This is a genomic window from Pseudomonas lijiangensis (genome assembly GCF_018968705.1).
GTDB lineage: Bacteria > Pseudomonadota > Gammaproteobacteria > Pseudomonadales > Pseudomonadaceae > Aquipseudomonas > Aquipseudomonas lijiangensis.
The window spans coordinates 2,857,487-2,915,157 of sequence record NZ_CP076668.1; the positions used below are offsets into that span (position 1 = coordinate 2,857,487).

The 57,671-nt window shown below is 58.7% G+C and carries 28 protein-coding genes (2 of these 28 running past the window's edge); 19 read left to right on the forward strand and 9 right to left on the reverse strand.

Going from position 1 to position 57,671, the window contains the following annotated elements; genetic code table 11:
• The 3 genes from KQP88_RS12150 to KQP88_RS12160 form a co-directional block, all read left to right on the forward strand.
• On the forward strand, positions 1–28,552 hold the 3' portion of the coding sequence (locus KQP88_RS12150; RefSeq protein WP_216705829.1) for a non-ribosomal peptide synthase/polyketide synthase. It extends 2,303 nt beyond the left edge of the window; 28,552 of the gene's 30,855 nt are visible here — the last part of the coding sequence; its start codon lies beyond the left edge, outside the window; its stop codon occupies positions 28,550–28,552.
• An 81-nt stretch (positions 28,553–28,633) separates the two neighbouring features.
• Positions 28,634–29,809, forward strand: coding sequence for a macrolide transporter subunit MacA (gene macA / locus KQP88_RS12155; RefSeq protein ID WP_200992272.1), 1,176 nt, complete (start codon positions 28,634–28,636; stop codon positions 29,807–29,809).
• Positions 29,806–31,770 (forward strand): MacB family efflux pump subunit, encoded by a 1,965-nt coding sequence (locus KQP88_RS12160; protein WP_025260147.1) that lies wholly within the window; start codon positions 29,806–29,808, stop codon positions 31,768–31,770. The genes macA and KQP88_RS12160 overlap by 4 nt, the downstream gene beginning before the upstream one ends.
• A gap of 146 nt (positions 31,771–31,916) precedes the next feature.
• Here KQP88_RS12160 and KQP88_RS12165 read toward each other — a convergent pair whose 3' ends face one another.
• The 4 genes from KQP88_RS12165 to KQP88_RS12180 all read right to left on the reverse strand — a co-directional run bounded on the left by KQP88_RS12165 (position 31,917) and on the right by KQP88_RS12180 (position 36,996).
• Entirely contained in the window at positions 31,917–32,759 is an 843-nt protein-coding gene (locus KQP88_RS12165) for a helix-turn-helix transcriptional regulator (RefSeq protein WP_200992271.1), read from the reverse strand.
• 636 nt (positions 32,760–33,395) lie between these two features.
• Entirely contained in the window at positions 33,396–34,127 is a 732-nt protein-coding gene (locus KQP88_RS12170) for a helix-turn-helix transcriptional regulator (RefSeq protein ID WP_200992270.1), read from the reverse strand.
• A gap of 556 nt (positions 34,128–34,683) precedes the next feature.
• Positions 34,684–36,141, reverse strand: a complete 1,458-nt coding sequence (gene adeC, locus KQP88_RS12175) for an AdeC/AdeK/OprM family multidrug efflux complex outer membrane factor (protein ID WP_200992269.1) — start codon at positions 36,139–36,141, stop codon at positions 34,684–34,686.
• Positions 36,142–36,186: 45 nt separating this feature from the next.
• Complete coding sequence (locus tag KQP88_RS12180) at positions 36,187–36,996, reverse strand: helix-turn-helix transcriptional regulator (RefSeq protein WP_236249843.1); 810 nt, start codon at positions 36,994–36,996, stop codon at positions 36,187–36,189.
• Positions 36,997–37,373: 377 nt separating this feature from the next.
• On the opposite strand from KQP88_RS12180, the gene KQP88_RS12185 reads away from it, so the two are divergent.
• From KQP88_RS12185 to KQP88_RS12230, 10 genes are all read left to right on the forward strand, one after another.
• On the forward strand, positions 37,374–38,522 hold the full coding sequence (locus KQP88_RS12185; RefSeq protein ID WP_456107240.1) for an efflux RND transporter periplasmic adaptor subunit: 1,149 nt from the start codon (positions 37,374–37,376) through the stop codon (positions 38,520–38,522).
• Between the two features lie 168 nt (positions 38,523–38,690).
• Positions 38,691–39,119 carry a DUF2231 domain-containing protein gene (locus tag KQP88_RS12190; RefSeq protein ID WP_216705831.1) on the forward strand — a complete coding sequence of 143 codons (429 nt, stop codon included), beginning with the start codon at positions 38,691–38,693 and terminating at the stop codon, positions 39,117–39,119.
• Positions 39,116–40,408, forward strand: a complete 1,293-nt coding sequence (locus tag KQP88_RS12195; protein WP_216705832.1) for a PQQ-dependent sugar dehydrogenase — start codon at positions 39,116–39,118, stop codon at positions 40,406–40,408. The genes KQP88_RS12190 and KQP88_RS12195 overlap by 4 nt, the downstream gene beginning before the upstream one ends.
• Positions 40,409–40,557: 149 nt before the next feature.
• Positions 40,558–42,135 (forward strand): ABC transporter substrate-binding protein, encoded by a 1,578-nt coding sequence (locus KQP88_RS12200; RefSeq protein WP_216705833.1) that lies wholly within the window; start codon positions 40,558–40,560, stop codon positions 42,133–42,135.
• A gap of 20 nt (positions 42,136–42,155) precedes the next feature.
• Entirely contained in the window at positions 42,156–43,166 is a 1,011-nt protein-coding gene (locus tag KQP88_RS12205) for an ABC transporter permease (RefSeq protein ID WP_200992401.1), read from the forward strand.
• On the forward strand, positions 43,163–44,017 hold the full coding sequence (locus tag KQP88_RS12210; RefSeq protein ID WP_216705834.1) for an ABC transporter permease: 855 nt from the start codon (positions 43,163–43,165) through the stop codon (positions 44,015–44,017). Before KQP88_RS12205 ends, KQP88_RS12210 begins: the two co-directional genes overlap by 4 nt.
• Positions 44,007–44,855, forward strand: a complete 849-nt coding sequence (locus KQP88_RS12215; RefSeq protein WP_216705835.1) for an ABC transporter ATP-binding protein — start codon at positions 44,007–44,009, stop codon at positions 44,853–44,855. Before KQP88_RS12210 ends, KQP88_RS12215 begins: the two co-directional genes overlap by 11 nt.
• Positions 44,852–45,613 (forward strand): ABC transporter ATP-binding protein, encoded by a 762-nt coding sequence (locus KQP88_RS12220; RefSeq protein ID WP_216705836.1) that lies wholly within the window; start codon positions 44,852–44,854, stop codon positions 45,611–45,613. Before KQP88_RS12215 ends, KQP88_RS12220 begins: the two co-directional genes overlap by 4 nt.
• Positions 45,614–45,645: 32 nt before the next feature.
• Positions 45,646–46,833 (forward strand): MFS transporter, encoded by a 1,188-nt coding sequence (locus KQP88_RS12225; protein ID WP_216705837.1) that lies wholly within the window; start codon positions 45,646–45,648, stop codon positions 46,831–46,833.
• A gap of 77 nt (positions 46,834–46,910) precedes the next feature.
• On the forward strand, positions 46,911–47,315 hold the full coding sequence (locus KQP88_RS12230) for a DUF2251 domain-containing protein (protein WP_216705838.1): 405 nt from the start codon (positions 46,911–46,913) through the stop codon (positions 47,313–47,315).
• Positions 47,316–47,659: 344 nt separating this feature from the next.
• Here the strand turns inward: KQP88_RS12230 and KQP88_RS25265 are convergent, their stop codons facing one another.
• A complete protein-coding gene (locus KQP88_RS25265; RefSeq protein WP_253950584.1) occupies positions 47,660–48,055 on the reverse strand; it encodes a GIY-YIG nuclease family protein in 396 nt (131 codons plus the stop codon).
• A complete protein-coding gene (locus tag KQP88_RS12235; RefSeq protein WP_253950585.1) occupies positions 48,056–49,183 on the reverse strand; it encodes a DUF4041 domain-containing protein in 1,128 nt (375 codons plus the stop codon).
• A 410-nt stretch (positions 49,184–49,593) separates the two neighbouring features.
• Here KQP88_RS12235 and KQP88_RS12240 point away from each other — a divergent pair, with 410 nt between their 5' ends.
• Together KQP88_RS12240 and KQP88_RS12245 are read left to right on the forward strand one after the other, a co-directional pair.
• A complete protein-coding gene (locus KQP88_RS12240) occupies positions 49,594–51,027 on the forward strand; it encodes a DUF1963 domain-containing protein (RefSeq protein ID WP_216705839.1) in 1,434 nt (477 codons plus the stop codon).
• 202 nt (positions 51,028–51,229) lie between these two features.
• On the forward strand, positions 51,230–51,631 hold the full coding sequence (locus KQP88_RS12245) for a lysozyme inhibitor LprI family protein (protein WP_216705840.1): 402 nt from the start codon (positions 51,230–51,232) through the stop codon (positions 51,629–51,631).
• Positions 51,632–51,659: 28 nt separating this feature from the next.
• Here KQP88_RS12245 and KQP88_RS12250 read toward each other — a convergent pair whose 3' ends face one another.
• A complete protein-coding gene (locus KQP88_RS12250; RefSeq protein WP_216705841.1) occupies positions 51,660–51,974 on the reverse strand; it encodes a hypothetical protein in 315 nt (104 codons plus the stop codon).
• Between the two features lie 163 nt (positions 51,975–52,137).
• Positions 52,138–53,082 (reverse strand): GlxA family transcriptional regulator, encoded by a 945-nt coding sequence (locus tag KQP88_RS12255; RefSeq protein ID WP_216705842.1) that lies wholly within the window; start codon positions 53,080–53,082, stop codon positions 52,138–52,140.
• 193 nt (positions 53,083–53,275) lie between these two features.
• Between KQP88_RS12255 and choX the strand changes: the two genes are divergently transcribed.
• From choX to KQP88_RS12275, 4 genes are all read left to right on the forward strand, one after another.
• Positions 53,276–54,220 carry a choline ABC transporter substrate-binding protein gene (gene choX / locus KQP88_RS12260; protein WP_216705843.1) on the forward strand — a complete coding sequence of 315 codons (945 nt, stop codon included), beginning with the start codon at positions 53,276–53,278 and terminating at the stop codon, positions 54,218–54,220.
• Between the two features lie 79 nt (positions 54,221–54,299).
• On the forward strand, positions 54,300–55,187 hold the full coding sequence (locus KQP88_RS12265) for a BKACE family enzyme (RefSeq protein WP_216705844.1): 888 nt from the start codon (positions 54,300–54,302) through the stop codon (positions 55,185–55,187).
• A 77-nt stretch (positions 55,188–55,264) separates the two neighbouring features.
• Complete coding sequence (locus KQP88_RS12270; protein WP_216705845.1) at positions 55,265–56,230, forward strand: L-carnitine dehydrogenase; 966 nt, start codon at positions 55,265–55,267, stop codon at positions 56,228–56,230.
• An 81-nt stretch (positions 56,231–56,311) separates the two neighbouring features.
• On the forward strand, positions 56,312–56,788 hold the full coding sequence (locus KQP88_RS12275) for a thioesterase family protein (RefSeq protein WP_216705846.1): 477 nt from the start codon (positions 56,312–56,314) through the stop codon (positions 56,786–56,788).
• Positions 56,789–56,832: 44 nt separating this feature from the next.
• On the opposite strand, the gene KQP88_RS12280 is transcribed toward KQP88_RS12275, so the two are convergent.
• Positions 56,833–57,671 carry the 3' portion of a cytochrome P450 gene (locus tag KQP88_RS12280; protein WP_216705847.1) on the reverse strand. Its footprint extends 442 nt past the window's final position, so only the last 839 of its 1,281 coding nucleotides appear in the window; the start codon falls outside the window, past its right edge; its stop codon occupies positions 56,833–56,835.

Consider the following 57,671-nt stretch of genomic DNA (forward strand, 5'->3'; position numbering starts at 1 on the left):
ACATTTTGCCGGTCTGCTGCTTGAGCAATCAGTCAGCGTGGTGTGGATGACGGCGGGGCTGTTTCATCAATATGCGTCGGGCCTGTACGAAGCATTTGCCCGCCTGCGCTACCTGATCGTCGGGGGTGATGTTCTGGACCCTGCCGTCATTGCACGGGTCCTGGAAAACGGTGCTCCTCAGCACTTGCTAAATGGTTACGGCCCCACCGAAGCAACGACCTTTTCCACCACCTGGGAGATCGAGCAGGTCGAAGGCCCGGGCATTCCCATCGGACGGCCTGTGGGCAACAGCCGCGTCTATATCCTGGATGAATACCTGCGTCCTGCGCCGCTGGGCGTGACGGGCGAGCTTTATATCGGCGGCGATGGCGTTGCCAAGGGCTATCTGAATCGTCCTGATCTGACCCTTGAGAAATTCATTTCAGATCCGTTTGTTGCAGGCGACGATGCCATGCTGTACCGCACCGGCGACCTTGGTTGCTGGCGACCTGACGGTGGCATCGAGTATCGCGGACGTAACGACGATCAGGTAAAAATCCGCGGTTTCCGGATCGAGCTGGGAGAAATCTCGGCCCGCCTGAGCACTTGCGCTGGCGTTGCCGACGCCACGGTGCTGGTCCGTGCGGATCAGGAAACCTCCGGCCAGAAACGTCTGGTCGCGTATGTGATTGCTCAGGAGGGCATTGAACTCAATGCCCAGGCCTTGCGCGAGGAGTTGCTTGGCTCACTGGCCGAATACATGGTGCCTGCGGCCTTTGTCATGCTGGAAAGCTTCCCGCTGACCGCCAACGGCAAGCTGGATCGTCGTGCCTTGCCCGAGCCGGGTGCCGAAGCCTTCGCCAGTCGAGAATATGAAGCCCCTCAAGGCCCGGTCGAAGAAACCCTGGCTGCGCTCTGGGCACAGTTGCTCAAGGTCGAGCGAGTAGGTCGTTTCGATCACTTTTTCGAACTGGGCGGCCATTCGCTGCTCGCCGTCAGCCTGATCGAACGCATGCGCCAGGTGGGGCTGAGCGCAGATGTGCGGGTACTTTTCAGCCAGCCGACGCTGGCGGCGCTGGCTGCCGCGGTTGGCAATAATCACGAGATCAGTGTCCCGGCCAACGCCATCACCGCCGATTGTCAGCGCATCACGCCTGACATGTTGCCGCTGGCGGATCTGGACCAGGCCTCCATCGATTACCTCGTGGCCAGTGTGCCGGGAGGTATTGCCAATATTCAGGACATCTATGCGCTGGCGCCTTTGCAGGAGGGGATTCTCTATCACCACCTGGCTGCCGAACAGGGTGATCCGTATGTGCTGCAGACATTGTTCGGCCTTGCGGACCGTGGGCTCCTGAATGACTTCGTCCAGGCATTGCAGGCCGTTGTCGACCGCCATGACATCATGCGCACCGCAGTTTTCTGGGAAGGCCTCGACAGCCCGGTGCAAGTGGTCTGCCGTCAGGCACGTCTGAGCGTCGAGGAAGTCAGCCTTGACCCGGCTCAGGGTGATATTGCCGAACAATTGCAGGCGCGCTTCGATCCACGGCATTTCCGACTCGATCTGACGCAGCCGCCGTTGCTGCGCATCCAGTTTGCCGAGGATGTCGTCAACCAGCGTTGTGTCGCTTTGCTGTTGTTCCATCACCTGGCGCTAGACCATACCGCGCTGGAAGTGGTCCAGCATGAAATGCAGGCCTGGCTGTTGGGTCGCCAGCAGGAGCTGGGCGAGGCCATCGCTTACCGCAACTATGTAGCGCAGGCTCGTCTGGGCGTCAGTCGTGAAGCCCATGAGTCATTCTTTCGCGGCATGCTGGGGGATGTAGAAGAGCCCACGCTGCCTTTCGGCCTGCAGAATGTGCAGGGCGACGGTGAGGGTATCGAGGAAGCGACCCAGCAACTGGTCGCCGGTCTGGATCAACGCCTGCGCAATCAGGCACGGCATCTGGGTGTGAGCCTGGCCAGCCTGGTTCACCTGGCATGGGGTGTGGTGCTGGGGGCCATCGCGGGCAAGCAGGATGTGGTGTTCGGCACCGTGTTGATGGGCCGTATGCAAGGCGGCGAAGGAGCTGACCGCGCCATCGGTCTGTTCATCAATACCTTGCCGCTGCGTCTTGCTGTCGGTGAGCAGGGTGTCCGTGCCGGCGTCCGGGCAGCCCATGGGCGGCTGACCGAATTGCTGGGCCATGAACATGCCTCGCTGGCACTGGCTCAGCGCTGCAGCGGCGTGCCTGCATCCATGCCCTTGTTCAGCGCGCTGCTCAACTATCGGCATAGCGCTCCCGGTGAGATCACGCCAGAGGCCCGGGAGGCCTGGAAGGGGATCGAGGGCCTGTCCGGTGAAGAGCGCACCAACTATCCGCTGACCCTGAACGTCGACGATCTGGGAGATAACCTGCTGCTGACCACGCTGGCACAGAAGGGTGTCGATGCCCAGCGTGTCTGCGGCTATATGCAGGCGGCGTTGCAGCAACTGGTCGAAGCGCTGGAGCTGACACCTCAGGCACCATTGCGCAGCCTCTCGGTATTGCCCGAGGCTGAGCTTGAACAAGTACTGCGCGGCTTCAACGCGACCGAGGCCGAGTATCCGCTCGACCAGACCGTTCATGGTTTGTTCGAGGCTCAGGTGGAGCGCACGCCGGATGCCGTGGCGCTGGTGTTTGGCGGCGAGCAACTGAGCTATGCCGAACTGAACCAACGGGCCAACCGACTGGCCCATCATCTGCGCAGTCAGGGCGTGTTGTCCGATTCCCGTGTGGCGATCTGTGTCGAGCGCGGGATCGAGATGGTGGTCGGCCTGCTGGCCATCTTGAAGGCGGGTGGTGGTTATGTGCCGCTTGATCCGGCGTATCCGGCTGAGCGGATTGCTTACATGCTGGAAGACAGTGCGCCTGCGGCGGTGCTTGCACAATCGGCCACGCTGGACCTGGTATCAGCGGCAGGTGTCACCGTTATCAATCTGGATCAGCCCGATTGGCAGGACAAATCCGTCTCCAATCCGGTGATCGAGGGGCTGACACCGGCTCATCTGGCTTACGTCATCTACACCTCGGGTTCGACCGGCTTGCCCAAAGGCGTGATGATCGAACACCGCAACACGGTCAACTTCCTGACCTGGGCGCAGCAGGCGTTTGCTTCTGAAGTTCTGGCCAAAACGCTGTTCTCCACCTCGCTGAACTTCGACCTGGCAGTCTACGAGTGCTTTGCACCGCTGATCTCGGGCTGCAGCATTGAAGTGGTCAAGAACGTGCTGGCTCTGCAAGAGGGTGAGCATGACATTACCCTGATCAACACCGTGCCTTCGGCGTTGAAAGCGCTTTTGGAATCGGGCGGCCTTCAAGAGGGTGTGCATACCGTCAACGTGGCGGGTGAAGCACTCAAGGGCTCGCTGGTGGAAAGCCTGTTTGAACAAACCAGCGTCCAGCGTCTGTGCAACCTCTACGGCCCATCGGAAACCACCACCTACTCAAGCTGGGTGGCCATGGATCGTGCAAACGGTTTTGCGGCCCATATCGGCAAGCCCGTCGCCAATACCCAGTTCTACCTGCTGGATGAACACCGTCAGCCAGTGCCTCTGGGTGTGCCGGGCGAAATCTATATCGGCGGTGCCGGTGTAGCTCGTGGCTACCTGAACCGTGATGACCTGACTGCCGAGCGCTTTCTGGAAGACCCGTTCAATGCCGGTGCCCGCATGTATCGCACCGGCGACCTGGGTCGCTGGCTGGCAGACGGCAATATCGAATACCTGGGACGTAACGACGATCAGGTGAAAATCCGCGGCTTCCGTATCGAGCTGGGCGAAATCGAAGCCAAGCTGGCGCGTCATGAGAGCGTGAAAGAAGCGGTGGTCATGGCCCGTGAGGATGTACCGGGCGACAAACGTCTGGTGGCGTATTTCACCTCAAGCGTTGCCGAAATCAATCTGGAAACCCTGAAAGCGCACTTGCAAGGCCAACTGCCTGAATACATGGTGCCAGCCGCTTATGTACATCTGGATAAACTGCCCCTGACCCCGAACGGCAAGCTGGACCGCAAGGCCTTGCCAGCCCCGGACCTGCAAGCCCTGATCAGCCGTGGCTACGAAGCACCGATTGGCGAAACCGAAACCACCCTGGCGCAGATCTGGGCCGAAGTGTTGCAGGTGGAGCGCGTCGGCCGTCACGATCACTTCTTCGAACTGGGCGGTCATTCGCTGCTGGCCGTTACCTTGATCGAGCGCATGCGCCGCAAGGGATTGTCGGCGGATGTGCGTATTCTGTTCAGTCAACCCACTGTTGCTGCGCTGGCTGCCGCCGTGGGCCATGACCGCGAAGTGGTGGTTCCGGCCAACCTGATCGAAGCGGGCTGTACGCACATCACACCTGAGCTGCTGCCACTGGTCCGTCTCGACCAGACGGAACTGGACCGCATCGTGGCCAGTGTGCCGGGCGGTTCGGCCAATATTCAGGATATCTACCCGCTTGCACCGTTGCAGTCGGGCATTCTTTACCACCACATATCCGCCATCCAGGGCGATCCTTACGTCCTGCAGGCGACCTTTACCGTCAGGGACCAACAGCGCGTCGAGTCCTTTGCCTCGGCCCTGCAAAAGGTCATTGATCGTCACGACACCTTGCGTACTTCGGTCTTCTGGGAAGGACTGGAAAGCCCTGTGCAGGTAGTCTGGCGCCAGGCACAACTGGTGGTGGAAACCCTTGAGCTGAATCCGGCAGACGGCGACATCGCACAGCAGATTCGTGAGCGATTCTCGACGCAACATCACAGCCTCGACCTTGGACAGGCTCCTCTGATGCGTCTGGCCTGCGCCCATGACCAGAGCAACGGGCGCTGGATCATGCTGCTCATGTTCCACCACTTGGTGCTCGATCACACGGCGCTTGAAGTGGTGCGTCATGAAATGCAGGCCTTCATGGTCGGCGAAGGTGACGCGCTGCCAGCGGCGATGCCTTACCGTAATTACGTGGCTCAGGCGTGCCTGGGGCTGACGGAACAGGATCATGAAGCCTTCTTCCGCAGTCAGCTGGCCGATATCGAAGAGTCGACCCTGGCGTATGGCCAGGAAAGCGTGCGAGGCGACGGGACTGGCATAGAAGAGGCCAGCATTACCCTGGATGACGAACTGAGTCGGCGAGTACGCGCCCAGGCCCGCAAGCTGGGCAGCAGTGCGGCCAGCGTCATGCACCTGGCATGGGCACTGGCTGCCCGTGCGGCTTCCGGTCGCGACCAGGTGGTGTTCGGTACGGTACTGATGGGGCGTATGCAGGGTGGCGAAGGCTCCGACCGCGCTCTGGGCATGTTCATCAATACCTTGCCGTTGCGAGTGGATATCGATGCTCGCAGCGTGGTCGAGGGCGTGAAGTCTACCCATTCGGGGCTGACTGCTCTGCTGGGGCATGAGCATGCTTCACTGGCACTTGCCCAGCGTTGCAGTGGCGTTGCCGCACCTGCGCCGTTGTTCAACACCTTGCTCAACTATCGTCATAGCGCTGTGGACATGACCTCCAGCCAGGCCATTTCGGCCTGGGACGGTATCGAAAGCCTGAGCAACGAAGAGCGCACCAACTATCCGCTGACCCTGTCGGTGGATGACCTGGGCACCGGCTTTGTCTTCACCGCCCTGGCCATGGTCGAGATTGGCGCGCAAAGGGTATGCGACACCTTGTTATGCGCCCTGGAAAACCTGATCGATACACTGGAGAACCGCCCGGATACCGCGCTTCATGCCATTGCCGTATTGCCTGAGGCCGAGCGCGAGCAAATGCTGCACGGTTTCAACGACAGCACGACGGACTATCCACGGGACAGCTCCGTCCATTCTCTGTTTGAACTGCAAGTGGCCAAGCGACCTGAAGCCTTTGCCGCTGTTCATGGCGAGCAGACGCTGACTTACGCCGAACTCAACAGCCAGGCCAATCGACTGGCTCATCATCTGATCAGCCAGGGTGTGATTGCAGGCGATGCCGTAGCCATTCTGCTGCCACGCTCCCTGGATCTGCTGGTAGCGCAACTGGCGATCAATAAATGTGCCGCCATTTATGTGCCGCTGGACGTCAATGCGCCTCAGGAGCGTCAGGCGTTCATGGTGCAGGACAGTGGCGCTCGCCAGATTCTGACCCATGGCGATCTGGACGTGCCTCAAGGCGTTGCGCGAGTTGATCTGGACCGCCTCGACCTTTCCCCGCAGCACGGCGACAACCCGGAATTGACCTGCTCCAGCGAAAGTGCGGCCTACATCATGTACACCTCGGGTTCCACCGGGACTCCAAAAGGCGTGTTGGTGCCCCATCGCGCCATTGCCCGACTGGTGATCAATAATGGTTATGCCGAGTTCAATGCCCAGGACCGAGTGGCTTTTGCCTCCAACCCGGCGTTTGACGCCAGCACCCTGGATGTCTGGGCACCGTTGCTCAACGGCGGTTGCGTGGTTGTGGTTGATCAGGACGTGCTCCTGTCGCTGCCAGAGTTCAAGGCCTTGCTGCTGGAGCAGTCGGTCAGCGTGCTGTGGATGACGGCTGGCTTGTTCCATCAATATGCTTCGGGCCTGTACGAGGCCTTTGCCCAATTGCGTTACCTGATTGTCGGCGGCGACGTGCTGGATCCTTTGGTTATCGCTCAGGTGCTGAAAAACGGCGCGCCAGAGCACTTGTTGAACGGCTATGGTCCGACCGAGGCCACGACCTTCTCGGCGACCCATGAAATCAAAACCGTAGGCGAGGGCAGCATTCCCATTGGTAAACCTCTGGCCAATACCCGTTTGTACGTACTCGATACTCGCCAGCAGCCAGTGCCACTGGGTGTAACCGGCGAGTTGTATATCGGTGGCGATGGCGTTGCATTGGGATACCTGAACCGCGCTGAACTGACCGAACAGGTGTTCGTGGCTGATCCGTTCAGCACAGACCCGGCAGCCCGCCTGTACCGTACCGGCGACCTGGCCTGCTGGCTGGCCGATGGCTCGGTAGAGTATCGGGGCCGCAATGACCAGCAGGTCAAGATTCGTGGCTTCCGGATTGAAATCGGTGAGATCGAAGCCCGTCTGGCTCAATGCGCCGGGGTCAAGGAATCGGTGGTCCTGGCGCGCCAGGATGCGGACGGTGGACCGAAGCAACTGGTGGGTTATGTCACGGCTCTGCCCGGTGCGAGCCTGTCTGTGCAGGAGTTGCGTCGTGAATTGAGCGCTTCACTGGCCGATTACATGGTGCCCGTGGCCTTTGTGGTACTGGACAGCCTGCCGCTGACCAATAACGGCAAGCTGGACCGTCGCGCACTGCCAGCACCCGATGCGCAAGCGTATGCCAGCCGTGATTACGAAGCGCCCGTCGGGCCGGTCGAATCGGTGCTGGCGACTCTCTGGGCCGAGGTGCTCAAAGTCGAGCGTGTGGGTCGTCATGACCATTTCTTCGAGCTGGGTGGCCACTCGCTGCTGGCCGTCAAACTGATCGAGAAGATGCGTCAGGAAGGGTTGAGCGCCGATGTGCGCGTGCTGTTCAGCCAGCCGACTCTGGCAGCTCTTGCGGCTGCCGTTGGCAACAGCACGGAAATCCGTGTGCCGGCCAACCTGATCGAGCCGGGTTGCACGCACATTACCCCCGAGATGCTGCCGTTGCTGGAAATCAGCGAAGCGTCGCTTGAACGTGTTCTGGCAGTCGTCCCGGGCGGCGCGGCCAATGTGCAGGATATCTACCCGCTGGCTCCACTCCAGGAAGGGATTCTCTATCACCACCTGTCCGCCGAAGCGGGCGACCCGTATGTGCTGCAATCGCAGTACGCCTTCGACAGTCGCGAACGTCTGGAAGACTTTGTCCAGGCGCTGCAATCGGTCATCGACCGTCACGATATCCTGCGCACGGCCGTGCACTGGAGTGGTCTGGATGAGCCGGTCCAGGTGGTCTGCCGTAACGTCGCGTTGCAACCTCAATGGGTTGATCTGGACCCGACCGACGGGCCTGTTGCTGAGCAATTGTCGGAGCGTTTCGATGCTCGTCATTATCGCCTGGACCTGACCCGTGCGCCGCTGCTGCATCTGGCCTGTGCCGAGGACCAGGAGCAAAACCGCTGGGTTGCCACTCTGCTGTTCCATCACCTGGCGCTGGACCATACCGCGCTGGAAGTGATGCAACTGGAAATGCAGGCCTTCCTGCTGGGTACGGCCGATCAATTGGGTGCGGCGATGCCGTATCGCAACTATGTGGCCCAGGCCCGACTGGGTGTCGAGCCTGCGGCCCATGAAACGTTCTTCCGCGACATGCTGGGGGATATCGACGAGCCGACCCTGCCGTTCGGTGTACATGATGTGCAAGGCGACGGGCACGGGATCGAAGAGTCGCGAGCGTCTCTGGACGTGCATATCAGCAGTCGTTTACGCCAGCAGGCCCGTCAGTTGGGTGTCAGCGCGGCCAGCCTGATTCACCTGGCCTGGGCCTTGGTGTTGGGCAAGGTGTCGGCTACCGATGATGTGGTGTTCGGCACCGTATTGCTGGGGCGCATGCAGGGCGGCGAGGGTGCCGACCGTGCCTTGGGCATGTTCATCAACACTTTGCCATTACGGGTCAGCCTGGACAGCAACACGGTGCGCCAGGCGGTAAGCGAAGCCCACGACCGGCTCACCGGTTTGCTGGTACACGAACATGCATCGCTGGCACTGGCCCAGCGTTGCAGTGGCGTGGCCGCGACCACTCCGTTGTTCAGTGCCTTGCTCAACTACCGTCACAGCAATGCGGTGGCTTCCCAGGAAAGCCTGAGTGCATGGGAAGGCATACAGAGCCTGGGCGGCGATGAGCGCACCAACTATCCACTGACCCTTAACGTCGATGACCTGGGCGAAGGCTTCCACTTCACCGTTCTGGCACTGGAAACCATGGGAGCCCAGCGCGTCTGTGGCTATATGCAGATTGCTCTGGAGCAGTTGACCGAAGCACTGGAGCAGGCGCCGCAAACGCCGCTGCACAGTCTGTCGATTCTGCCGGCTGGCGAGCGTGAGCAACTGCTTCACGAGTGGAATGTCAGTGACGCGACCTTTGCCGATGACCTGCTGATTCACCATGCCGTTGAAAGCTGGGCTGCAAAACAGCCTTCAGCGACGGCGCTGCGCTTTGAAGGTAGCAAGCTGTCTTATGGTGAGCTGAACAGCCGCGCCAATCAGGTTGCTCATTGCTTGATCGAAAAAGGCATTGGACCAGACGATCGTGTGGCGATCTGCGTCGAACGCGGTCTGGAAATGATCATCGGCCTGCTGGGGATCCTCAAGTCTGGTGCGGGTTACGTGCCGATGGATCCGGCTTACCCGGCCGAGCGTCTGGCGTACCTGCTCCAGGACAGCGCGCCATTGGCGGTGCTGGTTCAGCAGGCCACAGCAGAAGTGCTGTCGGATGTGTCGGTGCCGGTCATCAATCTGGATGATCCTCGTTTGCAGGAGCAATCCATCTCCAATCCGCAGGTGGATTCGGCTTCGTCAAACCTGGCTTATGTGATCTACACCTCGGGCTCCACCGGTCTGCCGAAGGGCGTGCAGGTCGAGCATCGCAATGTGGCGCGCTTGTTCTCGGCCACTCAGTCGTGGTTTGAGTTCGGCCCGACCGATACCTGGGCGTTGTTCCACTCCTTTGCCTTCGACTTCTCGGTCTGGGAAATCTGGGGCGCGCTGATACACGGTGGCGAGTTGCTGATCGTGCCGCAACTGGTCAGCCGTTCGCCGCAGGAGTGCTACGCCTTGATTTGCGAGGCTGGCGTGACGGTGTTGAACCAGACGCCAAGTGCTTTCCGCCAGTTGATTGCTGCTCAGGGCGAAAGCCAGCAGTCGCACTCGTTGCGTCAGGTGATCTTTGGTGGTGAAGCCCTGGAAATCGGGATTCTCAAGCCGTGGTATGCCCGAGCGGTGAACGCCGGTACGCAACTGGTGAACATGTACGGCATTACCGAAACCACGGTTCACGTGACTTATCGTGCTCTGGAAGCGGCGGATGCCTTGCACGCTGGTGTCAGCCCGATTGGTGTGCGAATTCCTGATTTGCAGACTTACGTGCTGGATGCCAACCGTGAGCCTGTGCCGGTCGGTGTTGTCGGCGAGCTGTATGTCGGCGGTGCCGGCGTAGCGCGGGGTTATCTGAACCGTCCTGAGCTGAATGAAGAGCGGTTTATCGCCGATCCATTCAGCAAAGTTAAAAATGCCCGTCTGTATCGTACTGGCGACCTGGCCCGCTGGACCGCCGAGGGTAGCCTGGATTATCTGGGCCGTAACGACGATCAGGTGAAGATCCGCGGTTTCCGTATCGAACTGGGTGAAGTTGAAGCACAACTGGCAGCTTGTGAGGGTGTACGCGAAGCAGTGGTAATCGCTCGCGAAGACGTCCCTGGCGACAAGCGTCTGGTGGCTTATGTCATTGCAGAAGAGGGTGAAGCGCCATCTGCCGTTGACCTGCGCGACCAACTGTTGCAAGCCTTGGCCGAGCACATGCTGCCGAGCGCTTTCGTGATGCTGGAATCGCTGCCGCTGACCACCAACGGTAAGCTTGACCGCAAAGCCTTGCCTGCACCGGATCAGTCAGCTCTGGTCAGCCGGACCTATGAAGCGCCGCAAGGCGAAGTCGAGGAAATCATTGCCCAGCTCTGGCAGGAATTGCTGGGCGTTGAGCAAGTAGGGCGTCATGACCACTTCTTCGAACTGGGTGGCCACTCGCTGCTGGCAGTGAAACTGATCGAACGGATGCGTCAGCAGAATCTCAGCGCCGATGTGCGTGTGCTGTTTGGTCAGCCGACTCTGGCGGCATTGGCCGCAGCGGTGGGCGGTCAGGCGCAGATCGTGGTTCCGGCCAATCTCATTCCTGAAGGCTGCGAACGCATCACACCTGACATGCTGCCGTTGGCGGATCTGGATCAGGAGGCTATCGACCGCGTCGTTGCCAGTGTGCCGGGCGGTGTGGCCAATATTCAGGATATCTACGCACTGGCTCCGTTGCAGGAAGGGATTCTTTATCACCACCTGACTGCAGTCGAGGGCGATCCCTACCTGCAATATGCGCTGTTCGCTTTTGACAGCCTGGAGCGTGTCCATAAATTTGCTGCGGCCTTGCAGAGTGTGGTGTCGCGGCATGACATTCTGCGCACGGGTGTGCTTTGGGAGCGTCTGGACGATCCGGTGCAAGTGGTCTGGCGTCATGCGGAGCTGGTTGCGGAGGAAGTTCTTCTCGATCCGGCTGCCGGCGATATCGCTGAGCAACTGAGTGAAGTGCTCGACCCGCGTCATTACCGCCTGGATATCCGCCAGGCCCCGATGATGCGCATCGGTTACGCCCATGATCCGGCCAATAATCGCTGGCTGGGCATGCTGCTGTTCCACCATATGGTCGACGATGCCACTTCCCTGGGGATCGTGACGTCGGAAATCGAAGCCTTCATGGCCGGCCTTGGTGATCAATTGCCTGCCTCGGTGCCTTACCGCAACTACGTGGCTCAGGCGCGCCTGGGTGTCAGTCGTGAAGACCATGAAGCGTTCTTCCGCGACATGCTGGGTGATATCGACGAACCGACCCTGCCGTTCGGGCTGCATGACGTGCAGGGTGACGGGCAGGGGATTCAGGAAGTCCGTCAGGTGGTGGACGCTTCCCTTGGCCAGCGTTTGCGGGCTCAGGCACGCAAACTGGGCGTGAGTGCTGCCAGCCTGTATCACCTGGGCTGGGCGCGGGTGCTGGACGCCGTGTCAGGTCGCGATGAAGTGGTGTTCGGCACGGTGTTGCTGGGGCGCATGCAGGGTGGCGAAGGGGCCGACCGTGCTCTTGGCATGTTTATCAACACCTTGCCATTGCGAGTTGATCTCGGCGATCAGTCTGTCCACAGCGGCGTGAAGAAAACCCATGCCAGCCTGACGGCTCTGCTGGGTCACGAACATGCCTCGCTGGTACTTGCCCAGCGTTGCAGTGGCGTTGAAGCACCTGCACCGCTGTTCAGTTCACTGCTCAATTACCGGCATCTGGAAAACCGTGCCAGTGCTTCCAGTGGCTCGGCCTGGGAAGGTATCGAGGCGCTGTCGGGAGAGGAGCGCACCAACTACCCGCTGACCCTGTCGGTGGATGACCTGGGCGAAGGCTTCAACCTGACCGTGATGGCTGAAGCGCAAATCGGTGCCGAGCGTGTCTGTGGCTACATGCAGCGCGTTATGCATCAATTGATCGATGCGCTGGAACAGGCTCCACAGACAGCGCTGGGGAATCTGTCGATTCTGCCGGACAGCGAGCGTGAACAACTGCTGCATAAGTGGAGTGTCAGTGACGCAACCTTTGCTGACGATCTGCTGATACACCGCGCCGTTGAAAGCTGGGCTGCAAAACAGCCTTCAGCCACGGCAATTCGTTTTGAAGGTCGCCAGTTGTCCTATGGCGAGCTCAATAACCGCGCCAATCAGGTGGCTCATCGGCTGATCGAACAAGGCATCGGCCCGGACGATCGTGTAGCGATCTGCGTCGAACGTGGTCTGGAAATGATCATCGGCCTGCTGGGTATCCTCAAGGCTGGCGCGGGTTACGTGCCGATGGACCCGGCTTATCCGGCCGAGCGTCTGGCGTACCTGCTTCAGGACAGCGAGCCATTGGCCGTGCTGGTCCAAGAGTCCACCGCACAGGTGCTGGCGGATGTGTCGGTGCCGGTCATCAATCTGGACGATCCACGTTTGCAGGATCAATCCGTCTCCAATCCGCAGGTTGATTCGGCTTCGTCAAACCTGGCCTATGTGATCTACACCTCGGGCTCCACCGGTCTGCCGAAGGGCGTGCAGGTCGAGCATCGCAATGTGGCGCGCCTGTTCTCCGCGACTCAAGCCTGGTTCGACTTTGGTCCGACCGATACCTGGGCGCTGTTTCACTCCTTTGCCTTCGACTTCTCGGTCTGGGAAATCTGGGGCGCGCTGATACACGGTGGCGAGTTGCTGATCGTGCCGCAACTGGTCAGCCGTTCGCCGCAGGAATGCTATGCCTTGCTGTGTGATGCTGGGGTGACGGTGTTGAACCAGACGCCAAGCGCCTTCCGCCAGTTGATTGCGGCCCAGGGTGAAAGTCAGCAGTCGCACTCGTTGCGTCAGGTGATCTTTGGTGGTGAAGCCCTGGAAACCGGGATTCTCAAGCCGTGGTATGCACGTGCGGTGAACGCCGGAACGCAACTGGTGAACATGTATGGCATTACCGAAACCACGGTGCACGTGACTTATCGTGCCTTGGAAGCGGCGGATGCCTTGCACGCGGGTGTCAGCCCGATTGGTGTGCGGATTCCGGACTTGCAGACCTATGTGCTGGATGCCAACCGTGAGCCAGTGCCGGTCGGTGTGGTCGGTGAGTTGTATGTGGGTGGTGCCGGCGTGGCGCGGGGTTATCTGAACCGTCCTGAGTTGAACGAAGAGCGGTTTATCGCCGATCCGTTCAGCAAGGTTAAAAATGCCCGTCTGTATCGTACTGGCGACCTGGCCCGCTGGACCGCCGAAGGTAGCCTCGATTACCTGGGCCGTAACGACGATCAGGTGAAGATTCGTGGTTTCCGTATCGAACTGGGTGAGGTCGAAGCGCAACTGGCAGCCTGCAATGGCGTGCGCGAAGCGGTGGTAATCGCTCGCGAAGACGTTCCCGGCGACAAGCGTCTGGTGGCTTATGTCATTGCAGAAGAGGGTGAAGCGCCATCTGCCGTTGACCTGCGCGACCAACTGTTGCAAGCCTTGGCCGAGCACATGCTGCCGAGCGCTTTCGTGATGCTGGAATCGCTGCCACTGACCACCAACGGCAAGCTGGATCGCAAGGCGCTGCCTGCACCGGATCAGTCGGCCTTGGCCAGCCGTGTCTATGAAGCACCGCAAGGCAAGTTCGAAACGGCGATTGCCGAACTCTGGCAGGAACTGCTGGGTGTTGAGCAAGTAGGCCGTCATGACCACTTCTTCGAGCTGGGCGGCCACTCATTGCTGGCGGTCAAGCTGATCGAACGCATGCGTCAACAGGACCTCAGCGCCGACGTGCGTGTGCTGTTTGGTCAACCGACTCTGGCGGCCTTGGCCGCAGCCGTTGGTGGCGGGACTCGCGGTGTGATTGTTCCCGACAACCTGATTCCTGAAGGCTGTGAGCGCATCACGCCGGAGATGCTGCCGTTAGCGGATCTGGATCAGGAGGCTATCGACCGCGTCGTGGCCAGTGTGCCGGGCGGTGTTGCCAATGTGCAGGACATCTATGCGCTGGCACCGTTGCAGGAGGGGATTCTGTATCACCATCTGGCTGCCAGCCAGGGCGACCCCTACGTGCTGCAGGTGCAGTTCAGTTTCGAGGACCGTCAACGCCTGGATATCTTTGCCCATGCCTTGCAGAGCGTCGTGGACCGTAACGATATCTTGCGTACCGCAGTGGTCTGGGAAAGCATGAGCGAGCCGGTTCAAGTGGTCTGGCGCAAGGCAACCCTGGACGTCGAAGAGGTCGTGCCGGAGCAGGGCGAAGGGGATGTGTTGCAGCAACTGCAACAGCGCTTCGATCCACGTCACTATCGTCTCGACGTTTCCCGCGCCCCTCTGATGCGCCTGGCCTTTGCTGCTGATCCGGCCAATAACCGCTGGGTCGGGATGTTGCTGTTCCATCACATGGCCCTCGACCATACCGCCCTGGAAGTCGTGGTTCAGGAAATGCAGGCCAGCCTCATGGGGCAGACCGAGCTTCTGCCTGCTGCCGTGCCGTATCGTAACCATGTGGCCAATGCTCGGCTGGGCGTCGGCCGTGAAGAACATGAAGCCTTCTTCCGCGACATGCTGGCCGATATCGATGAGCCGACACTGCCCTTGGGGCTGCAGGATATTCAGGGGGACGGTCACGGTATCGAAGAAGCGCATCAGGTTCTGGACGATGCCTTGAGTCAGCGTCTGCACACTCAGGCCCGCCGCCTGGGTGCCAGTGCCGCGAGTCTGGTGCATCTGGCCTGGGCACAGGTGGTAGGCCGTCTGGCCGGTCGTGAAGAAGTGGTGTTCGGTACAGTGCTGATGGGTCGCATGAGCGGCACTGCCGGTGCGGACCGGGCGCTGGGCATGTTCATCAATACCTTGCCGCTGCGCATCGATGTCGGCACTCAGGGCGTCGAGGCGGGCGTTCGCGCCACTCATCAACGGCTCTCGGCCTTGCTCGGCCATGAGCATGCTTCCTTGTCGCTTGCCCAGCGCTGCAGCGGTGTACCTTCGGCATTACCGCTGTTCAGCACGCTGCTCAACTACCGCCACAGCGCGGGTGAGGCACCGGTATCCGAAGCCGTGGCAGCGTGGGCCGGTATTCAGACGCTGTCCATGGAGGAACGCACCAACTATCCGCTGACCCTCAACGTGGATGATCTGGGCGACCGGTTCATGCTCAATGCCCAGGCGGTTGCCGAGATCGGTGCGCAACGGACCTGTGATCTCATGCAGGCGGCATTGGTGAGCCTGGTGACGGCGCTGGAAGAGGCTCCGAATACCCATCTCAATCGTCTGTCGGTATTGTCCGAGGCCGAGCGCAACCAGGTACTGGTGACATTCAACAACACCCATGCGCCGTATCCGGAAACCCAGACCATTCATGGTCTGTTCGAGGCTCAGGTGGCACGCACACCGGATGCGGTGGCGTTGGTCCATGGCAGTGAACGCCTGAGCTATCGCACGCTCAACGAGCGCGCCAACCGCTTGGCTCATCATCTGCGCAATCAGGGTGTTCAGCCGGACTCTCGAGTGGGTATCTGTGTGGAGCGCGGTGCCGATATGGTGGTCGGCCTGCTGGCCATCCTCAAGGCGGGTGGTGCTTATGTGCCACTTGATCCGGCCTATCCGGTAGACCGTATTGCCTACATGCTGAAGAACAGTGCTCCGGCCGCCATTCTGGCGCATGCCGACAATCATGAGCTGCTGGCTACATCTTCGGCACCGATCATCTATCTGGATCGGGGCAACTGGCTCAATGAACCGGCCGCCAATCCGCAGGTGCCGGGCCTCAACTCCAGCCACCTGGCTTATGTGATCTACACCTCGGGCTCTACCGGTTTGCCCAAAGGTGTGATGATCGAGCACCGCAATACGGTCAACTTCCTGACCTGGGCGCAGCAGGCGTTTGCGCCTGAGGTTCTGTCTAAAACGCTGTTTTCGACCTCGCTGAACTTCGACCTGGCTGTTTATGAATGCTTTGCGCCTCTGATTTCCGGCGGCAGCATTGAAGTGGTCAAGAACGTGCTGGCCCTGCAAGAGGGCGAGCATGACATTACCTTGATCAACACCGTGCCTTCGGCCTTGAAGGCGCTGCTGGAATCGGGTGGTCTGCAAGAGGGCGTCCATACCGTCAACGTGGCCGGTGAAGCGCTTAAAGGCTCACTGGTTGAAAGCCTGTTTGAGCAAACCAGCGTCCAGCGTCTGTGCAATCTCTACGGCCCATCGGAAACCACCACCTACTCAAGCTGGGTTTCGATGGACCGTGAGGACGGTTTTGCCGCGCATATCGGCAAGCCAGTCGCCAATACCCAGTTCTACCTGCTGGACGAACACCGTCAGCCAGTGCCGTTTGGCGTGCCGGGTGAAATCTATATCGGTGGTGCGGGTGTGGCGCGGGGTTATCTGAATCGCGATGACCTGACCGCCGAACGTTTCCTGGAAGACCCGTTCAATGCCGGAGCGCGCATGTACCGCACCGGCGACCTGGGTCGCTGGTTAGTCGATGGCAATATCGAATACCTGGGTCGTAACGACGATCAGGTGAAGATTCGTGGCTTCCGTATCGAGCTGGGCGAAATCGAAGCCAAGCTGGCGCGTCACGAAAGCGTGAAAGAAGCGGTGGTCATGGCTCGTGAAGATGTGCCGGGCGACAAACGTCTGGTCGCTTACTTCACTGCCCGTGTCGAAGGTGTGGACATCGAGGCGTTGCGTGAATACCTGCAAGCCTTGCTGCCTGAATACATGGTGCCGGTGGCCTACGTTGTGCTGGACGCCTTGCCACTGACGCCCAATGGCAAGCTGGATCGCAAGGCGCTGCCCGCACCGGACCTGCAAGCGCTGGTCAGTCAGGGCTACGAAGCACCTCAAGGGGAAATCGAAGTGGCACTGGCGCACCTCTGGCAGGAATTGCTGGGTGTCGAGAAGGTCGGACGCTTCGACCGGTTCTTTGACCTGGGTGGGCATTCATTGCTCGCCATTCGCCTGATTTCCCAGGTGAGACTGCGACTGGGCGTCGAGCTGAGCCTGGCTGAACTGTTTACTCACTCAGAACTGTCGGCCCTGGCCGGATTGCTGGCCCAGGCGGGTCGCAGTGCGCTGCCGGATATTGTCAGGGTGCCTCGCGATGAGGATATTCCTCTGTCGTTTGCCCAGCAGCGCCTGTGGTTCCTGGCGCAAATGGAAGGCGGCAGCACGGCGTACAACATGCCAGCCGGCCTGCGCTTGCGCGGTGCTCTCGATGAAAACGCGCTGCAACAGGCGCTGGAGCGGATTATTGCCCGCCATGAAGCCTTGCGCACTCGCTTCGCCGTTCGTGAAGATCAGGAGCCTGTGCAACTGATTGAATCCCTTGAAAGCGGATTCACGTTGACCCTTGTCAACCTGCAGGCCAGCAATGACCGTGAGCAACAACTGCTCGCCATGGCTCAGGACGAAGCCCTGGCACCGTTCGATCTTGCCACCGGTCCCTTGATCCGTGGACGACTGGTGCGTCTGGGTGCCGAAGATCATGCCTTGCTGGTGACGGTGCACCACATCGTCTCCGACGGTTGGTCCATGGGCGTGCTGACCCGTGAGCTGACCGAGCTTTATGAAGCGTTCAGGCAGGGAATGGACGATCCGTTGCCACCGCTGAGCGTGCAGTACGCCGACTACGCCGTGTGGCAGCGCCGCTGGCTCAGTGGCGAAGTGCTGGAAGCACAAAGCCGTTACTGGCAGCAGACCCTGGCCGATGCTCCTGCATTGCTGGCGTTGCCCACCGATAAACCTCGCCCGGCGCAACAGGATTATGCCGGTGCGACCCTGGGCATCGTGCTCGATGCAGCCTTGACCCAGGACCTGAAAACCTTGAGTCAGCGCCACGGCACGACGCTGTACATGACAGTGATGGCCGCCTGGGCCGTGTTGCTGAGCCGGCTGTCCGGTCAAGGCGACGTGGTGATCGGTTCGCCCATGGCCAACCGCATGCGTGCTGAAGTCGAGCCCTTGATCGGCTTCTTCGTCAACACACTGGCCGTTCGTATCGATGTCGAGGACGACCCGGATGTCAGCACGCTGCTGGCGAGGGTCAAGGACCGGGTCCTGAGTGCCCAGGCCCATCAGGATCTGCCGTTCGAGCAAGTGGTGGAGGTTGTCAAACCGGTGCGCAGCCTGGCGCACAGCCCGGTATTCCAGGCCATGTTGAGCTGGCAGGATACTGGCGGCACGGCGCTGGAACTGGATGGCCTGGCCCTGGAAGGCATCGGTATTGCCAACACGGTGTCCAAGTTCGACCTTTCCCTGGACCTGAGCGAGTTGCAGGGCCAACTGGTCGGCAGCCTCGAATACGCCACGGCACTGTTTGGCGAAGCCACCGTACGTCGTTATATCCGCTATTTCGAAAATGTCCTGCGCGGTCTGGTGGCAGGTGACGAGACGGCAATCACCAACATTGAATTGCTGGATGCCGAAGAGCGTCAGCGCCTGCTGAATGACTTGAATCGCACCCGCACAACCTATCCGCAGACCAGCACCGCTCACCGCCTGTTCGAGGAACGTGCGGCTGCCCAGCCGGATGCCATTGCCGTGGCATGCGAAGGCGAGCGCCTGAGTTATGCGCAATTGAACCAGCGGGCCAACCGCCTGGCCCACACATTGATAGGAATCGGGATTGGCCCGGACGATAGGGTGGCGATCTGCGTAGAGCGCGGTATCGATATGCTGGTCGGCCTGCTGGGCGTACTCAAGTCCGGTGGTGCCTATGTGCCGCTTGATCCGGCCTATCCGGCGGATCGCCTGCAATTCATGTTGCAGGACAGTCAGCCCAAGGCCGTCTTGAGCCATCGCGGGCTGGACTGTTCACTGCCGACACTGAGCATCCCGGTCGTGGCTCTGGACAAACCCCTGACGGGCGCGGAGCACAACCCTGAGGTGGAAGGCCTGAACGCCCGACATCTGGCCTATGTGATCTATACCTCTGGCTCAACCGGCAACCCCAAAGGGGTGATGATCGAGCATCGCGGGCTGGTCAACTACAGCCTTGACGCTGCGCGCCTGTTCGAGCTGACGCCCGAAGACTCGGTGCTGCAGCAGAACTCCCTCAACTTCGACCTATCGGTGGAGGAGGTTTTCCCGGCGTTGCTGGCTGGCGCAACCTTGGTCCCGACACGTGACATCTTTGGCAGTGAAGGTCTGCAAGATGCTGCCCCGAGCATGCTGCACATGACGGCCGCGCATTGGCATACCCTGGTGGGCGACTGGCACCATCAGCCGCATCTTGCAGCCAGGGCGCTGGCGAACGTGCGGTTGATCAACGTTACGGGCGATGCCTTGTCAGCCCAGAAACTGCAATGGTGGCAGGCATTGCGTCCAGCCCACACCCAGTTGATCAATACCTACGGTCCGACCGAGGCGACCGTTTCCTGCACGACCGCGTACGTGGACCACTCGGCTGCCAGCCACAACGTCACCATCGGCAAACCGATGGCCAACACACGCATTTACCTGCTCGACGCACGGCAACAACCGGTTCCAGAGGGCGTGGCAGGTGAAATGTACATTGGCGGCGACGGTGTGGCCCGCGGTTACCTGAACCTTGAGCGGGTCAATGCCGAGCGATTCCTGGCCGATCCTTTCAGCGACGAGCCTGACGCCCGGATGTACAGGACGGGCGATCTGGCGCGTTACCTGGCAGACGGCAGCCTCGAATACCTGGGTCGTAATGACTTCCAGGTCAAGGTTCGGGGTTTCCGTATCGAACTGGGTGAAATCGAAACCCGTCTGGGCGACTGCGTCGGGGTCAAGGAAGCCGTGGTCATCGCCCGCGAGGATGCACCGGGCGAGAAACGTCTGGTCGCCTATGTGGTGCCGCATGCAGGACAAACGCTGACGGCGGCCGTACTGCGTGAAACCCTCGCGCCACAACTGGCCGAATACATGCTGCCAAGCGCTTTCGTGATGCTTGAAGCAATGCCGCTGACACCGAACCGCAAGCTGGATCGCAAGGCGCTTCCAGCACCGGAAGGCGAGGCTTTTGTCAGCCGGATCCACGAGCCGCCGCAAGGCGCGACCGAAACCGCACTGGCCCAGGTCTGGCAGCAATTGCTCGATGTGGAGCGAGTAGGGCGCAATGACCACTTCTTTGAATTGGGCGGGCATTCCCTGCTGGCCATGCGCTTGATCGCTCATGTCAGGCAACGACTGGGTGCCGAACTGCGCCTGATGGATATCTTTGCCCATCCGGTGCTGGAGGCCATGGCCAAGGGGCTGGCTCAGGCAGCCCGCAGTTCGCAGCCTTCGGTGATCGCGGTGTCCCGTGATCAGGCCTTGCCGCTGTCATTCGCGCAGCAGCGACTCTGGTTCCTGGCTCGTCTTGAAGGCGACAACCCGGCTTATCACATTCCGGCCGGTCTGCGCCTGCGTGGCGAGCTGGATGCAAATGCGCTGCAAAGTTCGCTGGACATGATCGTTGCGCGTCACGAGTCGTTGCGCACCACCTTTGTCCAGTTGCCGGGGCAGGATGCCGAACAGCGCATTGCGCCGTCCGATATCGGTTTCGAGCTGCGCCTGCAGACACTGGAGGGGCAACCTGCTATCGAGCAGAGCCTTGCGTTGCTGTTGGCCGAAGAGGCCCGGGCACCCTTCGATCTGAGTAACGGGCCGCTGGTGCGTGGCCAACTGGTGCGCATGGCCAGCGACGACCATGTCCTGTTGGTGACTTTCCATCACATCATTGCCGACGGCTGGTCTTCGGACATTTTCACCCGTGAGCTGGGCCTTCTTTATGAAGCGCTGCGCAACGGTGAAAGCAATCCGTTGCCGGATCTGACGCTGCAATACGCCGACTATGCAATGTGGCAGCGCTGCTGGCTGACCGCCGATGTGTTGCAACAGCAGACGGGTTACTGGCAACAGGCTCTGGCCGATGCTCCGGCGCTGCTGAGCCTGCCTGTTGACCGTGCTCGTCCTGCGCACCAGGACTATTCGGGGGATGCCGTCGGCCTGACGCTGGATCAGGCTCTGACTGAACAGCTCAAGGCGCTGAGTCAGCGTCAGGGCACCACTTTGTTCATGACCGTACTGGCGGCCTGGGCCACGGTACTGGGGCGTCTGGCCAGTCAGGATGATGTGGTGATCGGTACGCCGGTGGCCAACCGCACCCGGGTCGAGGTCGAAGGCCTGATCGGTCTGTTCGTCAACACCCTGGCACTGCGAGTGGACTTGTCTGCCGACCCGAGCGTCGAGGCATTGCTGCAGCAGGTCAAGGCTCGCACCCTTGAGGCTCAGGCTCATCAGGACTTGCCGTTCGAGCAAGTGGTGGAAGCCGTCAATCCGGTGCGCAGCCTGTCCCACAGCCCGATCTTCCAGGCCATGTTGTCCTGGCAGAACGGCGCAGGCGAGGACCTGACCCTGGGTGACATGAACCTGCAGGGCGTGAATTCCACCAGCCGCAGCGCCAAGTTCGATGTGCTGCTGGATATGGCGGAAATCGGCGGTCATCTGTATGGCTCGCTGGAATATGCAACCGCTCTGTTTGACCGGGACACCATCGAGCGCCATCTGGGTTATCTGGAAGCGGTGCTGCGTGGCATGGTCGCTGACAGCCATGCCATCGTGACCCATATTCCGCTGGTGCAGGACGATGAGCGTCGGCAGTTGCTCGAAACCTTCAACGCGACCGCCGTGGAGTATCCACAAGGCCTGACGCTGCATGGTCTGTTTGAAGAGCAAGTGGCGAGAACGCCGGATGCCACGGCCTTGACGTTCGAAGGCACGTCATGGAGCTATGCGCAGCTCAACGCCCGGGCCAACAACATCGCTCATCGTCTGATCGGCATGGGCGTCGGTGTGGAGGATCGGGTCGCGATCTGCGTGGAGCGCAGCCTGCATATGGTTGCGGGTCTGCTGGGGATTCTCAAGGCAGGTGCCGGCTACGTGCCGCTGGACCCGGATTATCCTGCGGATCGTCTGGCCTACATGCTGGAAAACAGTGCGCCGGTGGTCGTGCTCAGCCAGTTGTCCTTGCGTGACAGCCTGCCGGGCTGCAAATGCCCGATGCTGATGCTCGATAGCCAGGATCTGGATGGCCAGCCGGGCAATAACCCGACGGTTGCCAACCTGACAGACTCGAACCTGGCGTATGTGATCTATACCTCGGGCTCAACCGGTCAGCCCAAAGGGGTCATGAACGAACACATCGGTGTCGTGAACCGGCTCTTGTGGATGCAGGACGAGTACGGGCTGGATGCGACCGATGTCGTGCTGCAGAAAACCCCGTTCAGCTTCGACGTGTCGGTGTGGGAGTTCTTCTGGCCGCTGTTCAACGGTGCCCGTCTGGTGATGGCGCGTCCGGGCGGTCATCGTGAGCCGGCTTATCTGTGCGACACGATTCAGGCTCAGGGTGTCACGACACTGCATTTCGTGCCTTCGATGCTGGAAGTTTTCCTGGCTCACGGCAACCTGGAGCGTTGCCATAGTCTTACCCGTGTGATGTGCAGTGGTGAAGCGCTGCCGGGGCATCTGGTCAGCCGCTTCAAGGCACAACCGACCGGCGCCGTTCTGTACAACCTCTACGGCCCGACTGAAGCGGCCGTGGACGTTACCGCCTGGGATTGCAGCGGCTTGGAAACACCGGATAACACGCCGATTGGCAAACCGGTGGCCAATACCGGTATCTATCTGCTGGACAGCATCTTCCAGCCGGTACCACTGGGCAGTTCGGGTGAGATCTACATTGCCGGTGTCCAGGTTGCCCGCGGTTACCTGGGGCGTCCGGATCTGACCGCCGAGCGTTTCCTGCGTGACCCGTTCAGCAGTGACCCGGCAGCCCGGATGTACCGCACCGGTGACCTGGGCCGATTCCTGGCCGACGGCACGCTGATTTATCTGGGCCGCAATGACGATCAGGTGAAGATACGCGGCTTCCGTATCGAGCTGGGTGAAGTGGCTGCACGTCTGGGCACTCATCCGGACATTCTGGAAGCAGTGGTCATTGCCCGTGAAGACGAGCCGGGTGACAAACGACTGGCGGCCTATTACACCGCAAGCCGTGATCTGGAGGTCGAAAGCCTGCGTGGCTATCTGCTGGGCCTGTTACCGGAATACATGGTTCCGGCCGCGTATGTAAGGCTCGACAGCCTGCCACTGAGCGCCAACGGCAAGCTGGATCGCAAGCGCTTGCCTGCGCCGGACCGTGACAGCATTGCCAGCCGCACTTATGAGGCACCGCAAGGCGCGACCGAGATATTGCTGGCCGAGATCTGGTCTGAACTGCTGCATGTCGAGCAAGTGGGTCGCTTCGACCACTTCTTTGAACTGGGCGGGCACTCGCTGCTGGCGGTCACGCTGATCGAACGCATGCGCCAGGCCGGGTTGAGTGCCGATGTGCGGGTATTGTTCGGCCAGCCGACCCTGGCTGCGCTGGCAGAGGCCGTGGGCAGTGACCATGAAGTGACGGTGCCGGAAAACCTGATCGTTGCGGGCAGTGAGCAGATCACGCCTCAAATGCTGCCGCTGATCGACCTGAATCAGGACGAGATCGACCGTCTGGTTGCTGCGGTGCCCGGCGGTGTGGCGAACATTCAGGATATCTACCCGCTGGCTCCGTTGCAGGAAGGCATTCTCTATCACCACCTGGCTTCCGAGGTCGGTGATTCTTACCTGCAACAGGCGCTGTTTACCTTCGAGAACCAGGAACGTCTGGATGATTTCATCAGTGCCTTGCGCGGTGTGATCGGCCGACATGACATTCTGCGTACGGCAATCTTCTGGGAAGGCTTGAGCGAGCCTGTTCAACTGGTCTTGCGCCAGGCTCCGCTGCCTATTGAAGTGGTCAAGCTGGACCCGCGCCAGGGTGCGCTGGAAAACCAGTTGCGCGAGCATTTCGATCCGCGTCATTACCGCATGGATGTACGCCAGGCACCGCTGCTGCATATGGCCTATGCCTATGACGATGAGCGGGATCGCTGGGTTGGCATCCTGCTGTTCCATCACATTGCACTGGATCATACCGCTCTGGATGTCTTGCAGGCTGAAATGCAGGCGTTCCTGACAGGGCAGGAAGCACAACTGGACGCTGCCGTGCCTTATCGCAACTACGTGGCCCAGGCACGATTGGCTACAGAGGCGCAGACACACGATGCCTTCTTCACGCAAATGCTCGGCGATGTCAGCACCTCGACGCTGCCATTCGGCCTGCATGATGTGCAGATGGACGGCAGTGGTATCGAGCAGTTCCGGTTGGTGCTGGACGAGACGCTTGGGCAAAGGCTGCGTGCCTGCGCCCGGCAACTGGGCGTGAGTCCGGCCAGCCTGCATCACCTGGCCTGGGCACAGGTGCTGAGTCTGGTCAGTGGTCGCGAAGATGTGGTGTTCGGCACCTTGTTGATGGGCCGTATGCAGGGCGGTGAGGGTGCCGATCGTGCCCTGGGGATGTTCATCAATACCTTGCCGATCCGCATTGATATTTCTGCCCGGAGTGCGCGTGAAGCGGTGCGCTCGACTCATGCTTCGCTGGCGGCCCTGCTGGCTCACGAGCATGCTTCGCTGGCGCTTGCCCAGCGTTGCAGCGGCATCGAGGCACCGGCGCCGTTGTTCAGTGCCTTGCTCAACTACCGTCACAGCGGTGTGCAGGTCGATGCCCAGGCTCAAGCGGCATGGGATGGCATTCAAGGGCTGGGCGGTGAAGAGTGGAGCAACTATCCGGTCGCGCTGAACGTGGATGACATGGTCGATTCGTTCGTACTGACCGCCCAGGCCGTACCTCAGGCCGGAGCGGAACGTATCTGCGGCTACATGAACCGGGCGTTGTACAGCCTGATCGAAGCCCTGGAGCGTACGCCGGACAAACCGGTTCATGAATTGCAGGTCTTGCCGCTGGCCGAGCGTCATCAGGTATTGCTGGAGTTCAACGATACCCAGGTGGATTACCCTGCGGATCAGCCGGTGCATCGTCTTTTCGAGGCACAGGTACGACTGAATCCGCTGGCTGTTGCTGTCGAGCATGATGGTGTCGAGACGTCCTACAGCAGCCTCGACGAGCAGGCCCGGCGTCTGGCCGGACGGTTGTGGCACGAGGGTGTCAGACCGGGTGACCCAGTCGCCATACTGCTGAATCGTTCGCTGGAGTGGCTGGTCAGCGCCCTGGCCATTCTCAAGTGCGGTGCGGTCTATGTACCGCTGGACCGCCAGGCACCCGAAGAGCGCTTGCGCATGGTGCTGGATGACAGTGCCGCTGTGCTGACCCTGAGCGCCGGGAACATGTCGGTTCCCGAGGGCATTCGCTGGCTGGATGTGACCGTTCCAGCGGGTAGTGCCCTTGAGGAGCAGGTTGAGACGGGTGGCAACGATGCGGCTTACATCCTGTACACCTCCGGCTCTACGGGGATGCCCAAAGGTGTGGTCGTGCCGCACCGTGGCATTGCACGCCTGGTCCTGAACAACGATTTCGCGCAGTTCACTGCGCAGGATCGTCTGGCTTTTGCATCGAACCCTGCATTCGATGCCAGCACCCTGGAAATCTGGGGTGCGCTGCTCAATGGCGGGCGGATAGTCATCATCGATCATGAATGCCTGCTGGACCCGAACCGCTTCGCGCAGGTCCTGACTGGCTCCGAAGTCAGCGTGCTGTTCCTGACCACGGCTGTCTTCAACCATTACGTGAGCCTGATCGGCGATGCCCTTGCCGGGTTGCGTGTCCTGATGTCGGGTGGCGAGCGGGCAGATCCGCAGATGTTCGCCCGGATGCGCGAAAAAGCTCCTGCCTTGCAGTTGCTGCATGCGTATGGCCCGACCGAGAGCACGACCTTCGCCACCACTCATGAGGTGAGAGAGGTCGCGCCGGATGCCGCCATCCTGTCCATTGGCAAGCCTTTGTCCAACACACGGGTGTATGTGCTGGATGCGCGACAAAAGCCTGTTCCCGTGGGTGTCGAGGGTGAGATCTGCATTGCTGGCGACGGCGTGGCCCTGGGTTACCTGAACCGCCCGGAACTCAGCGCAAAAGCGTTCCTCGATGATCCGTTCAGCCCGGGCGAAGGTGCCTTGTTGTACCGCACCGGCGATACCGGACGCTGGCAGGCGGACGGGACCCTGGATTGTCTGGGACGTACCGACAATCAGGTCAAGCTGCGGGGCTACCGGATCGAGCTGGGTGAAATCGAAGCCAGGCTGAATATTCATCCTGCGATCAGAGAGGGCGTGGTACTGGCGCGTGAGTCGACTGCCGGAGGGAAATGCCTGGTGGCCTATTTCACTGCCGATGGCGACGTTGATCTCGAAGCGCTGCGAGCGCACATGCAGAACCAGCTACCGGACTATATGGTGCCGGCAGCCTATGTAAGGGTGGAAAAAATGCCATTGACTGCAAACGGCAAGGTGGATGTAAAAGCACTGCCGGATCCTGATGAACTGGCGCTGGTCAGCCGGGGTTATGAAGCGCCTCATGAGGGGCTTGAAACCACACTGGCCGAAGCCTGGGCACAGGTGCTGCAACTGGAGCGGGTGGGACGCCATGAGCGGTTCTTCGAACTGGGCGGCCACTCGTTGCTGGCGGTGCGTCTGGTCGGGGTTCTGACTCAGATCGATGCGCGCATCACGTTGTCCGAGGTCTTCGAACACGACAGTGTCGCGGCCATGGCCGCGCTTATCCAGCAGCGCGGGGCCGGCCAGGCGGGAGAGGGAGGCGCAGTTCCCGTGCGTCGTAGCGGCACCCGTACGCCATTGTTCCTGGTTCATGAGTTCAGCGGTCTGGACCTTTACTTCCCGGCGCTGGGTAAACACATCGACCTCGATACGCCGGTCTATGGGTTGCCCGCCCTGGCCTGGGGTGAGCCGCAATTGCAGACACTGGAATGCATGGCAACCCGGCTGGTCGGGCTGATGCGTGAGGTTCAGCCACAAGGTCCTTATCGTCTGGCGGGCTGGTCGTTTGGTGGTGTTCTGGCCTATGAAATCGCCAACCAGCTGATTGCACTTGAGGAAACGGTCGAATTCCTTGGCCTGATCGACAGCTACTACCCGCGTCTCGTGGATCAGGGGCAGCAGCGTTGGGACAGCGAGCACGGGCATGCCTTGCACTTGCTGGACCGCTGCGAGGTACTGGGCAATGCCGCCGGGCTGAGCAATGAAGAGCGTGCCCGTATCGCTGATGCCCTGGCGGCACTGCAATCGATGGCCCGCCAGTCAGATTTCGATACGTTGCTGGCGGCCTGCCGTGCACAGAATCTGTTGCCAGCGGAAATTGCAGTGCTGGGACGTGACGAGCTCTGGTCTTACCTGGATCGCGAAGTCGCTCATGGCCATGCCCTTGCGAACTACAGCGTGTACCCGATTCCTGTACCGGTGCATCTGTTCGTGGCCGCCGAGCGAGCTGCGGATGCGCCGCTGCATGACGGGAACCTGGGCTGGGAAGCCGTTCTGCCTGTCACTCAATTGCGTTGCATCTCGGTGCCGGGTGACCACCAGACCATGATGGAGGTGCCGCACATCCAGGTGCTGGGCGAGGCCATCAGTGCTGCATTGGAGAATGGCGGGCCTGCAGGTCCGAACGGCGGTACGTTCCACCCATTGCTGACGATTCAGTCCGGGCGTGCCGATCATGTGCCGGTGTTCTGTGTGCCGGGGGCTGGCGACAGTGTCACCGGCTTTATCGCCCTGGCCGATGCTTTCGGTCCGCACTGGCCGGTACACGGCCTGCAACCCAGAGGACTGGATGGCGCGACAGTGCCTTTCGGTCTGGTGGAAGTCGCCGCCGAGGCGTACCTGAAGGCCATCGATTCCGTTCATCCCCACGGCCCCGTGCATCTTCTGGGTCATTCGTTCGGTGGCTGGGTGGTTTATGAAATGGCGGCTCGCCTCCAGGCCCGGGGACGCGAGGTTGCGTCGCTGACCCTGATCGACAGCGAATCGCCCGGCGGCAACGGTGTGGTGGGCAAGCCTTATACGAGCAGCGGCGTCCTGAAGCGCCTGATCGAGGCGATTCAGTTGTCGTCTGGCAAATCATTGAACATCGATGCGGCGGCCTTTGCTGCCCAGAACGATGCCGGGCAGATGCGAATGCTGCATGCGGGCATGGTGCGCGCAGGCATTCTGCCGGCCCGCTCTCCGGTCACGGCAATGAATGGGCCGGCCCGTGCATTCGGGGCCGCCTTGCGTACACGTTACAAACCCGCTCACCGCTATGACGGCCCAGCCCGTCTGGTACTGGCCGAGGACCCGACCCTGGATGCCGCGAACAACCAGCGTGAGCAGCAATCGATGCTCGAAGGCTGGAAGTCCCATGTACTGGACCTGAGCGTCTGGTACGGCCCCGGAAACCATTTCACGATTCTCAAGGACGGTCATGTGCAACGCCTCGCGCAATGGTGGCGCGAGGGACTCGCTGAATCAGGCAAGGAAGTCAGCCCGAAAATGCCCCTTGAATAACGGCCTCGACGGCAAGCATCGACAACCTTCATCCCGGCTGCCAGCCAGCCGGGCCTGTCCGTAACGTATTCGTGGTCCTATATGCCAAAGTTCAAATTTCGCAAAACCGTTATCACTCTCGGTCTGGTGGTTGCTGCCGGGATTCTGTATGCCGCGACTCGCTCCGAGGAAGCGCCGCCCCAATACCTGACAGCCAAGGCAGAGCGCAGCGACATCGAGAATTCGGTGCTGGCTACCGGCGTTCTGCAAGGCGTCAGGCAGGTCGATGTCGGTGCCCAGGTGTCCGGCCAGTTGAAGTCTCTCAAGGTCCAGCTGGGAGATGAGGTCAAGAAAGGGCAGTGGCTGGCCGAGATCGACCCGGTCGTATTGCAGAATTCCCTGCGTCAGGCTCAGGTCAATGAAGAGGACCTGATCGCCAAGAAGGAAGCCACGGCAGCGCAACTGGGCCAAGCCAAGGCCACCTACGAGCGTTATTTGAACCTGCTGCCGGCCAACGCAATTTCGAAGCAGGATTTCGAGACGGCCAAGGCGGATTTTCATGTTCAGGATGCCAACCTGCGCTCCTTGAATGCTCAGCTCAAGGATGCCCGTATCCAGGTGGAAACCGCCCGGGTCAACCTGGGGTATACGCGCATTGTCGCGCCCATCGATGGCGCCGTGGTGGGCATCGTGACCCAGGAAGGCCAGACCGTCATCGCCCAGCAACTGGCGCCGGTGCTGCTCAAACTGGCCGATCTGGACACCATGACCGTCAAGGCTCAGGTTTCCGAAGCGGATGTGATTCACATCAAACAAGGCCAGGAAGTCTATTTCACGATCCTGGGCGAGTCCGACAAGCGCTACTACGGCAAATTGCGCGGTATCGAGCCTGCGCCGCAGAACTTCCTGGAAACCCAGGCCAACAACTCCAGTCGCCAGAACACAGCGGTTTTCTATAACGCGCTGTTCGATGTGCCCAATCCCGATCACAAGCTGCGCATTTCGATGACCGCGCAGGTGCGTATCGTCCTTTCCAAGGCCTCTGGTGTGCTGACAGTGCCTGTTGCGGCCTTGGGCGACAAAGATACTGATGGCCGCTTTGCGGTTCGCGTACTGGATGCTCAAGGTGTGGCGCAGGTTCGCAAGGTCAAGACCGGCATCAATAACAATGTCCGGGTGCAGATCGATGACGGGCTGCAGGAAGGTGATCAGGTGGTCATCGGTGAACCTTCCACCTCGACGGCGACTGCAACCGCAACGTCGGGGGCTGGCGCATGACGACTCAACCGTTACTGGAACTGCAGGGCATTACCCGTCGTTTCAGCGCAGGCGCCAAGGATTTCATTGCCCTGGATAACATCAACCTGACCATCAATGAAGGGGAACTGGTCGCGATCATCGGCGCATCCGGGTCGGGCAAGTCGACACTGATGAACGTGCTTGGCTGTCTCGATCATGCCGATGCCGGGAGCTACAAGGTCAGTGGACGTGAAACCCATGCGCTGACGGATGACGAGCTGGCAGCCCTCAGGCGCGATCATTTCGGTTTCATCTTTCAGCGTTATCACCTGCTTGGGCACTTGAGTGCTGTGAATAACGTCGAGATGCCTGCGATCTACGCTGGTGTCGGCGAGTCAGCCCGAAATGACAGGGCGCAAGAGCTTCTGTCACGCCTGGGGCTGGGAGAGCATCTGAGCAATCGGCCCAATCAGCTCTCTGGCGGTCAGCAGCAACGGGTCAGTATTGCGCGAGCCTTGATGAACGGTGGCGAGATCATTCTCGCCGACGAGCCGACCGGAGCGCTGGACACCGCCAGCGGCAAGGAGGTGATGAAGATTTTGCTGGAACTCAATGCGGCCGGGCGCACGGTCATTCTGGTGACTCACGATGAGAAGGTTGCAGCGCATGCGCAGCGAGTCATCGAGATATCCGATGGCAAGATTGTCAGTGATCGTATCAATCCTGATCGTCAGGCCCCGCAAGACCAGGAGCAGGATCAGTTACCGACAAAAAACCGGAAGGGCAATCGCCTGGTGGCCAGCTTCGAGCTGTTTCGCGAGGCCTTCACCATGGCCTGGGTCGCGCTGATATCACACCGCATGCGCACCTTGCTGACCATGCTGGGAATTGTCATCGGCATTACGTCCGTAGTGTCTATCGTGGCGGTCGGTGAGGGCGCCAAACGCTATGTGCTCAATGACATCGCCGCCATTGGCAGCACGACCATCGAGATATTCCCCGGGACCGACTGGGGAGACAGCCGCTCGGCGGCGATCGAAACGCTCTCCCTGGGTGACGTCGCGGCGCTGGGAGAGCAGTACTACATTGACAGCGCCACGCCCAACGTCGGTCGCAACCTGCTGCTGCGCTATCAGAATCTCGACGTGACCGCGACAGTCAACGGAGTAGGCGACAACTATTTCCGTGTACGGGGCATCAAGATGGGAGAGGGCGTAGGCTTCAGCAAGGAAGACAGCATTCGCCAGGCCCAGGTGGTGGTGATCGATCACAACACCCGTATACGTCTGTTCGGGCCTAAAACCGATCCGTTGGGTCAGGTGATTCTGGTGGATAACCTGCCCTGTGTCGTCATTGGTGTGACCGAAGACAAGAAGAGCGTCTTCAACACCAGCAAAAACCTGAATGTATGGATGCCTTACGAAACGGCGTCCGGCCGTTTGCTGGGCCAGCGTTACCTGGACAGCATCACGGTGCGGGTCAAGGACGGTCAGCCGAGCAAGCTGGTGGAAGAAAACCTGACCAAACTTATCGAGAAACGTCACGGCACCAAGGATTTCTTCACCTACAACCTGGACAGCATCATGCAGACCGTGCAGAAGACCAGTCAGTCCCTGGCGCTGCTGTTGTCGCTGATCGCGGTGATTTCCCTGGTGGTCGGCGGTATCGGCGTCATGAATATCATGCTGGTATCGGTGACCGAGCGTACCCGCGAGATCGGCATCAGGATGGCGGTTGGCGCAAGGCCTTCTGACATTCGTCAGCAGTTTCTGGTCGAGGCGGTCATGGTTTGCCTGCTGGGCGGCCTGATCGGCATTGGCCTGTCCTTTGCCATCGGTTATGTGTTTTCCCTGCTGGTCAAGGAATGGCAGATGGTGTTTTCACTGGGGTCGATCATCACGGCGTTCGTCTGCTCCACCCTGATCGGCATCGTGTTCGGTTTTGTGCCTGCACGCAATGCGGCACGTCTTGATCCTATCGAGGCCCTTGCACGGGACTGAGCCTTGCGGCCAGCCCCGGTTCTCCGGGGCTGAACCGGCTGAGAGGGAAAAGGATTGTGCTGCAAGAAAGAAGAAAGGGTATCGGCAGGATGTAAAACCGATACCCTTGCGAAAGGCAGTGAACGTTGAAAAAGTGGAAAGCTGTCTCAGACAGCCTTTTGATAGACGCCGGCAGCAGTGACACTGCGCTTGGTGTCGGTTGAATGCAGCCAGCGAAGCAGCGGGCTGCGCCCACCAATACCCATCTTTACCGCGGCGCGCTTGAAATAGCTCTCTACGGTGCTGACCTTCAATTCCAGCCGTTCGGCCAGTTGAGGCACAGTGAGGCCTGCCAGCAGACCTACGCACACCTCGGTTTCGCGCAGTGACAGGCTCAGCTCGCACGCATCCAGGCGATCAAGGAAGCGCTGACGCAAACTTTCCATGGCTGCATCTTCTGCGGCACCGGCGATAATCGGCGTTGGGGCCACGGCCGCACGTACGGGTGTCAGGGTGGCGATGTGTTCTTCCACAATGGGCAACAGCATCCAGGACATGTCCTTGAGTTGCGAGCGCTCCTGGCTGGTGAATGGTTTGGACGAGGATGAGCGATAGACCGAGATGACGCAGCGCTGGCCATTGCTGTGCGATGCCAGGTGCACTTGAGGCACCTCACTCTGGTCTGCGCACTGGGCCGAGATGTCCTGTACGTCGAATCTGATGCTTTTATCGATACGGGCATTGGCAAACTGGTCGGCGCTCAGCAAGACTGGCTCCAGGCGGGGCTTGCCGGTCTGCGGCGTGGCATCCTGACTTGAGCTTCTGGTCATGGGAGCGGGTACTGATGCCGTTGCCGCGACCTCCACCAGCCTGGTGCGGTGCTGGGTCACATGAGTGGCGTCTACATGGAGCGAGGCACTGATCAGATCGTGAAGCAGGCGGGCAAAATGACGGCTTCCAGTACCGGTGATGACTTTACCCAGGTGGGGAAAAAGTTGTTGAACGTTCATCAGACTTCCTTTTTGTGTTAGATGAAATTTTTTTCAGTTGAATTTCTTCAACCTTCCCAATCGCGACTGAAACGGCGACGGGCCTATGGATTAAGGTCTGGGTCGTGATCTTCCTGTACGCTTCCCAAGCCTTCCCCTTGACGATTCAAGGGCTATTTTTTCGCAGCGAGTAATACCAGGAACTTGTAAGACTATTCAAAAAACGACATCGATCGGGTTAAACATCTATCCGGCGTTCGGCGCTCGGGTGGCGGAGTGGAGTAACTATTTGAGCGATGTCTGAATATTGAACAGTGATTGATTTTTAACTTTCACCTCTCTCTTTTACTACTGTACCTAGGTACAGGAATGATTCAGGAGGCCGTGCGTGAGCTATTATAATTTTTTTCAATGCCCCAAATAGTTAATGTTTATCGAAGACTTTCCTTAAGGTGAAACCTTACTAAACATTCCTGCCTGTCGTGCATCGCTTAAACATATATATGTTTCAAACGCGTGTTTGTTGAGTAAGTTATGGGGGTATATCGCGGGCGCACACAAACTACGCACTCATTGAGTGCGAAAGTGTGCTTTCAATCAGGGCGAAAAGAGGGAGGTAGTCTATCTTTCTGGACTAGACCACGGCTTGGATCTGGACTAGACCAAGTTGAGATACATGGCTTTCATCATGGCTTGCTTCACGTTGACGCACTCCAGCTTTTCCGTCATCTGATGGGCGTAGAATTTCACGGTGCGCTCACTGATATTCATGATCAGCCCGATTTCACGGTAGGTCTTGCCCATGCTCAGCCATCTCAGAAACTCGTTTTCACGAGGCGTCAGCCTCAGCGAGTCGGAGGTGGAGGAGGGCTGCGGCCTGTTGTGATGGGCGAGATCGCTTATGGCCTTTATCGCCAGCTGATGGGCTTTGACACTGGGAACGAAGGCTTTGTTGGCCAGGGAAGCGGCCAGGTGCATCGAGCCAAACGTGCGACCTGGCTCATGCATGGGCACGGTGAAGCCCTGCTCGATCCCGTAGTGGGCGGATTGCTCGACCACCTCCAGGTTGACATGCTTGGGGCGCAGGACCTCGCTCCAGAAGAACGGGCTTGAGGTGTTTGCCGAATGAATGATGATGGGGTCTTTCTTGTAGAGTGATTTCTTGCGGTAGGTCTCGATCCATTCAGCCGGGTAATTGCTGAATATGGAGACTCGAGAAATACCCAGCGGGGTGAGGTCCATGTGGAGGTAGGCAAAATAATCAACGCTTAACTTGCCAAACAGGGAGGCGAGCGAACTGATATATTCAGTTTCACTGGCGGCAGGGAAATTGCGCTCCGCTTCGATGAGCAAATCAAATACCTGTGAACCCGGCAGTTTTATGGGCATAGAGTCAGTCCGATAAATATCAATCTTGGCCACGCTTGTGCGTGTCTGTTACCCGGTCAAGAACGCTGAATAGTGCGAGTTTTCATCGGAAACAAATGCGGTCGTATGACAACGGATGATCAGGAAAGTTCAATGGCAAGTTCGAGGCTTGTCGTGTATGGCCGGAGCCCTAGTCTGCCGAATGTGAAAATTTCATGATTTCAAAAGTCACTATTTACCTGCTCTAAGATTCGATGATTCACGCATGGATTCAATCATGCACGTGGATTGGGGAAAAAGCTATATCGTTTCAGCCTCTAGTGCAACCTGCGGGTGTAGGCTTTTATCATTTTTGGCTATATGAGGTGGGTAGAGTTTGTGTTGGGGTCTTTGATTGAGTGAATTAGTAACACCGCTAAATGCTTTAGTGCATATACATACATATGAGTAGGTAAAAAAATATTAATGTGCTCTGGTACGCTAAGTGCTAGCTATTTAATATTAAGGCCTGACCATCAGGCTGCGCAGATGCACTAGGCGACCATTATCATTTGAATGGATTGTTCGGCACGCCCGCTTACGCGGGCGGTGCCTGGGGAGGGATGTGCGGGAGGCTTGCCGGGGTGGTGTATTCATGCCAGCCACCACCTAGCGCCTTGTAAAGGTTGATCTCGGCCGTCAGTTGGGCAAGACGGTCCGAGATCAGTGTCGATTGAGCGGTGAACAGCGAGCGCTGAGCATCCAGCAGGGTAAGGCTGCTATCAAGACCGCTTCTGTAACGTGCCTCTGCCAGCCGGTAGTAGTCCTCGTTGGCTTTGAGCGAGTCACGCTGCGCGATCAGTTGCTCTGTGTAGGTCTGCCGTGCCGCCAGGCCATCGGCGACTTCCTGGAATGCGGTCTGGATGCTTTTTTCATACTGTGCGACCCGGATATCTTTCTGGATTTTCGAGTAGTCCAGGCTGGCGCGCAGGTTGCCAGCATTGAAGATCGGAATGTTGATCTCTGGCTGAAACAGCCAGCCCCCTGAACCCGCCTTGAACAACCTCGACAGTTCGGTACTTGAGGTGCCCGCGTTGGCGGTCAGGCTGATACTTGGGAAGAATGCGGCCCGCGCAGCGCCGATGTTGGCATTGGCGGCCTTGAGCAGGTATTCGGCTTGCAGAATGTCGGGGCGACGCTGCAACAGTTCCGAAGGCAAGCCTGCCGGTACACTGCCAAGAAGCTCGCTGCTCAAGGGCTGTGCCGGCAGATTGTCCGAAACGCTGGCACCCACCAGCAGTGTCAGGGCATTGAGGTCCTGGGCAACCTGTCTTTCGTATTGCGCCAGGCGTGCCCGTGCACTTTCAACGGATGTGCGTGCCTGGCTGATTGCCAGGGCCGATGCCGTGCCTGCCGATCCTTGCTGCAGGGTCAGCTTGAGACTCTCTTCATAGGTCTGCAGGGTTTCACTGGTGAGTTTGAGTTGTTCCTGATCGGCACGCCAGGTGAAGTAGGCGTTTGCCACGTTGGCCACAAGACTCAGTTGCGTGCTGCGCCGTGCCTGCTCGCTGGAAAGGTAGGTTTCCAGGTCCTCACGGGAAAGACTGCGATTGCGCCCGAACAGGTCCAGCTCGTAGGCGCTGATACCCAGTGTCGTGGAGTAGGAGGTACTGATGGCGCGCTCGTTGATCCCTGACAAATCCGCAGGAAGGCTTTGCCGCGTGCCTGATCCGCTCACCGAAACAGAAGGAAACAGGTCGCTGCGCTGTATGCGGTACTGAGCCTGATAGGCCTCGAGATTGAGTGCGGCTACGCGCAAGTCGCGGTTATTGGACAATGAGCTTTCGATCAGTTGGCCAAGTACCGGGTCGCGGAAAAAATTTCGCCAGCCTTGTTCCGCCGCTGCCTGATTTGCAGGTCCGGTAGCACCTGCCTCATAGGCTGTACCTGTCGGATAGCTTGCAGCTACGGGGGCGGTCGGGCGTTGATAGTCGGGAATGAGAGAGCAACCGCCAAGCATTGAAGCCGCCAGGGCGCTGAGTAGGAAGTACTTCATTGAAATAGCCTTTGTGGATACCGGCAACCCTCTGCAGTCAGTGAATCAGGCGCTCTGGGAGACACCAATCATCCACTTCACCAGACCGTGACGTCCTTTCACGCCAAGCTTGGCTGCTGCACGTTTGAGGTAGGTTTCTATGGAGCTGTTTTTGACATGGAGTTTCTCAGCCATTTCCGGAACCGTTGAACCGGCGAGCAGGCCAAGACAGATTTCCTTTTCACGCAACGACAGCCTGACTTCGGAAAGCGTCAGCTTTTCGTTGAAGTCTTTCTGCAACTGTTGTCCGCCCTGCATGGCTGAATCTTCTTCGGTCGGTGTGCTGAAGAGATTACGTGTTGCCTGAGCGTGTCGCTCCAGCAAGGGCAGCAGGGTTTCGGAAAAATTCTTCAGGAAAGACAGCTCATGCAGAGAGAAATCACGCAGTGGCGGTTCCCGGCGCAGAGAGATCACACAGCGGCGATTGGACTTTCGTGAAACCAGATTGCACTGGTAAGCGACACTGGAGCCTGTGTTACTGCCAGATGCATCATTGATTGTGTATTTGAGGTGAATCAGCAGTGAATCATCCAGATTGAGCATCCGCGTGAGCAGCATCTGGTTGTCTGGCAATGCTGTCGGCGTTCCCAGCTTACGCTCTGTAGCTTCGCGCCCGAGAGGCTGGATGCTTATGATACTTGCTTCGCTTTCATCGATGGTCCATTCGCTGAGTTCAAGAAGATCGATGGGCACAGAGGCGGCTATGAGTTGATACATATTGGAGACGAACTGCGCATCGCCGACGCTCGAGATAAGACGCCCCAGTTCGAGGAAGTAAGCCGGTTGCTTTCCCGTCATTCGTAGATTGGCATTCATCACACGTGTGCCCCCATGGCATTAGTTTCCGCCGGGATTTCAGAACTCGCCCGGCCCGGAAGTCCATTAATGTCTTGCCTTGTAGTGCACTCATTTTGTAGGACAAGACTCCTAATGTATGGATGAATGTACACATGGGCCTTGGTTCATGTCTGTAAGGGAAACTGGGGACAAACTGTCATGCATGTGTCTGAAAACCCTACAGAGCTTGCACTGTAAGCTTCCCGAGCCTGTAGGTGAATACCACTGCAATCTTGTCCCCGAATGCAAGGACAGACGCGCCCGACCCCGAATGCTTCTATTCCCTCTGACCGAGAATGAGGGGGTTACATGCATATCACGAAAAGGGCCTGGTGGTGAGGAGGATCTGGCGTTTTCTGCGTGGCCTCAACTACCGCAAAATCATTCTGCGGATGATTTTCATCGACCTGCTGGTTTCACTGGCGGGTTATGCTCTTTATAAAGGTGCCACTCAAGACGAGGCTCCTCATTACCTGACCGCTTCGGCCGAGATTACCCAAATCGAAAATGCCGTACAGGCAGAAGGCGTGCTTCAGGGCCAGCAGCAAGTGGATGTGGGGGCCCAGGTTTCCGGCCAGTTGCAAAGCCTGAAGGTCGCTCCCGGCGACAATGTCCAGAAAGGGCAGTTACTGGCCCAGATCGATCCTCTGCCGGCGAGCAACGCGCTGCGCCAGGCCATCGTCAACAGCGAAAGGCTGAGTGCAGACAGAGATGCCGCCGTTCACCAAGCGCACCTCGCACGTTTGACCTATCAACGCTATGAGGAACTGGGGGCAGACGCTGCAGTATCGCGTGAGGATCTCGACAAGGCTCGCTTTGATCATGAAGAGAAAAGCGCCACGCTGGCGTCACTTCAGGCCCAGGTTCGTACAGCCCGAATCAACATAGAGACAGCCCGGATAAATCTGGGGTACACGCGAATTCTTGCGCCCATGGATGGCAAGATCCTGGCCATCGTTACTCAGGAAGGCCAGACGGTCATTGCCGAACAACTGGCTCCGGTGATTCTGAAAATGGCCCGGCTCGATACGATGACCATCAAGGCGCGGGTTTCCGAAGCCGATGTGGTGAAGATCAAGGCTGGCATGCCGGTCTACTTCACGATCCTCGGGGACCGTGACAAGCGCTACAACGCCACATTGCGAGGCATCGAGCCGGCCTCTACCAGCTTCGCCAGCCAGTCCAGTGGAGCAGGGCGGTCAGATTCAGCGGTTTTCTACAACGCCTTGTTCGATGTACCCAACCCCGACGGGCGCCTGAGAATCAACATGACGGCACAGGTACGCGTCGTGCTTGAGGTGGGTGAGGGCGTCTTGACGATTCCCGTGGCTGCACTGGGCGAACAGAACCCTGACGGGACTTATCCGGTGCGCATCCTTGAAGAGCAGGACCAGATCAGAACGGAAACCATACGTACCGGCATCAATAACAAGGTCAGGGTTCAGGTGCTGTCCGGTTTGAAGGCGGGAGACAAGGTCGTTATTGGAGGCGAGGCACCGAAATAGAGGCTTTGTCTTGTCTTGAGGCGCCTTGAACATATTTAGATACGAAACGGGCTGAACTAACGGCTTGGCCATGCGTTCCTTTTCTGTGCGCAGTCTGCGCGCGCCCTGATGAGCCGGTGCCACTGCACCGCGCATGAGTCCAGGTTCGCCACACGATAAGGAGCCGCCGTGACCGTTACCGCCAACCCCGTCTACCGAAGCACGCCAAGCCCGCTGCACGCGATCTTGCTTGCCGGAACCGTCCCGCTGTTTCTCGGCGCCTTGCTGAGTGACATTGCCTACTTCAAGACCTTTCAGATTCAGTGGAGCAACTTTGCGTCCTGGCTTATTGCCGGTGGCCTGGTGTTCTGCGGCCTGGCGCTGCTGTTCGCGCTGGTCAATCTGATCCGGGCAGAGCACAAGTCCGGTCGCCCGGTGGTGTACTTTCTGCTGCTTCTGGGCACTTGGGTATTGGGCTTGATCAATGCTTTCGAACATGCAAAAGACGCATGGGCCGTCATGCCCTCGGGTCTGGTTCTGTCCGTCATCGTGACCCTGATGTCTGTTGTCGCCGCATGGATCGGGTTGACCAACCTGCGGTCGGGAGGTGCGCAATGAGACACTTGCCTGCACTGTCTGTTTTGAGTGTTGCCTTGTTGCTGAGCGCATGTGGCGGCGAAGCGGATAGCACCCAGTCTCTCGGGCCCGATCCCAAACTGCCTGAGCCGCAACGCGGCCTGCTGCCGAGCATGAAAATTGCCGAGCCGGCCGAGTGGGGCGATAAAAAGCCAACCGTGCCTCAGGGCTACAGTGTTACCGCGATCGCTACCGATCTGAGAATCCCGCGTCAGACGCTTGTTCTACCCAACGGCGATATCATCGTTGCAGAAGGTCGTGGCGGCGGTGCCGCGAAGCTCAAGCCCAAGGATGTCATCGCAAGCGTCATCAAGGCCGAGGGTAATACCAAGGTCAAAGGCGGTAATCGTCTGACATTGCTGCGTGATGCCGACGGTGATGGAACCTACGAGCTGAAGACCGTGTTCGCCGAAAACCTCAACGCGCCTTATGGCCTGGCCTTTGCCGATGACAAGCTGTACGTGGCGAACCAGGATGCGCTGGTGCGTTTCGATTATGCAGAAGGCCAGACCAAGGCCAGCGGCGCGCCCACCAAGGTCACTGACCTGCCTTCCGAGATCAACCACCACTGGACCAAGGCCCTGACGGTCAGCCCTGACGGCCGTTTCCTGTATGTCGGTATCGGCTCAAACAGCAACGTCACCGAACGTGGCATGGAGGCAGAAGTCGACCGTGCCATGGTGTGGCAGATCGATGCTCAGACAGGCGCTCACAAACCTTATGCAACCGGTCTGCGCAACCCTACGGCATTGGCGATTCAGCCCGAGACAGGGCAACTGTGGACGGTGGTCAATGAGCGTGATGAGCTTGGGCCCGATCTGGTTCCCGACTATCTGACCTCCGTGCGCGAAGGCGGATTTTACGGCTGGCCTTACAGCTATTGGGGACAGAACGTCGACTCTCGCGCCCAGCCGCAGAATCCCGAAAAGGTGGCTGCTGCAATCAAGCCCGATTACAGCCTGGGATCGCACGTCGCAGCACTGGGCGTCGACTTCTCCATACCTGCCTTGGGCGACAAGTACGCAAACGGCGTATTCGTTGGCGAGCATGGCAGCTGGAACCGGGATAATCCGGTGGGTTACAAAGTGATCTTCGTACCGTTCAGCAACGGACGTCCAGCAGGGGAGCCGCTTGATTTCGCTACAGGCTTCAGGGATGCAGACGGGAAAACCCGCGGTCGGCCTGTGGGGGTGACGGTCGATCCACGTGGCGCATTGATTATCGCCGATGACCTGGCGAATACGGTGTGGCGGGTGACTCGTAATCGATAACCCTTGAGCAATGCGCCGGGCAGTAGTGCCCGGCGCATCTGCAACGTCAAAAAGTCATAAGTTAATGACTAAAAACTATTTTTCTTATTCCTGATAGAAATATATCGTCGAGCCACATCAACGGAATTTCTTGTAATCAGGAGTCAGGAATGCGGCGTCTTACGGCTTTGGCAATGGCTATTGCAATCAGTGGTTCGGCGTGGGCAAAGACGCCTGCGGATACGTTGATTGTGGCTCGTTCAATTGACGATATCGTCAGCCTTGATCCTGCTGAAAGTTTCGAAATAACCGCTACAAACACGCTGGTCAGTCTGTATCAGCGCCTGCTGGAGCCTGATCGTCAGAATCCCTCCGTGCTGGTCCCGGCGTTGGCGCAAAGCTGGACCGCCGGCAGTGACGACAAGAGCCTGGTGTTCAAACTGCGTTCTGGAGCGACTTTTTCTTCGGGCAACGCGGTACGTCCAGAGGACGTCATTTATTCTTTCAAGCGTGTCGTCAAACTGAACAAGACACCTTCCTTCATTCTGGGCGAACTGGGCTGGACAGCAGACAACATTGACGGCTTTCTTACCAAGGTTGATGAGAACCACGTAAAAGTCGCCTGGCCAGCCGGCGTAGGTAGCGCCTTTGCCTTGAGCATCCTGTCGGCAACCCCCGTTGGCTTTATTGTTGATGCGGCAGAAGTCGAGAAACATGCCAAGGGCAACGATCTGGGCAATGGCTGGCTGAAAAATCATTCGGCGGGTACGGGGGCTTATGCGCTGCGCTCCTACACACCTCATGAGGCGGTGGTTTTGCAGGCCAACCCCCATGCCGCCGTAGCCCCCAAGCTGAAGACGGTCGTGATCAAGAATGTCACGGATCCGGCAACACGCCGCCTGCTGGTGGTCCAGGGTGATGCGGACATTGCTTATGACCTGGGAGCGGACCAGTTCAGCGCCCTGGAACAACAGAAGGGCGTGACTGTCCAGCGTTTCCCTTCATCGATGATCTACTACCTGGGCATCAATAGCGGTAACACTCAGGTTCCCGCCCTGAAGAATCCCGCTTTCTGGGAAGCAGCCCGCTGGCTCGTGGATTACCAGAGCATTTCCAAAAATCTGCTCAAGGAGCAGTACAGCGTGCACCAATCGTTCCTGCCATCAGGTGTGGCCGGATCATTGGGTGACCAGCCCTTCAAGCTGGACGTGGAAAAAGCCAAAGGCATCCTGAAAAATGCCGGCATCGCTGAAGGCACCAGAATTGAATTGAATGTCTTCAATCAGCCGCCTTACACCGATATTGCCCAGGCCTTGCAATCAAGCTTCGGGAAAGCAGGCATCGACATCACCGTTCGCCCGCTGGTTGAGAGCGAGCTGTGGGCAAAGATGCGTAGTCGTGATTATCAGCTGATCTTCACCTATTGGGGCATGGACTACCTTGACCCTAACTCCAACGCCAGCACCTTCACTTACAACGTGGAAAATGGGCCAAAGACCCTGGCCTGGCGCACCCAATGGAATATTCCCCAGCTAAGCCAGGAGACACGTGCGGCAGCCGCTGAACGCGACCCTCAGAAACGCACCGCCCTGTATGGCCACCTGCAAAAAACCGTACAGGAAAGCTCACCCTTTGTAGTTGCACTGCAAGGCCGCAATCAGGTCGCCGTCCATGAAGGTGTCGAAGGTGTCCTGCAGAACATCACGGTTTCTCTGCCGTACTTCGATCAGGTGAGCAAAGCCAAGTGAGGGCAGGGGCCTCGCGCAGGATTCGAGTGGCAGGAACCGGATTATTGACTTTGCTGGTCACGTTGCTGGGCCTGCTGCTCTTTACCTTTCTGCTGACCACGCTGTCACCGGTCGACCCGGCGTTACGCCTTGCCGGTGACCGTGCCAGTGAGGCAACCCTGGCACAGGTCCGCAGTGATCTGGGACTGGACCAACCCTGGCCAGTCAGGTTCGGCAGTTACCTCCATCAACTGTCCCAAGGCGATCTTGGGATTTCCAATACCTCCAGCAAACCGGTGCTGGAGGATTTGAAGCGTGCTTTGCCCGCCACCCTTGAACTCGCCACATTGTCGATTGTGCTGGGTGCGTCTCTGGGGTTGTCACTGGGGCTGCTGGCTGCCTGGCGGCCAGGTGGCTGGATCGACGCGCTGGTGAGACTGTTCTCGCTGATCGGTTATTCGGTGCCGGTGTTCTGGCTCGGGCTGCTGATGCTGCTGTTGTTCTATGCAACATTGCAGTGGGCAGGAGGGCCAGGCCGCCTTGATGATGTGTTTCTCTACACCATCGAGCTGCCCAGCGGCTGGATGCTGTGGGACACCTGGCGTTCCGAAGAGGAGGGGGCTTTAAGCAATGCCTTCTCGCACCTGATACTGCCCGTGCTGGTGTTGGGGTTTCACTCCATGGCGGGTATCTGTCGGCTGACCCGATCTGCGCTACTGGGTGAGATGGGCAAGGAGTATGTGATAACCGCTCTGGCCAAAGGTGCAGGGCGCGGTCGTGTGCTGTTCCGTCATGTTTTGCCCAATGTCGCAGGCACACTTGTGGTGGTGGTTGCCCTGGCTTACGCCGGTCTGCTCGAAGGCTCCATTCTCACTGAAACCGTCTTTGCCTGGCCGGGCATCGGTCGCTATCTGACGACTGCATTGTTCGCAGGCGATGTGCCGGCAATTTTGGGCAGCACCTTGCTGATCGGTCTCTGTTTCGTCGTCGTTAACGGCATCGCCGATGTGTTGGCTGGCATGATCGACCCACGGACAAGGGAGCTGCTATGAGCCTTTCTGTCGCTTTCGATACTGTTTCAGGGCAACGCTGGTGGCGTCGTTCACCAGCCCTGAGCCTCGGCGGATCAATGATTCTGTTGCTGCTGTTGGTTGCAATATGTGCACCTCTGTTAAGCGGTTTTGACCCAAACCAGCAAAACATTGAGCAGCGTCTGTTGCCGCCTTCAGCCAGTCATTGGCTGGGCACCGATGGTTTCGGTCGCGATCTTTTCACTCGCCTGCTTTACGGCACTCGTCCCACCTTGCTGCTGGTGTCGCTGGTCTTGCTGCTGACCTTGCCTATCGGCGTATTGGTGGGAGTCGCGGCCGGATTTTATGGCGGCTGGGCGGAACGCATTCTGATGCGGATAACCGACGTGTTCATGGCATTTCCGCAACTGGTATTGGCGTTGGCGTTCGTTGCCATTCTCGGACCGGGCTTGCTCAACGGTGCGCTGGCCTTGTCACTCACTGCATGGCCGGCCTACGCACGACAGGCACGGGCCGAAACCAGCGTCCTGCGCGACAGCGATTATCTGGCGGCGGCTCATCTGCAAGGTATTACAGGTGCACGCCTGCTGCTTGGGCATGTACTGCCGCTATGCCTGCCGTCTGTGATTGTACGTGTGGCATTGAATCTGGGTGGCATCATCCTGGCGGCTGCCGGGCTTGGTTTTCTCGGTCTGGGTGTCGAGCCGCCGACCGCAGAATGGGGCTCGATGGTTGCCGATGGCAGCCGTGTCATCTTCGATCAGTGGTGGGTTGCTGCCGCACCGGGCATCGCCATTCTTCTGACGAGTTTGTCCTTCAACCTGCTGGGCGATGGCCTGCGCGATGTTCTGGATCCCCGCCATGGCTCGTGATGAAACACTCCTGGATGTAAGAGGCCTGCGTATCGGTTTTCCCGGGCCTGATGGCCAACGAATCGATGTCGTAAAGGGGATTGATTTTACGTTGGGGACTGAAAAGGTTGCCTTGGTGGGAGAGTCAGGTTCGGGCAAGTCACTGACCGCCCGGGCGCTGCTTGGGCTGGTGCCTCGTCCGGCTCGGGTTTCTGCAGAACACATGCGCCTGGGAGGCGATGATTTACTGCGGCTGAACGAAAAGCAGTGGCAAACCCTGCGCGGTACACGATTGTCACTGGTGCTGCAGGACCCCAAGTATTCCCTCAATCCGGTGCTCAAGGTCGGCACTCAGGTCGAGGAAGTGCTGGTATTGCACACCCGACTCGGGCGTCGCGAGCGTCGTGAAAAGGTATTGGACATGCTCGATGCAGTAGGCTTGCCAGATCCGGTAAGTCTCTATGACCGTTACCCTCATGAATTGTCGGGAGGCATGGGGCAGAGGGTCATGCTGGCGTCGATGCTGATCAATGATCCTCGTGTGCTGATCGCCGATGAACCGACTTCAGCTCTGGACAGCAACCTGCGCGACCAGATGCTTGATCTGATCATGGGCCTGGTAGAGGAGCGGGGCATGGGACTGCTGTTGATCAGCCACGACCTGCCTCTGGTTTCCAGGTATTGCGACCGCGTGTTGGTCATGTACCAAGGCAACATCGTGGATCGGTGCCGGGCATCCGAGTTGGCGACTGCCAGCCATCCGTATACGAAAACCTTGTGGAACTGCCAGCCTTCGGCGCTGAGCTATGGGCATCCATTGCCTGTCCTGGACAGAAGCCTGCTTGAGGAGCATCGATGAACGCCGTGGAGATCAGTTCATTGGCAGTGAGTTTCAAGCGCGGCTTGAGCCACTTCAAGGCGCTGGAAGTCGAGCAGATACAGATCGGGCAGGGTGAGTGTTACGGCCTGATTGGCGGCTCCGGCTCCGGCAAGTCGACTCTGTTGAGGGTACTTGCGGGGCTGCAGCGTGACTGGCAAGGCGACGTTCAATTGTTCGGCCAGTCCCTTGTGGCGCAGCAAGCCTTCAAGGGCAAATTGCGCCGTGATGTTCAGATGGTGTTCCAGGACCCATACGCTTCATTGCATCCCTTGCACCGCATTCGTCGCAGCCTGCGTGAGCCGCGGCAAATCAACGGATTGCCTTTTGATGAAACCAGCCTGGTGGCCTCACTGGAGCAAGTGGGTTTGCCCGCCGAGGTTCTGGACCGTTACCCGCATCAACTCTCCGGTGGCCAGCGACAACGAATCGCCATCGTTCGTGCATTGCAGTTGCAACCCCGATTACTGCTACTCGACGAGCCCACCTCGGCGCTGGACATGACCGTGCAGGCAGAAATCCTCAATCTGCTTCAAGGGCTGCGACACGATACCGGGATGACCATGATCCTCGTCAGTCACGACATGAACACGGTTGCACATCTGTGCGACAGGGCTCTGGTGATCAAGGACGGGAGCATTGAGCGGCGGCTGGACAGGGAAGGGTTATCGGCCATTGCTCAGGAAGGGCGCAGAGATTATTCAACCCAGATATTTGACCGTTCGGTCATATCTGCTTAGGGTAGCGCGCTTTGTTTTGCTTCGAGATTGTCATGACCAACCGCTCTAAACTGCCGCCAACCGTCTACCTGCTGGGTTTGACGATCTTCACACTGGTCACCGCAGAGTTCATGGTGGCCGGGATGATGCCGGCGTTGGCCGACTCATTCTCGGTGAGCCTTGCCCAGGTCGGTAACCTCATTGCCTTTTATGCACTGGGCATGGCGCTGGGCGGACCGCCCGTCATGGTGCTTCTGGTGTCCCGCAGTATTGGCAACAAGCCCGCACTCATCGGGCTATTGGCTGTGTATGTTGCAGCCGGAGCACTGGCATCGGCGGCGCAAAGCTACGAAATCCTGTTGCTGGCCAGAGTCATCATGGGCGTGTCCAGCGCTGCCTGCATCGGGCTGTGCATGACGATCTGCGCCGGACTTGTACCGCCTGAAGCCCGGGGGCGGGCGGTGTCGGTTGTCCTGGGCGGACTCATGCTTTCGCCTGTGGCTGGCGTACCGATGACCAACCTGATTGAGCATGCTTTTGGCTGGCGTGCGAGTTCATGGATGATCGTGGCGTTATCCCTGGTGTGCACATTCCTGGTCGCTACCCGACTGCCTGCTGGCGGTGCAGACAAACAGCCAGCCTTACGGCAGCAATTGCGGGATCTCAACAACCTCAGCCTCTGGGGCGCTTACCTCACCAGCGGCCTGATCATCGGATCGACCTTCGCGGCGTTCAGCTACATCACACCGATTCTGATCAAGGAAGTCGGCGTACTTCCCGGCTACATAGCACCAATTCTGGCGCTCTACGGTGTAGCCAACCTGGCAGGCAACATGTTCGTCGGACGTATCGCCGACCGCCATACATTCCCGGCATTGGGCTGGGGGCTGGCGCTGTTGGTACTGGCATTGAGCGGCTTTGCGCTGGCTGGCGATCATCAGTGGCTGAACGTCGCGTGCTTCATCGCAATCGGCCTGACCGGTGTCTCACTGAATCCGGCAATGGCCGCACGCGTCATGAAAGCCGCCGAGCCGGGCGCACTGGTGAATACACTTCACACATCGGTCATCACGGCAGGCCTCGCGCTGGGTAGCTGGGCAGGCGGAGAAGCTATCAATGCCGGGTATGGACTGCGTGGACCGCTGTGGGTCGGAGCCGGGATGGCGTTGTTGGGGTTGATTAGCGTGGTGCGGCCGTTGATGCAGGGCTCTTCGGCAACGAGGTCCTGTGCTCAAGGTTGAGAGGGTTTGATCCGGTTTATGGCGTTTGGCATGATTCAGGGCTTCAAACATCCAACCCATACGTAAAGGAATACTCGATGCCAATCTATCTGGCGGCCGAATCGGAACTGCATGTAGGCCAAGGCTCAGTCACAGAAGCACCTGCGGCAGAAGGAACTCACATTGTTGTATTTGAGGACGACGAAGGCACTGGCTATTTCTACGCCCTGGACACAGCAGTAGAAGGCAACCCGATTCAGGACGCGCTGCATATCTACAACGCCGAGGACGTTTCAGACAAAGAAAAACCCTCCAGCGTGAAGATCGGCTGGTCCATGGATCACAGCAAGGCCGTGTTGCTGATCAACGATTACCCGCACGCCATATTTGATTTCACGGCGAAGCAAGGTTATTGCCGCACAGGGTTCCCGCCAGCAGTTGGCAATGGTTGGTCAGAGCGTGGCCACGAATGGGATGATGCGGCGCTGGGTTTGTTTGCGTAAGAGCGAGGTCGGGTTTCGCGAGATAGCATCAGTGCGAGTGCGGTGGTTCGTGGTGATGTTTTTCTCGCTGGTGAGAAATTCAGGTTTGGGGCGTGGGATTGCCTGTTGAAAAGCACCAGCAGAGAGTTACACGCTTTGCGTATGTAGATTCGTATAATGTGTATTATGTTAAATAATGTATTATGCAAGAAAAGACTCCCTTGCTGGCGGTACCTAAAGATCGGAAATTCAGAACGCGTCAATCGCGTTTTGGTGGCATGGCCGTCGTGAACCAAGCCGCCGGCACGCGGCTTGGCACTACGGGCCTTCATCCTCACACGCCTTCAAGTCTTGTGAGCAACTGCTCAAACAGTCTCCAGGACTGCCTCTTCTTCCTGCGCGATGGTTTCTTCGACTGCCAACTGGTGCCTGGTCCACTCGGCAGCGACTGCTGGATTTTCACGAATCTGCTCTTCGATCCGGAGGGTTTCACGATACTCGAGTGCCTGGGAGATCATCGTCCACTGAGTTTCTACGCCGAGTGATTCAAGCTCCTTGCGAATGGACGGCAGATCGATCCGGAAGAACTCCTTGCGAGGATTCACTTTGTTGACCTGTTCACGCAAAAAATGGCGATGCAGTTGTTTTTCCAGACCTGGCGCGTCGTCACTGAAGATCATAGCGTGTACATCAAACTCAAACGGGACGCTTGCGTCGCCCAGTTCACGGACACGATCCAATGGCTCAAGCCGACGAGTCATTTAAACGTGACCTGCCCGGGTTCGCTGGGCCATTGACAGAGCACGCTGATTTTTCTCTTCAGCCGCTTTCAGTTGGTCTTGGAGCAATGCCAGGCGAGCCTCAAATTCGGCCCGCTCTGCGGCGTTAGCTGCGGCAACCTGCTCCTGAGCTTTCTCCAAAGCTTTGCGCAGCGTCGTTTCTTCCTTGGCGGCGTCTTTAATGGCTCGCTCGTATTCACGTCGAGCCTTTTCTTCCTCACGCATCTGTTCACGCAGTTGTCGCTGCTCTTCGCGCTCTTGATCTTTCAGCAGCTTCGCAGTGACACCCCAGCGTAGTTCTTCAAGACGAGCCTTTAGGTACTCCTCGTTCACCCGAGCATTTCGGAATGGAGCGCCCAGTTGGTTGACCACTGCTGCAGCGTCAAGGATTTCCTGTTCGAGCTTGCCGTGATTATCTGATTTGGAGCGAGACAGTATCGAGTCGATCTTGCCGTTGAAGGCGTCGGTCACAAATCGAATAGCGGTTTCCCGGCGATTCGCTTCGGCATAATCACAGCTGGCCGCCCTGCCCGTTTTCACCAGAACCTTGGTGTGCTCACGTGCCTCTTTGAGTTTCTGTCCAGCCTCGGTGAATCCAAACTCCTCAGCCAGGTCGTCCAGGAGATGGTAAGTCGGGACGATATAGGCATCGCCGTAACCTTCGATGATGTTCTTCATGGCTTTGGCGGCATCGGCATATTGCTTTGCCTTGCCCATAGCCTCCATGGCGTCGCCGGCGATTTCTTGAGCGCGCTCGTTCGCTGTCGCTACAATTTTGTCGGCATCAGCGATCGCTTTGGCCAAGCGGTTTTCTGCCTGATCGACCCGGGACTGGGCAAGTTGAACCAGTCGGGTGCGTTCCGCGCTGGCTTCAGCGGAAAGACGTAACGCCTCTGCCTCGACATCCATGATGCCTTTAAAACGTTCAAGCTCGTGGATTCGAGCTTGAAGCTGTTTCCGGAGCTCGTCGATTTCGGCTTCAGTTTTCTCCAGGTCGTTTTTTCTAGCGTTGAGCTGCAGGCTCAGTTGAGCAATTTTGCCGTTCGCCTTGGTGTTTCTTATCAAAAGTATGAGCGCGGCTATGCCTGCAATTACGGCAATGATTTCCATATGAGATTGTCCTTTCCGTAGGAACCACAGTTTCTAAGGCACTACGTTAATTGAAGATATGCACGATATCTCGTGCGAGACTTTGCGGAGGTTGTACTGAAGAAAATCTGCTCAGCGCCTGCTGATTACGAACATGATGGATTCCGATTCCGTATTTTGGCGTGGCAAGCTTACAACTCAAAATAGCCTAATGCCATCACTTCCACTGCGTTGCTTGGTCTATTGGTATTGGGGCAGGGTGATATCTGCCACTGGGTCAAGGGCGAACAGTGAACTCGCGAAAGAGCCTGCACCACAGTAGTACACCTGTGCTATCGGTAAGCATCAGCAATTCGATTATTGTTTTACCTTAAGCCCACGACATCATGCCAAGCCTCGCTATTCCACACAGATACCCGTTGGCATATCGCATGCTGCAATGGCAACTCGACTGGCACTGCAACCCAGTCCTAACGCTTTGCAACGTAGAGGTTCAGGAAGTGGCAGCTCAAACACAGTCTCCCTATGACGCGAGCCTGCGCGACCACCAGGCGGAAGCCGAGCTTGAGGCTTACATTCACAAGCACCGCAAAACCGGCATCGTGCTGCAGCGGGCGTATCCACCTACCGCGTTCCCCAAAGTGCGCAGCCGGCTGGGCGGTTTACCGCAATTGCCGCAGACTTTTGAATGGCCGGTAGGTGTCAGCTACGGTGAGTCGACCCCCATGCATTTCCTTGCCCAGATCGACTGCGCGGAGTTGCCACGTGTCGAGTCGCTCATGCCAACGCAGGGCATGTTGTTCTTCTTTGCCGCAAACGACGAAGAACAGATTTGGAATACAGACGCACCCTGGGAACGTGTCCGGGTCCTGTATGCGCACAACGTGCCCGAGGACCAGCCCGCGCGCCAGGCGCCGGAAAATCTGCGCTCGATTCAGGACGTGAAGACAGTGGACAGTCCGTACACGGAACCGGAGTGGTTGTTGCCGGGTGAGAGTGGTCCCCGCGTCCACGTGCAGTGGCCATTGGTTGCACGGCGGATGGACACTTGGCCATACGACATGCCGACACCAGAAGACGGCTCAAGGCCAGACATGGCGGCCTACCATCAGCGATGGTCCGAGCTGAGCCTCGGAGCCGCTGTGGCGGCGACCGGGCTAATACCCAACGCCGACGCGGTTTTACATTGGGAGCAGCCGCTGTCTCAAACCTGGAAGTTCCCTGCCCAGTGGTTGCGCTATCAGCTTGATTTCCCCCAGGTGGGTAGCATGATAGATCGCCTCGCACGGATCGTAGGCAATGCCCGAAGCAAGAAAACACGCAGTTTCGTGGCTGATCAGGATGTGCTGGACTGGGTGGAGCTCGCGAAAAGCATCGGCTGGGATAACGCTCCCGATGAGGCCGCAAGGGAGGCGTTTAGAAACTGGATCATTGAACAGATCGGGGATGAAGACGAAAGCTCCACACTCACCGACAGAACAATGGGACGTGTATTCACATCAGGTTTGCTGGCCTCTGTTGCCTACGTCGCGGGTTCACCTGACGCAGCGCGGTTGATTCCATTACAGCTCTATCGTGGCCTTGAGGGCGAGCACTTGCCGTATGTGGAAAGTCATCGCAAGCATGCCGATGGACGAAAGTACTGTGCCGAGGCCAGGGTCCACCAGATGTTGGGGCACGTCCCACTGTTGCAAGGGACCATACCTGATATCGATGGCGAGCCGGTATGCCTGCTGCAGCTCGCCTGGGATCCTGCCATCGACCTCAAGTTTGGGGATTGCGGCCAAGCGACTTTCTGGATCTCCAGAGAAGACCTGGCGGTCCAGAACTTTGATCGCGTGGCAGCGGTGGTTGAATCACATTGAGTCTAATAACGTGAGCCATTCACTTTTCCTAGCGCTGCTGGCTCTCAGTCAGGCGCAAGTTCGGGGGTGCGAATCGGGCGGCGCTCCGCTCATTCGCGAAGGGGCCTTACATCCACAGAATAGTTGTCGTCAAGAATGCCACTTTCCCGGATGAATCCGGTCCCACGGGATCGTGACAAACTTGGGCTAGAGAGACTGTCAGATGAAAAAAAGAATTGGCCTGTGTGTCGCAAGCACCCTGCTGGTTACCTTCGCGCTGAACGTGAGTGCCGGAAGCGAAGATATACCTGCAGGCTATTCCAGCTTTGGGTTTGCCGAGCGCTGCGACGACGAGAGTGCAAAGTTGACCACGCTTGAGGACATCGCGTGTTCAAGCGATAGCCTGCGAGCCCAGGACAGTAAAATGCTGGCACTGGTCGAAGAGGTAAGGTCAGAAACAAAAGGTGTGGACGGTGAAACGGGCAAGAACATAGACCCGATGGGCATACAACAGAAAGAATGGCACGATGCCTTGGCTCACGTCTGTAAAGACGCTATGTGCCTTACAGTGGCCTACGCAGCCCGCATCGCAGCGATTCACAAAGAATGGTCAGAGGCGCTGTGATCAGCTCTGCGCTTCTTGGAAAACCCACCTACTCCAACCCTCCACTGGCCCAATCAGCATAAGGCGTATCAAAAACACGCCGTCGGTTGTAATCAGGACTGCCATCGCTCCACCACACAGCGCCTCGCTCACCGAGCGCCACCTTGGCAGCGTTGACCTTTGAACGAGCCGCTTTGAGGAGATCAGGATCGCCAGAGGCCTTGGCCTGTTTCACTTCTCTACGGGCACTCATGAGTTCATGTACCAGGCGCTGCCGCTCATCCTCGGAGAGTGATGGATTAGAGCATCGCCAGAGCTGTCCTTTGACAACAAAATAGCGACCATCTGGTGTTGTCGGGTGCATGGATTTTCAACGCTCCTTTCTATTGTGCCTCACGCGATACTCAATAGAACTTCCTCTGTAATGCAAGGTTCAGCGCTCGATGCCTTATGCAACTGAGTGCCTGGAGCACCGTCGATCAAGAACAGGCTGCCCCCTCCTCCTCTTCTTGGAATCATGCTCCCCTTCACACCACCTCCCGTCGCCGATCCTCTCTCGGGCACTTGGCAAACCGTGCCTTGTAGCTGCGGGTGAAATACGACGGCGACTCAAACCCGCACGCAATACCCACCTCCAGTACGCTCATATGGCTCTGACGAAGCAGTTGCCTGGCTTTTTCCAGGCGCAGGCCGAGATAAAAGTTGCTCGGTGTGTCGTTCAAGTGCAGACGAAACAGCCGCTCCAGCTGGCGCCGCGTCACCTTGATCAGCTCCGCCAGCGCCAGGGTGCTCAGCGGCGGCTCGGTGTGATTTTCCATCTCGCCGATCACCTGCACCAACTTCTTGTTGTTGATGCCGTAACGGGTAGCGATCTGCATACGCTGGTGGTCTTTGCGCGGGCGTATGCGCCCAAGTACAAACTGCTCAGAGACGAGGATGGCCAGGTCTGGTCCGTGGGACTGGGCGATCAGGTCGAGCATCAGGTCGATGGATGCTGTACCGCCAGCGCAGGTGATGCGGCGACGATCAATTTCGAACAGTTCCTGGGTCACCGTGAGTTGTGAATAAGATTCCTTGAAGGCGTCGATGGCTTCCCAATGCAGGGTGAGCCGATAGCCATCGAGCAAGCCTGCTTCAGCAAGCACGCAGGCACCGGTGTCGATGGCACCGAGAGTCACTCCGTCGTGGTCGAGGCGGCGCAGCCATTGTTCCAGAACCGGGGTGGAGAACTGCAGGGGGTCGAAACCCGCGACCACAAAGAGCGTCGCGCCCTTTTTCAGCGGTTCCAATGCAGCGTCGGCGTTAACTGACATCCCATTGCTAGCCAGTACCGCACCTCCATCGCAGCTCAGCACGTGCCAGCGGTACAGCTCGCCGCGAAAGCGGTTGGCCACTCGCAAGGGTTCCAGCGCGGATATAAAGCCAATGGCCGAAAAGCCCGGCATCAGCAAAAAGTAGAAGTCCTGGGACATGGTGGCGCTCTCGTGGGGCGGCAGCGTAGTCGCTGTGATACGTCAGCTAAACGGGTAATTCAAGAGCGCAGGTCGCTGCAGTGCAAGAGCTGGTCGCCGCCGTGCGTTTTGTAGCCTCAGAAGGTACGTAACTTGGCGACACGACGCACAAAGACGTCGGCCCCCATAATAATGACCTGCCGAGGGATTCATCATGAATAGACTGATCAGCCGCTGCGTGCTTGCACTCAGCGCCATCTTGGGCACTAGCACTAATGTACTGGCAGCGGATGCCGCTTCCTGCCAGAACGTGCGCATGGGCGTGGTGAACTGGACCGACATAATCGCTACCAGCGCAATTACCCAAGTGCTGCTCGACAGCCTCGGTTACAAGACCAAACAGACCAGCGCCTCCCAGCAAATCATCTTCGCCGGCATCCGTGACCAGCGCCTGGACCTTTTCCTGGGCTACTGGAAACCACTGATGAGCCAGACCATCACGCCATTCGTCGATGCCGGGCAGGTGAAGGTCCTCGCCAAACCAAACCTGGAAGATGCGCGTGCCACCCTCGCCGTGCCGACATACCTGGCGGACAAGGGCCTGAAAACGTTCGCCGACATCGCCAAGTTCGAGAAAGAACTTGGCGGGAAGATCTACAGCATTGAGCCGGGCTCGGGCGCCAACACCCAGATCAAGTCGATGATTGCCAAGAACCAGTTCGGTCTGGGCAAGTTCGAACTGATTGAATCCAGCGAGGCCGGTATGCTCGCCGCCGTCGACCGTGCGGTACGTCGCAAGGAAGCCGTGTTGTTCTTCGGCTGGGCACCGCATCCGATGAACGTCAAGATCGCCATGACCTACCTCTCCGGCAGCGACGACGCCATGGGGCCGAACGAAGGCATGGCCTCGGTGTGGAACGTTACCTCGACAAACTATGCCGAGCAGTGCCCCAACATCCACAAACTCCTGACCAACCTGACCTTCACCGTCGCCGATGTGAGCCAGATGATGCAGCCGCTGCTGGATCACAAGAACGCCTTGGAGTCCGCCAGGCAGTGGCTCAAGGATCACCCCCAAGATCAGCAACGCTGGCTGGAAGGCGTGACCACCTTCGATGGCAAACCGGCTGCGGCCAACCTGCAACTGACCCGTCAATAACCTGATCCGGATCACCGTGTAGCAGCCGTTTTCGGCTGCCATACACCCCAACTACGCCCGTTTGTAAGGAACCTGCCTCATGAACCACAACGTCATCCTCACCTGCGCACTCACGGGTGCTGGCGACACGACTGCAAAAAGCCCGCACGTGCCGGTTACTCCCAAACAGATTGCTGCCGCTGCGGTGGAAGCCGCCAAGGCCGGTGCCACCGTAGTGCATTGCCATGTGCGTGACCCGCAAACCGGCAGGTTCAGTCGCGACGTCGCCCTGTATCGAGAAGTGATGGAGCGCATCCGTGAGGCCGACATCGATATCATCGTGAACCTCACCGCGGGCATGGGCGGCGACCTGGAGATCGGCGGCGGCGAGCACCCGATGGAGTTTGGGCCCAACACTGACCTGGTCGGCCCACTGGCACGCTTGGCCCACGTCGAAGAGCTGTTGCCGGAAATCTGCACCCTGGACTGCGGCACCCTGAACTTCGGCGATGGTGACACCATTTACGTGTCCACTCCGGCGCAACTGCGGGCAGGTGCCAAACGCATTCAAGAGCTGGGCGTAAAGGCCGAGCTGGAAATTTTCGACACCGGCCACTTGTGGTTCGCCAAGCAGATGATCAAGGAAGGGTTGCTGGACTCCCCGTTGTTCCAGCTGTGTATGGGCATCCCTTGGGGAGCGCCCGCCGACACCGCCACTATGAAAGCCATGGTCGACAACCTGCCCGACGACGCGGTGTGGGCCGGCTTCGGTATCGGCCGCATGCAAATGCCGATGGCGGCACAAGCAGTGCTGCTGGGCGGCAATGTGCGGGTTGGCCTGGAAGACAACCTGTGGCTGGAAAAAGGCGTACTTGCCACCAACGGGCAGCTTGTGGAGCGCGTGAGTGAAATCCTGAGCCACCTGGGTGCGCGGGTAATGAGCCCGGCCGAAGGCCGCGTAAAGATGGGGCTGACCAAGCGTTGCTGATGCGGGGACCACAGAGTCAGCTGCCACAGCTGGATTGGCTTACACATTGAATCATCGAATTATCAAGGAACGTCCCCATGGGCTTTATCACAGAAATCAAAACCTTTGCTGCTCTCGGTAGCGGTGTTATTGGCAGCGGCTGGGTGTCCCGCGCCCTGGCCCATGGCCTGGATGTGATCGCCTGGGACCCCGCGCCCAATGCAGAAGCCGCCCTGCGCAAACGCGTCGCCAACGCCTGGGGCGCACTGGAAAAACAGGGCCTGGCAAAGGGGGCTTCCCAGGATCGACTGCGTTTTGTCGCAACCATCGAAGAATGTGTGAAAGACGCTGATTTCATCCAGGAAAGCGCCCCGGAGCGCCTGGAGTTGAAACTGGAATTACACAGCAAGATTAGCGCGGCGGCCAAACCGGATGCATTGATTGGATCAAGCACTTCAGGCCTGTTGCCGAGTGAATTCTACGAAGGGGCCACCCACCCGGAACGCTGCGTGGTGGGTCACCCGTTCAACCCTGTTTATCTGCTGCCGCTGGTGGAAGTGGTGGGAGGCAAGAACACCACACCGGAGGCTGTCGAGGCGGCGATCAAGGTGTATGAATCCCTGGGCATGCGCCCGCTGCATGTGCGCAAGGAGGTCCCTGGTTTTATTGCCGACCGCCTGCTCGAAGCGGTATGGCGTGAAGCTTTGCACCTGGTCAATGACGGCGTGGCAACCACCGGCGAAATCGATGACGCGATCCGTTTTGGCGCCGGATTGCGCTGGTCATTCATGGGCACCTTCCTGACCTATACCCTGGCAGGCGGCGATGCCGGAATGCGACATTTCATGGCGCAATTCGGCCCGGCGTTACAGTTGCCGTGGACCTACCTGCCGGCGCCGGAGCTGACCGACAAGCTGATCGACGACGTGGTCGCCGGCACCAGCGAGCAATTGGCCAATCACAGCATCTCGGCGATGGAGCGCTATCGAGATGATTGCCTGCTGGCAGTGCTGGAGGCGGTGAAAACCACTAAAGCCAGGCACGGTATGAACTTTGCCGAGTAGCCGCTATTGATCTCTGTGAGAGCTGGCTTGCAGGCGAGCCAGCTCACAAAGTTGACCGAATACTGACCCGGAATCCCAGACATGCCCGCACTGACCACTTACACCACAAAAATCCCGTCCGACTGGGTGGACTACAACGATCACCTGCGCGACGCGTTCTACTTGCTGATCTTCAGCTACGCCACAGACTCACTGATGGACATGCTTGGCCTTGACAGTGAAAACCGTGAGGCCAGCAGCCATTCGTTGTTCACCCTGGAACTGCACCTCAACTACCTGCACGAAGTAAAACTCGGCGCCGAGGTTGAGGTGCACACACAATTGATCGCCCACGACGCCAAGCGCATACACCTCTACCACAGCCTGCATCCGGTGGGCGATGAGAAGGAGCTGGCAGGCAATGAACAGATGTTGCTGCATGTGGATCTTTCCGGGCCAAAGTCGGTACCGTTTACCGAGGCATCGCTGGCAAAACTGAGAGTCATCAGCGCCGAGCACTCCACCCTGCCCCGCCCGGCTCTGCTTGGCCGAGTGATTGGGTTGCCTCCCAAAAAATGAGTAAGATTCCCCAGGAGTTGCTGCCCTGGATTCCGGTTAACCTCTCATGCCACCCGAACAAACCTGACTCGAGCCCTTTGCGGGCGCAAAGAAAACCAGCCACGTGGCACCAGTTCCCCGTCATGCACGATGTCCCAATGTTCCACCCAGTAAGCCAGTGATGCAGCAAGATCAATCATTGCCATCGCTGTTCCCGGGCAGGAACGGTCGCCCAGGCCAAACGGGAAATAGGCGCCGCGCGGCCATGTCGCTGAGTCCATAAAGCGTTCCGGGCGAAACTCCAGGGGCTCTTCGAACCAGCGTGGGTCCCGGTGTGTGATCCAGCTGGAAACCATAACCACGTCTCCACGCTTGAGAGAATGGCCGGACACTTCGATGTCAGCACTCACCTGTCGCTGAACAAGGCCGTAGGCCGGCGGGTAAAGACGCAGGCTTTCCTGTAACACCGCTCTCAATAAGGGACAGTTGCGCAGGTCACTAAGCGAACGGATTGCTGTCCAGTCGACTGGCGCCAGTTCGGCCCGCAGTTGCTTGCATAATTCCGGACGCTGCGCCAACAGCAGCAGACACCAGGTCATGGTGACGCCAGTGGACTGGTGCGATGCCATCAGTAGTGTGCAGAGCTCATCACGCATCTCGACGAGGGGCCGGGGCGAATGCTCCACGACTTCGTCGACCACTCCCCGCAATTGTCCCAGCGCCCAGCGTTTGCGCGGGCAGAGTTTGCTCGGGAACCAGTGCCCCAGTGGCAGACCGGTGGACATCTCCAGCAACGCCACCCGCGACAGCAGGCGAACCGCCTTGGCGATCCGGTAGGCCGCCGGCTTCAGGTCTACATCGAACAGTGCGTGACCGCTGAGGGTGACGCTGAACGCGGCCATCT

What these genes read in the sequence shown, in the direction of transcription:
- macA (WP_200992272.1), top strand. Translation starts at nt 28,634, where the DNA reads ATGCCAAAGTTCAAATTTCGCAAAACCGTTATCACTCTCGGTCTGGTG.
- KQP88_RS12160 (WP_025260147.1), top strand. Translation starts at nt 29,806, where the DNA reads ATGACGACTCAACCGTTACTGGAACTGCAGGGCATTACCCGTCGTTTC.
- KQP88_RS12165 (WP_200992271.1), bottom strand. Translation starts at nt 32,759, where the DNA reads ATGAACGTTCAACAACTTTTTCCCCACCTGGGTAAAGTCATCACCGGT.
- KQP88_RS12170 (WP_200992270.1), bottom strand. Translation starts at nt 34,127, where the DNA reads ATGCCCATAAAACTGCCGGGTTCACAGGTATTTGATTTGCTCATCGAA.
- adeC (WP_200992269.1), bottom strand. Translation starts at nt 36,141, where the DNA reads ATGAAGTACTTCCTACTCAGCGCCCTGGCGGCTTCAATGCTTGGCGGT.
- KQP88_RS12180 (WP_236249843.1), bottom strand. Translation starts at nt 36,996, where the DNA reads ATGAATGCCAATCTACGAATGACGGGAAAGCAACCGGCTTACTTCCTC.
- KQP88_RS12195 (WP_216705832.1), top strand. Translation starts at nt 39,116, where the DNA reads ATGAGACACTTGCCTGCACTGTCTGTTTTGAGTGTTGCCTTGTTGCTG.
- KQP88_RS12200 (WP_216705833.1), top strand. Translation starts at nt 40,558, where the DNA reads ATGCGGCGTCTTACGGCTTTGGCAATGGCTATTGCAATCAGTGGTTCG.
- KQP88_RS12210 (WP_216705834.1), top strand. Translation starts at nt 43,163, where the DNA reads ATGAGCCTTTCTGTCGCTTTCGATACTGTTTCAGGGCAACGCTGGTGG.
- KQP88_RS12215 (WP_216705835.1), top strand. Translation starts at nt 44,007, where the DNA reads ATGGCTCGTGATGAAACACTCCTGGATGTAAGAGGCCTGCGTATCGGT.
- KQP88_RS12220 (WP_216705836.1), top strand. Translation starts at nt 44,852, where the DNA reads ATGAACGCCGTGGAGATCAGTTCATTGGCAGTGAGTTTCAAGCGCGGC.
- KQP88_RS12225 (WP_216705837.1), top strand. Translation starts at nt 45,646, where the DNA reads ATGACCAACCGCTCTAAACTGCCGCCAACCGTCTACCTGCTGGGTTTG.
- KQP88_RS12230 (WP_216705838.1), top strand. Translation starts at nt 46,911, where the DNA reads ATGCCAATCTATCTGGCGGCCGAATCGGAACTGCATGTAGGCCAAGGC.
- KQP88_RS25265 (WP_253950584.1), bottom strand. Translation starts at nt 48,055, where the DNA reads ATGACTCGTCGGCTTGAGCCATTGGATCGTGTCCGTGAACTGGGCGAC.
- KQP88_RS12235 (WP_253950585.1), bottom strand. Translation starts at nt 49,183, where the DNA reads ATGGAAATCATTGCCGTAATTGCAGGCATAGCCGCGCTCATACTTTTG.
- KQP88_RS12240 (WP_216705839.1), top strand. Translation starts at nt 49,594, where the DNA reads ATGCTGCAATGGCAACTCGACTGGCACTGCAACCCAGTCCTAACGCTT.
- KQP88_RS12245 (WP_216705840.1), top strand. Translation starts at nt 51,230, where the DNA reads ATGAAAAAAAGAATTGGCCTGTGTGTCGCAAGCACCCTGCTGGTTACC.
- KQP88_RS12250 (WP_216705841.1), bottom strand. Translation starts at nt 51,974, where the DNA reads ATGCACCCGACAACACCAGATGGTCGCTATTTTGTTGTCAAAGGACAG.
- KQP88_RS12255 (WP_216705842.1), bottom strand. Translation starts at nt 53,082, where the DNA reads ATGTCCCAGGACTTCTACTTTTTGCTGATGCCGGGCTTTTCGGCCATT.
- choX (WP_216705843.1), top strand. Translation starts at nt 53,276, where the DNA reads ATGAATAGACTGATCAGCCGCTGCGTGCTTGCACTCAGCGCCATCTTG.
- KQP88_RS12265 (WP_216705844.1), top strand. Translation starts at nt 54,300, where the DNA reads ATGAACCACAACGTCATCCTCACCTGCGCACTCACGGGTGCTGGCGAC.
- KQP88_RS12270 (WP_216705845.1), top strand. Translation starts at nt 55,265, where the DNA reads ATGGGCTTTATCACAGAAATCAAAACCTTTGCTGCTCTCGGTAGCGGT.
- KQP88_RS12275 (WP_216705846.1), top strand. Translation starts at nt 56,312, where the DNA reads ATGCCCGCACTGACCACTTACACCACAAAAATCCCGTCCGACTGGGTG.